The organism is Psychrobacillus sp. NPDC058041 (assembly GCF_042885655.1).
Lineage (GTDB): Bacteria > Bacillota > Bacilli > Bacillales_A > Planococcaceae > Psychrobacillus.
In genome coordinates, this window is the sequence record NZ_JBHVRO010000017.1 from 1 (window position 1) to 48,714 (window position 48,714).

At 35.3% G+C, this 48,714-nt stretch carries 50 protein-coding genes, 16 tRNA genes, 1 rRNA gene and 1 pseudogene; 54 read left to right on the forward strand and 14 right to left on the reverse strand.

Annotated features, from left to right (window positions below; translation table 11 throughout):
• The 21 genes from rrf to ACFVR1_RS18535 form a co-directional block, all read left to right on the forward strand.
• Positions 1–94, forward strand: a 5S ribosomal RNA gene (gene rrf / locus ACFVR1_RS18435); the annotation flags it as partial.
• Between the two features lie 10 nt (positions 95–104).
• Positions 105–179: transfer RNA gene (locus ACFVR1_RS18440), tRNA-Asn, on the forward strand.
• Positions 180–184: 5 nt separating this feature from the next.
• Positions 185–276 (forward strand) — tRNA-Ser (locus ACFVR1_RS18445).
• 28 nt (positions 277–304) lie between these two features.
• Positions 305–379: transfer RNA gene (locus ACFVR1_RS18450), tRNA-Glu, on the forward strand.
• A gap of 42 nt (positions 380–421) precedes the next feature.
• Positions 422–497: transfer RNA gene (locus ACFVR1_RS18455), tRNA-Val, on the forward strand.
• Positions 498–518: 21 nt separating this feature from the next.
• Positions 519–595: transfer RNA gene (locus ACFVR1_RS18460), tRNA-Met, on the forward strand.
• A 3-nt stretch (positions 596–598) separates the two neighbouring features.
• A tRNA-Asp gene (locus ACFVR1_RS18465) sits at positions 599–674 on the forward strand.
• A gap of 132 nt (positions 675–806) precedes the next feature.
• Positions 807–882, forward strand: a tRNA-Phe gene (locus ACFVR1_RS18470).
• Positions 883–889: 7 nt separating this feature from the next.
• Positions 890–965, forward strand: a tRNA-Thr gene (locus ACFVR1_RS18475).
• A gap of 9 nt (positions 966–974) precedes the next feature.
• Positions 975–1,058 (forward strand) — tRNA-Tyr (locus tag ACFVR1_RS18480).
• Positions 1,059–1,068: 10 nt separating this feature from the next.
• Positions 1,069–1,142 (forward strand) — tRNA-Trp (locus ACFVR1_RS18485).
• A gap of 24 nt (positions 1,143–1,166) precedes the next feature.
• Positions 1,167–1,242 (forward strand) — tRNA-His (locus ACFVR1_RS18490).
• 33 nt (positions 1,243–1,275) lie between these two features.
• A tRNA-His gene (locus tag ACFVR1_RS18495) sits at positions 1,276–1,351 on the forward strand.
• A gap of 1 nt (position 1,352) precedes the next feature.
• Positions 1,353–1,424, forward strand: a tRNA-Gln gene (locus tag ACFVR1_RS18500).
• Between the two features lie 7 nt (positions 1,425–1,431).
• Positions 1,432–1,506: transfer RNA gene (locus ACFVR1_RS18505), tRNA-Gly, on the forward strand.
• A 10-nt stretch (positions 1,507–1,516) separates the two neighbouring features.
• Positions 1,517–1,590 (forward strand) — tRNA-Cys (locus tag ACFVR1_RS18510).
• A gap of 31 nt (positions 1,591–1,621) precedes the next feature.
• Positions 1,622–1,703 (forward strand) — tRNA-Leu (locus tag ACFVR1_RS18515).
• 291 nt (positions 1,704–1,994) lie between these two features.
• A complete protein-coding gene (locus ACFVR1_RS18520; RefSeq protein WP_387586124.1) occupies positions 1,995–2,138 on the forward strand; it encodes a hypothetical protein in 144 nt (47 codons plus the stop codon).
• Between the two features lie 385 nt (positions 2,139–2,523).
• Complete coding sequence (gene proS, locus ACFVR1_RS18525) at positions 2,524–3,960, forward strand: proline--tRNA ligase (RefSeq protein WP_387586125.1); 1,437 nt, start codon at positions 2,524–2,526, stop codon at positions 3,958–3,960.
• A gap of 128 nt (positions 3,961–4,088) precedes the next feature.
• Positions 4,089–4,604 carry an RNA polymerase sigma factor gene (locus ACFVR1_RS18530; protein ID WP_387586126.1) on the forward strand — a complete coding sequence of 172 codons (516 nt, stop codon included), beginning with the start codon at positions 4,089–4,091 and terminating at the stop codon, positions 4,602–4,604.
• Positions 4,588–5,463 (forward strand): hypothetical protein, encoded by an 876-nt coding sequence (locus ACFVR1_RS18535; RefSeq protein ID WP_387586127.1) that lies wholly within the window; start codon positions 4,588–4,590, stop codon positions 5,461–5,463. The genes ACFVR1_RS18530 and ACFVR1_RS18535 overlap by 17 nt, the downstream gene beginning before the upstream one ends.
• Positions 5,464–5,514: 51 nt before the next feature.
• Here ACFVR1_RS18535 and ACFVR1_RS18540 read toward each other — a convergent pair whose 3' ends face one another.
• The 3 genes from ACFVR1_RS18540 to ACFVR1_RS18550 all read right to left on the reverse strand — a co-directional run bounded on the left by ACFVR1_RS18540 (position 5,515) and on the right by ACFVR1_RS18550 (position 7,450).
• Positions 5,515–5,913 (reverse strand): hypothetical protein, encoded by a 399-nt coding sequence (locus ACFVR1_RS18540; protein WP_387586129.1) that lies wholly within the window; start codon positions 5,911–5,913, stop codon positions 5,515–5,517.
• A 325-nt stretch (positions 5,914–6,238) separates the two neighbouring features.
• A complete protein-coding gene (locus ACFVR1_RS18545) occupies positions 6,239–6,754 on the reverse strand; it encodes a hypothetical protein (RefSeq protein ID WP_387586207.1) in 516 nt (171 codons plus the stop codon).
• 6 nt (positions 6,755–6,760) lie between these two features.
• A complete protein-coding gene (locus ACFVR1_RS18550) occupies positions 6,761–7,450 on the reverse strand; it encodes a B3/B4 domain-containing protein (protein WP_387586131.1) in 690 nt (229 codons plus the stop codon).
• 56 nt (positions 7,451–7,506) lie between these two features.
• On the opposite strand from ACFVR1_RS18550, the gene queG reads away from it, so the two are divergent.
• From queG to ACFVR1_RS18610, 12 genes and pseudogenes are all read left to right on the forward strand, one after another.
• Positions 7,507–8,646, forward strand: coding sequence for a tRNA epoxyqueuosine(34) reductase QueG (gene queG / locus ACFVR1_RS18555; protein WP_387586133.1), 1,140 nt, complete (start codon positions 7,507–7,509; stop codon positions 8,644–8,646).
• A gap of 12 nt (positions 8,647–8,658) precedes the next feature.
• Complete coding sequence (gene trmL, locus ACFVR1_RS18560) at positions 8,659–9,132, forward strand: tRNA (uridine(34)/cytosine(34)/5-carboxymethylaminomethyluridine(34)-2'-O)-methyltransferase TrmL (protein ID WP_387586134.1); 474 nt, start codon at positions 8,659–8,661, stop codon at positions 9,130–9,132.
• A gap of 297 nt (positions 9,133–9,429) precedes the next feature.
• Positions 9,430–9,612 carry a multidrug ABC transporter ATPase gene (locus tag ACFVR1_RS18565; RefSeq protein ID WP_387586136.1) on the forward strand — a complete coding sequence of 61 codons (183 nt, stop codon included), beginning with the start codon at positions 9,430–9,432 and terminating at the stop codon, positions 9,610–9,612.
• A gap of 40 nt (positions 9,613–9,652) precedes the next feature.
• Entirely contained in the window at positions 9,653–10,489 is an 837-nt protein-coding gene (locus tag ACFVR1_RS18570; RefSeq protein ID WP_387586137.1) for an aldo/keto reductase, read from the forward strand.
• 514 nt (positions 10,490–11,003) lie between these two features.
• Entirely contained in the window at positions 11,004–11,279 is a 276-nt protein-coding gene (locus ACFVR1_RS18575; protein WP_387586139.1) for a hypothetical protein, read from the forward strand.
• Positions 11,280–11,500: 221 nt separating this feature from the next.
• A complete protein-coding gene (locus ACFVR1_RS18580) occupies positions 11,501–11,980 on the forward strand; it encodes an NUDIX hydrolase (protein WP_387586141.1) in 480 nt (159 codons plus the stop codon).
• A gap of 94 nt (positions 11,981–12,074) precedes the next feature.
• Entirely contained in the window at positions 12,075–12,464 is a 390-nt protein-coding gene (locus tag ACFVR1_RS18585) for a hypothetical protein (protein WP_387586142.1), read from the forward strand.
• 273 nt (positions 12,465–12,737) lie between these two features.
• The gene (locus ACFVR1_RS18590; protein ID WP_387586144.1) at positions 12,738–12,971 is read left to right on the forward strand and encodes a hypothetical protein; all 234 of its coding nucleotides are present in this window, start codon (positions 12,738–12,740) and stop codon (positions 12,969–12,971) included.
• Positions 12,972–13,225: 254 nt separating this feature from the next.
• A complete protein-coding gene (locus ACFVR1_RS18595; protein ID WP_387586145.1) occupies positions 13,226–13,681 on the forward strand; it encodes a GNAT family N-acetyltransferase in 456 nt (151 codons plus the stop codon).
• A gap of 83 nt (positions 13,682–13,764) precedes the next feature.
• Positions 13,765–14,118 carry a hypothetical protein gene (locus ACFVR1_RS18600; RefSeq protein WP_387586147.1) on the forward strand — a complete coding sequence of 118 codons (354 nt, stop codon included), beginning with the start codon at positions 13,765–13,767 and terminating at the stop codon, positions 14,116–14,118.
• 1,028 nt (positions 14,119–15,146) lie between these two features.
• A complete protein-coding gene (locus ACFVR1_RS18605; RefSeq protein WP_387586149.1) occupies positions 15,147–15,872 on the forward strand; it encodes an alpha/beta fold hydrolase in 726 nt (241 codons plus the stop codon).
• A 133-nt stretch (positions 15,873–16,005) separates the two neighbouring features.
• Positions 16,006–16,458, forward strand: a pseudogene (locus ACFVR1_RS18610) (NUDIX hydrolase).
• 215 nt (positions 16,459–16,673) lie between these two features.
• Here ACFVR1_RS18610 and ACFVR1_RS18615 read toward each other — a convergent pair.
• The 3 genes from ACFVR1_RS18615 to ACFVR1_RS18625 form a co-directional block, all read right to left on the reverse strand.
• The gene (locus ACFVR1_RS18615; RefSeq protein WP_387586151.1) at positions 16,674–17,522 is read right to left on the reverse strand and encodes an RluA family pseudouridine synthase; all 849 of its coding nucleotides are present in this window, start codon (positions 17,520–17,522) and stop codon (positions 16,674–16,676) included.
• Between the two features lie 296 nt (positions 17,523–17,818).
• Entirely contained in the window at positions 17,819–18,289 is a 471-nt protein-coding gene (locus ACFVR1_RS18620) for a thioredoxin family protein (RefSeq protein ID WP_387586153.1), read from the reverse strand.
• The gene (locus ACFVR1_RS18625) at positions 18,286–18,717 is read right to left on the reverse strand and encodes a disulfide oxidoreductase (protein ID WP_387586155.1); all 432 of its coding nucleotides are present in this window, start codon (positions 18,715–18,717) and stop codon (positions 18,286–18,288) included. Before ACFVR1_RS18625 ends, ACFVR1_RS18620 begins: the two co-directional genes overlap by 4 nt.
• 130 nt (positions 18,718–18,847) lie before the next feature.
• On the opposite strand from ACFVR1_RS18625, the gene ACFVR1_RS18630 reads away from it, so the two are divergent.
• From ACFVR1_RS18630 to ACFVR1_RS18645, 4 genes are all read left to right on the forward strand, one after another.
• The gene (locus ACFVR1_RS18630; protein WP_387586156.1) at positions 18,848–20,389 is read left to right on the forward strand and encodes a GNAT family N-acetyltransferase; all 1,542 of its coding nucleotides are present in this window, start codon (positions 18,848–18,850) and stop codon (positions 20,387–20,389) included.
• A gap of 18 nt (positions 20,390–20,407) precedes the next feature.
• Positions 20,408–22,126 (forward strand): phospho-sugar mutase, encoded by a 1,719-nt coding sequence (locus ACFVR1_RS18635; RefSeq protein ID WP_387586158.1) that lies wholly within the window; start codon positions 20,408–20,410, stop codon positions 22,124–22,126.
• A gap of 484 nt (positions 22,127–22,610) precedes the next feature.
• Complete coding sequence (locus ACFVR1_RS18640) at positions 22,611–23,726, forward strand: GAF domain-containing sensor histidine kinase (RefSeq protein WP_387586160.1); 1,116 nt, start codon at positions 22,611–22,613, stop codon at positions 23,724–23,726.
• A gap of 11 nt (positions 23,727–23,737) precedes the next feature.
• Positions 23,738–24,385 (forward strand): response regulator, encoded by a 648-nt coding sequence (locus ACFVR1_RS18645; RefSeq protein WP_387586162.1) that lies wholly within the window; start codon positions 23,738–23,740, stop codon positions 24,383–24,385.
• Positions 24,386–24,477: 92 nt separating this feature from the next.
• Here the strand turns inward: ACFVR1_RS18645 and ACFVR1_RS18650 are convergent, their stop codons facing one another.
• Complete coding sequence (locus tag ACFVR1_RS18650; RefSeq protein ID WP_387586163.1) at positions 24,478–25,365, reverse strand: cation diffusion facilitator family transporter; 888 nt, start codon at positions 25,363–25,365, stop codon at positions 24,478–24,480.
• A gap of 69 nt (positions 25,366–25,434) precedes the next feature.
• Positions 25,435–26,775 carry a hemolysin family protein gene (locus ACFVR1_RS18655; protein ID WP_387586164.1) on the reverse strand — a complete coding sequence of 447 codons (1,341 nt, stop codon included), beginning with the start codon at positions 26,773–26,775 and terminating at the stop codon, positions 25,435–25,437.
• 259 nt (positions 26,776–27,034) lie between these two features.
• Here ACFVR1_RS18655 and chrA point away from each other — a divergent pair, with 259 nt between their 5' ends.
• From chrA to ACFVR1_RS18685, 6 genes are all read left to right on the forward strand, one after another.
• Positions 27,035–28,168: a chromate efflux transporter gene (gene chrA, locus ACFVR1_RS18660; RefSeq protein WP_387586208.1), complete on the forward strand. Its 1,134-nt coding sequence runs from the start codon at positions 27,035–27,037 to the stop codon at positions 28,166–28,168.
• Positions 28,169–28,639: 471 nt separating this feature from the next.
• Complete coding sequence (locus ACFVR1_RS18665) at positions 28,640–30,382, forward strand: ABC transporter ATP-binding protein (RefSeq protein WP_387586166.1); 1,743 nt, start codon at positions 28,640–28,642, stop codon at positions 30,380–30,382.
• On the forward strand, positions 30,379–32,118 hold the full coding sequence (locus ACFVR1_RS18670) for an ABC transporter ATP-binding protein (protein ID WP_387586168.1): 1,740 nt from the start codon (positions 30,379–30,381) through the stop codon (positions 32,116–32,118). The genes ACFVR1_RS18665 and ACFVR1_RS18670 overlap by 4 nt, the downstream gene beginning before the upstream one ends.
• A gap of 516 nt (positions 32,119–32,634) precedes the next feature.
• Positions 32,635–32,874 carry a helix-turn-helix transcriptional regulator gene (locus ACFVR1_RS18675; RefSeq protein ID WP_387586170.1) on the forward strand — a complete coding sequence of 80 codons (240 nt, stop codon included), beginning with the start codon at positions 32,635–32,637 and terminating at the stop codon, positions 32,872–32,874.
• Positions 32,864–33,214, forward strand: coding sequence for a DUF2178 domain-containing protein (locus ACFVR1_RS18680; protein WP_387586172.1), 351 nt, complete (start codon positions 32,864–32,866; stop codon positions 33,212–33,214). The genes ACFVR1_RS18675 and ACFVR1_RS18680 overlap by 11 nt, the downstream gene beginning before the upstream one ends.
• 753 nt (positions 33,215–33,967) lie before the next feature.
• Positions 33,968–35,218, forward strand: coding sequence for an MFS transporter (locus ACFVR1_RS18685; protein ID WP_387586173.1), 1,251 nt, complete (start codon positions 33,968–33,970; stop codon positions 35,216–35,218).
• 645 nt (positions 35,219–35,863) lie between these two features.
• Here ACFVR1_RS18685 and ACFVR1_RS18690 read toward each other — a convergent pair.
• A complete protein-coding gene (locus ACFVR1_RS18690) occupies positions 35,864–36,067 on the reverse strand; it encodes a YheE family protein (protein ID WP_387586175.1) in 204 nt (67 codons plus the stop codon).
• A 72-nt stretch (positions 36,068–36,139) separates the two neighbouring features.
• Between ACFVR1_RS18690 and ACFVR1_RS18695 the strand changes: the two genes are divergently transcribed.
• From ACFVR1_RS18695 to ACFVR1_RS18710, 4 genes are all read left to right on the forward strand, one after another.
• Positions 36,140–36,529 (forward strand): ferritin-like domain-containing protein, encoded by a 390-nt coding sequence (locus tag ACFVR1_RS18695; RefSeq protein ID WP_387586177.1) that lies wholly within the window; start codon positions 36,140–36,142, stop codon positions 36,527–36,529.
• Positions 36,530–36,595: 66 nt separating this feature from the next.
• Positions 36,596–37,738 carry a DUF445 domain-containing protein gene (locus ACFVR1_RS18700; protein WP_387586178.1) on the forward strand — a complete coding sequence of 381 codons (1,143 nt, stop codon included), beginning with the start codon at positions 36,596–36,598 and terminating at the stop codon, positions 37,736–37,738.
• Between the two features lie 18 nt (positions 37,739–37,756).
• Positions 37,757–38,101 (forward strand): YlbF family regulator, encoded by a 345-nt coding sequence (locus ACFVR1_RS18705; protein WP_387586180.1) that lies wholly within the window; start codon positions 37,757–37,759, stop codon positions 38,099–38,101.
• A 119-nt stretch (positions 38,102–38,220) separates the two neighbouring features.
• The gene (locus tag ACFVR1_RS18710) at positions 38,221–39,000 is read left to right on the forward strand and encodes an enoyl-CoA hydratase (protein WP_387586182.1); all 780 of its coding nucleotides are present in this window, start codon (positions 38,221–38,223) and stop codon (positions 38,998–39,000) included.
• Between the two features lie 149 nt (positions 39,001–39,149).
• On the opposite strand, the gene ACFVR1_RS18715 is transcribed toward ACFVR1_RS18710, so the two are convergent.
• The gene (locus ACFVR1_RS18715) at positions 39,150–39,335 is read right to left on the reverse strand and encodes a YhzD family protein (protein ID WP_387586184.1); all 186 of its coding nucleotides are present in this window, start codon (positions 39,333–39,335) and stop codon (positions 39,150–39,152) included.
• A gap of 139 nt (positions 39,336–39,474) precedes the next feature.
• Here ACFVR1_RS18715 and ACFVR1_RS18720 point away from each other — a divergent pair, with 139 nt between their 5' ends.
• The 6 genes from ACFVR1_RS18720 (at position 39,475) to yhaM (ending at position 45,438) form a co-directional block, all read left to right on the forward strand.
• Complete coding sequence (locus ACFVR1_RS18720) at positions 39,475–39,684, forward strand: helix-turn-helix transcriptional regulator (RefSeq protein ID WP_387586186.1); 210 nt, start codon at positions 39,475–39,477, stop codon at positions 39,682–39,684.
• Positions 39,677–39,988, forward strand: coding sequence for a DUF2178 domain-containing protein (locus tag ACFVR1_RS18725; RefSeq protein WP_387586188.1), 312 nt, complete (start codon positions 39,677–39,679; stop codon positions 39,986–39,988). Before ACFVR1_RS18720 ends, ACFVR1_RS18725 begins: the two co-directional genes overlap by 8 nt.
• A 17-nt stretch (positions 39,989–40,005) precedes the next feature.
• Positions 40,006–40,197 carry a hypothetical protein gene (locus ACFVR1_RS18730; RefSeq protein WP_387586190.1) on the forward strand — a complete coding sequence of 64 codons (192 nt, stop codon included), beginning with the start codon at positions 40,006–40,008 and terminating at the stop codon, positions 40,195–40,197.
• Between the two features lie 386 nt (positions 40,198–40,583).
• Entirely contained in the window at positions 40,584–41,792 is a 1,209-nt protein-coding gene (locus ACFVR1_RS18735) for a metallophosphoesterase family protein (protein WP_387586192.1), read from the forward strand.
• 3 nt (positions 41,793–41,795) lie between these two features.
• Positions 41,796–44,498, forward strand: a complete 2,703-nt coding sequence (locus tag ACFVR1_RS18740; protein WP_387586193.1) for an ATP-binding protein — start codon at positions 41,796–41,798, stop codon at positions 44,496–44,498.
• A 1-nt stretch (position 44,499) separates the two neighbouring features.
• On the forward strand, positions 44,500–45,438 hold the full coding sequence (gene yhaM / locus ACFVR1_RS18745) for a 3'-5' exoribonuclease YhaM (RefSeq protein WP_387586195.1): 939 nt from the start codon (positions 44,500–44,502) through the stop codon (positions 45,436–45,438).
• A gap of 129 nt (positions 45,439–45,567) precedes the next feature.
• Here the strand turns inward: yhaM and ACFVR1_RS18750 are convergent, their stop codons facing one another.
• Positions 45,568–46,479 (reverse strand): peptidylprolyl isomerase, encoded by a 912-nt coding sequence (locus ACFVR1_RS18750; RefSeq protein ID WP_387586197.1) that lies wholly within the window; start codon positions 46,477–46,479, stop codon positions 45,568–45,570.
• A 137-nt stretch (positions 46,480–46,616) separates the two neighbouring features.
• On the opposite strand from ACFVR1_RS18750, the gene ACFVR1_RS18755 reads away from it, so the two are divergent.
• Entirely contained in the window at positions 46,617–46,721 is a 105-nt protein-coding gene (locus tag ACFVR1_RS18755) for a YjcZ family sporulation protein (protein ID WP_387586199.1), read from the forward strand.
• 181 nt (positions 46,722–46,902) lie between these two features.
• Here the strand turns inward: ACFVR1_RS18755 and ACFVR1_RS18760 are convergent, their stop codons facing one another.
• From ACFVR1_RS18760 to ACFVR1_RS18770, 3 genes are all read right to left on the reverse strand, one after another.
• Positions 46,903–47,088: a hypothetical protein gene (locus ACFVR1_RS18760; RefSeq protein WP_387586201.1), complete on the reverse strand. Its 186-nt coding sequence runs from the start codon at positions 47,086–47,088 to the stop codon at positions 46,903–46,905.
• Positions 47,089–47,157: 69 nt separating this feature from the next.
• The gene (locus ACFVR1_RS18765; protein ID WP_387586203.1) at positions 47,158–47,703 is read right to left on the reverse strand and encodes a DUF3267 domain-containing protein; all 546 of its coding nucleotides are present in this window, start codon (positions 47,701–47,703) and stop codon (positions 47,158–47,160) included.
• Between the two features lie 104 nt (positions 47,704–47,807).
• Entirely contained in the window at positions 47,808–48,350 is a 543-nt protein-coding gene (locus ACFVR1_RS18770) for an HTH-type transcriptional regulator Hpr (RefSeq protein WP_387586205.1), read from the reverse strand.
• Positions 48,351–48,714 lie beyond the last annotated feature (364 nt).

Genomic DNA, 48,714 nt, shown 5'->3' on the forward strand with positions numbered 1-48,714 from the left:
TCACACCCGTTCCCATACCGAACACGGAAGTTAAGCTCTTCATCGCCGATGGTAGTTGGGGGTTTCCCCCTGTGAGAGTAGGACGTCGCTAGGCATAATAATATTCCGAAGTAGCTCAGTGGTAGAGCAATCGGCTGTTAACCGATTGGTCGTAGGTTCGAGTCCTACCTTCGGAGCCATTTTTGGAGAGCTGTCCGAGTGGCCGAAGGAGCACGATTGGAAATCGTGTAGGCGGGTAACCCTGTCTCAAGGGTTCAAATCCCTTGCTCTCCGCCAGATATTTACTCTCTTATTACATAATAATGGCCCCTTGGTCAAGCGGTTAAGACACCGCCCTTTCACGGCGGTAACACGGGTTCGAATCCCGTAGGGGTCACCATTAATATTTAAAGTAACATACTTATATATATGAATTTACCCAGGAGGATTAGCTCAGCTGGGAGAGCATCTGCCTTACAAGCAGAGGGTCGGCGGTTCGAGCCCGTCATCCTCCACCATTAATTTCATCATAATATTATCGCGGGGTGGAGCAGCTCGGTAGCTCGTCGGGCTCATAACCCGAAGGTCACAGGTTCAAATCCTGTCCCCGCAACCAAATGGTCCCGTGGTGTAGCGGTTAACATGCCTGCCTGTCACGCAGGAGATCGCCGGTTCGATCCCGGTCGGGACCGCCATTTTTTAGAGATTTGAGATAAGCGAGAAGGTCGAGGAAGCGATTGAGTGAAAGAAGGAGCGTACTAAAGTACGTGACTGATTGAACGAATGAAGCTGACAAAGAGATTCGAAGCTTAGCGCAAATCGAAGTAGGCTCAGTAGCTCAGTCGGTAGAGCAAAGGACTGAAAATCCTTGTGTCGGCGGTTCGATTCCGTCCTGAGCCACCATTTTTAAGCCGGAGTAGCTCAACTGGTAGAGCAACTGACTTGTAATCAGTAGGTTGAGGGTTCAAGTCCTTTCTCCGGCACCACTTTTTAGTGGAGGGGTAGTGAAGTGGCTAAACACGACGGACTGTAAATCCGTTCCTTAGGGTTCGGCGGTTCGAATCCGCCCCCCTCCACCATTTTTATTTTAGGGGCATAGTTTAACGGTAGAATAGAGGTCTCCAAAACCTTTGATGTGGGTTCGATTCCTACTGCCCCTGCCAATTTTACAGTTAACTTGAATAATGGCGGTTGTGGCGAAGTGGTTAACGCATCGGATTGTGATTCCGACATTCGTGGGTTCAATTCCCATCAGTCGCCCCATATTCCTAATTAGTTAGCTTTTTTTTATTTGTGGCGGTCGTGGCGAAGTGGTTAACGCATCGGATTGTGATTCCGACATTCGTGGGTTCAATTCCCATCGGTCGCCCCATTGGGGTATAGCCAAGCGGTAAGGCAACGGATTTTGATTCCGTCATGCCCTGGTTCGAATCCAGGTACCCCAGTTTTTTTGCGGAAGTAGTTCAGTGGTAGAACACCACCTTGCCAAGGTGGGGGTCGCGAGTTCGAACCTCGTCTTCCGCTCCAACTATTAAATGGCGGCATAGCCAAGTGGTAAGGCACAGGTCTGCAACACCTTTATCACCGGTTCAAATCCGGTTGCCGCCTCCAATTTTTAAAATAATAACATGTCTTTTATTTTGCCGGTGTGGCGGAATTGGCAGACGCGCGGGACTCAAAATCCCGTTCTTTCGAGAGTGTCGGTTCGACCCCGACCACCGGTATTCCAAATATGACTTAAAGTCATATACACCAAGACTTCTAACTTCTAGTTAGAGGTCTTTTTTTTATTAGTAGGAAGTTAAAAAGTATAAGATCCGATTTTTAAACAGATGCAAATTAAGTAAGCCGAAGAAGCGTATAGGAAGTTGTTGCTCTTTTACAGATTTCGAATTATTTTGTTTCCCTTTAGTAATGTGGAACTATTGCTAAATATTAAGTTTGGTTAAGAAGAAGTTAGGGTAAATACTAATATAAATGTTAGCTTGGTGAGAGTGAATAGGAGGAAAATAAAGATGAAAAAAAAGTATAACTTCATTATGGATGGAAAAATTATAGATGTATATGCTTCATCTAAAGTAGAAGCATATAAAAAAGCAGCGACTATAAATTATGAAATGAGTAAGGAAGAAAATTCACTCAAAAAGAATTGTGTATAGATACCTTGAGACCTTTGTTAAGGGAAGAATTAGATTTGGTATGGGAAAGTGCTCATATAAAGCAACTACATAAGATTCAGATTGTATTAATTACGTCTATTTGGTATATTATTAGTTATATACAATCTGCGATGTGATCAAGTAAATAAGAATTGTGAGACAGAAAATATAGCAGCTTGCTGAGAGCTATATCACCGCTTCTTATTGAAACCTACCACGGAGATGTTATGCAAACATAACCGGTTCGTTGTCGTTAACCAACGTTTGAGATAGTTCGTTTAAATTGACGAACTAATTAAAGGTGGTACCGTGTCTATCCAGTGTAAAGACGCCCTTTTTATAGGGGAGTTTTTACGCTTTTTTTATTTTAAAGGAGGAAAAGTAGATGTCTACACAACAAAATGATTTTACAAAATGGTATATCGACACAATTCAAAAGGCAGATTTAATGGATTACACACCTGTTCGTGGGTGTATTGCGTTTAAACCAGATGGCTTTGAAATCTGGGAGCACATTCAAGAAGAAATGAACAGACGTTTTAAAGAAACAGGACATCGTAATGCTTATTTCCCAATGCTTATCCCTGAATCTTTTTTCCAAAAAGAAAAAGATCATATTGAAGGATTCGCTCCAGAGCTTCCATGGGTAACAGAAGCAGCTGGTGAAAAATTAGAAGAGCGTTTAGCACTTCGCCCAACTTCTGAAACAATGATTGGTCATTTGTATTCGGATTGGATTAAAAGCTATCGTGATTTACCAGTATTAATTAACCAGTGGGCAAACGTGTTCCGTTGGGAAAAGAAGACGCTTCCTTTCATTCGTACATCTGAATTTTTATGGCAGGAAGGGCATACTGCTCATGTCGATGAAGAGGATGCACGTAAAGAAACGATGCAAATGCTTAACATTTATAAAGAGGTTGTTGAAGAGCTTTTGGCTATTCCAGTATACGATGGTCAAAAAACGCCTTCTGAACGCTTTGCAGGGGCTGTAGATACGTATTCGATTGAAGCAATGATGAAGGATGGAAAAGCAGTTCAAGCTGGAACTTCTCATTACTTGGGAACAAAATTTGCAGAAGCATTTGATATAAAGTATTTAAATAAAGAAAACAAACATGAACACGTGCATACTACATCATGGGGAACTTCTACACGCCTAATCGGTTCTGTTATTATGGTACATGGTGATGAACAAGGTCTTGTTTTACCACCACGTGTTGCACCAACTCAAGTTGTATTAATTCCAGTAGGTCCTTGGAAAAAGAACCCTGCGATTATGGAGAAACTAGATGGGCTATATGCTGATTTAAAAGCAAAAGGCATTCGTGTACGTCTGGATGATTCAGACCAATCTCCAGGTTATAAATTTAACGAGTGGGAGCTAAAAGGCGTTCCTGTTCGCGTTGAATTAGGACCACGTGATTTAGAAAATAACCAAGCACTACTTAAAGCACGTGATGAGGGTGACAAAGTATCCGTAGATATTCCTAATCTAGTGGAACTTATTGAAGAAGAGTTAACGACTATGCAAACGCGTTTACTAGAAAAAGCTCGTGCATTCCGTGATCAAAATTCTCATACAATTGTAGATTCAATAGAGCAACTAAAACAACATCTTACTGACTCCACTGAAAAGGGAGAAATCCCAGGTTGGATTCTTGCAGGATGGTGTGGAGACGATGCTTGTGAAGAACATGTGAAAGATGAGACGAAATTCACAACTCGTAATATTCCATTCAATCCACCAGTTGAAAAGGCTACATGTATTAACTGTGGAAAAGAATCAAAACATACAGTTTGGTTCGGGCGTGCGTATTAATTAAATAATAAGAATCATCGTAAAAAATCAACCATTGCATATTAAATGGTTGATTTTTTATTTATTCAAAAATTCATGTAAGATGAAAGAAATACAATCGTCTAATTAGTAAAGGAAGGGGGGATCCCTTGGAGAGGAATTTGATAGAAGAATGGTTTGATTTATATGAAAGAGATATTACAAGCTTTCTAGTGTACTATACTGGATCAATGGATGTGGAGGATCTAGTACAAGAAACCTTTCTTCGTGCATTGAACAAAATTTCAAGATTTAACGAAAAGGCACATCCGAAAACATGGTTAATATCTATTGCAAGAAATATGGTAATTGATCACTATCGTAGAAACCGTGTCTGGAAGAAATTGAGGCACCTCTTTTTACACGAACAATATTTCTCGTTTGAAATAGATCAGCGTATTCTTCTAAATCAGCAAAATACTTATTTATATAACGCTATTAATAGCCTTCCAGCTAATTATAAAGAAGTAATTATTCTTAGAGGGATTTTGGATATGTCATCCAAGGAAGTAAGTAGCATTTTGAAAAGTAACGAGAACAACATAAATGTACTGTATCACCGTTCGTTAAAAAAATTGAAGATAATGTTGGAGAAGGAGGGGTATGAATATGGAGGATTTAAATAAACTGCAAGAGGAGTTAAAAAAGCTTCCTAAATATTCACTTGAGAATGAACAAAAAGAGAAAGTTTTATATTCATTAAGATCCAATCAAAATTCTCCTAAGAAAACTTTTTTCCTAACCCCGATATTTACTATAGTAGGAATATGTTTAGTCCTATTATTTCTTTTTTTAACGAATGAGTATAATAACAAACTAAGTGCTCAGACGGGTACAGTTTTTCCATTACCAGATAGAGTTCAAGAAGTAGTTGGAGTAAAAGGAAAGATAGGTATTCTTGTTCCTAAGGAACAATTTATTGCTGAAGACAGGAGAAGAGGATCAAAGATAATGCTATATTTTTGGGGAGATCCAAATAATCTCGTTGGAAGGAATTACTTGGTTGAAGCGGTGAATAAAAAAGGGGAAAAAATTGAGCTGTCTCGAGGTATCCTTTCAGCTGGTTTATACAGCGAGGATGCTCATACATTAACGAGCTTTGTCCCATTTCCAAACGAGGGAGAATGGCAGTTATCATTCTTGGTGGAAGATGAATTAGTGGAAGCATTTACTATTAACGTATTGCCGCCATTTCCTAAAACTGAGCATTATACATTATCTGATTCTCCAAAAGAAATACCAGTTGGTGAAGAATATGAATTATATATAGAAAGTACAATTGGCGAGAAGGAGCAAATAGAAGTCCAACTACTTGATGATAAAGGGAATATTAAACAAGAGACTATTTTTCAAGAAGAGGGATTTAATATTGATGCTAGTAACTCCCAGGAAATTTACTTTTATAAAGGTAAAATTACATTGAAAAAGCATGGAACTTGGAAGCTTATTATTGACGGAGAGCAAACAGGTCTATTTAAAAATTAGAATAATAAAACATCCTCGCATACCTAATAATAATAGGCAAGCGAGGATGTTTTAGCTTATAAACTTTTTCTCATGATTAACAACGAAATAAGACACGACTACTATTAGAAGTGCGCTTATTGGAATAACAGTTAAAATTCTTGCTAATATTTCTGAAGTCATTTCAAGTACGGAGAAAATAAGAGTACCGTGGACAAGTACAAAAAGAGTACCAAAGAATAAGCCGCTCATTAAAGTCAGTTTGACACCATTTTCTCCTAGAATTCCTAACACAAATGGGACAGCACATAATATGAAAAGATATAAATAATTTAAATCACCTAACCCATCGACCATTAAATATTCTCCAAATGACAATTTAAAAAGAATAGCTGTTCCATACACAAGTATAAATAAACCAATAATGCTTTTAATTGCTAAGGCTAGTTTCTGAGAAAGCAGTACTCCCATCCTCTCTTTTTATGTATGTAGGTTCGAGAAATAACTAGAAACTGTCGTATTACATATTGTATGTACTAGGAACAATTGTTATTATAAATCCATTTGAGATGCTTAATATTATTGTTTAAATCATAAAAACGCTCCGCCACAAAAGTGGAAAGGAGCGTTTTTTCATAGTAGGAAACCAGAAAGTAAACTAATTAAGTTTCAATAGCAATAGTTAGTCATTAGTCATTGGTCACAAAGTGAAAAGTTAGAGGTCATTGGTTTTTCTAATCATTTTGAAATTGATTTCCTAACTATGCCTTGGCAAGGAGTCTCACCTTACCAAGGATTATGCATACTTTGAATCATCAAAAAGAATCATTACAGAGTAGTTTTTTGCATTGATAATTCCCGATAATTTATTTGCATCTTTTTCGTATTGCAAAGCATTTAATCTATATTCCTCAGGGTTGAATAAGGCAACTTGGACATAGGTAGCACCTTCTCTATATCCATATTGTACTCGTTGTTTCTCAGAAGCACCCAATTGCTTGTATATCCTTGCTTGTGCGCGCATTTGTGTAGCTAGTTCTATTGCTTCTACAATTGTATAATCTTTGTCTTTAAACATTACTGTATTGCTGATATTTGCTTCATAAATGAGTTTATCGAGAGTACGTATATCTTTTCTCGTTCCTGTTATTTCATTGTCCACTACTGATACCGTTCTTGGTCCCACTTCAGGAATAGTATCCTTTTCTATAATTGTGAAAGCTACTCGAATAATTTCTTCTTCTAGTTCTTGAACTCTTTTTAATAATAGACTTTTTAATTTTACAGCTTCTGCTAACGAGATATTTGCCATCACTACTTATATCCTCCATTCTTTATTGTCATCGTTTAAAATAGTAGAGAGCGCATCTCCTCCATGAATTTGGGTAAACATTGCACCCATCGATTCAACTAGTTTGCGACTATCTTCTAAATCGGTAGAAGGTCGAAGAAAAACAATTTGGAAAGCATTTGACGTATCTTCCGTTACAGCAGTTCTTATAGAATCAACAAATGGGCTACCGAATGGACCGACCTTATCTTCTAAAGTGAGTATATGTTGTAATTTATTCTCTCTCCCATTTAATCCTTCATACTTCGTTTCCTCACTGCAAAGTGAAATAGTCACATCTCCTTGAATCTTTTCTAGATCATAAATTCCCATCGGTATTTCATATCGCATCGAAAAGAAATTATTTAGGTCAACAGCGGAATGCATAGGTGTGATATAATTTTGTTTTGCAATTCGTCGATACAATGCTTCAACAGAAGGACGATATCGGTTAGGATCTGCACCTAGTTTTTTCCATAGTACTCGCCATTCTTTAATGCCCTCAAATTCTGTTACAGACTTTTCTTCCAATTCAAAGAAAAGTTGCTCTTGAAATAATTGAAGACGCCCCTTAAGCATTTGAGGCGAAGAGGATACAATAATTTTGGTATAATGAATAATGCCTATTTTAATAGTAGGTTCTATTTGCAATAAAGAATCATCTAATTTTACAATCATAACGACCATCCTAACACATATTTTCTTTAGTTTAGCATAAGAAAGGGAGAACAATTGTGAATATCAACCAATTTCAAGAAAATCTAATTGAATATGCTTCATCCATTGGAATTGATAAAATTGGGTTTACTTCTGCCTCTCCATTTCATGAATTAAAAAATAGATTAATTCGACAGCAGGAACTTGGATTTGCTTCCGGTTTTGAAGAACCAGACATAGAAAAAAGATCGCATCCAGATCTTTTACTTTCTGATGCAGAAAGTATTATTTCAATTGCTATTGCTTATCCGGCAAAGATGAAAGATGCACCTTCTAGTAAGGTAGGTGCGAGACGTGGAATTTTTGCAAGAGCTTCATGGGGATTGGATTATCATACTGTTTTACGTGAAAAACTTGCTCAATTAGAATTATTTATATTAACGCATATACCAGATGCAAGGTTGCGGTCAATGGTAGATACAGGTGAACTATCGGATCGGGCTGTAGCAGAACGTGCAGGAATAGGGTGGAGTGCTAAAAATTGTGCTATCATTACCCCTGAATATGGATCTTATGTATATTTAGGTGAGATGATTACATCAATTCCGTTTGCTCCAAGTGAGCAAATGGAGGATCAGTGCGGGGAATGTACACTTTGCTTAGACATTTGTCCGACAGGGGCATTAATAGAAGGCGGGCAATTGAATGCACAGCGTTGTATTGCTTTTATAACGCAAACGAAAACAATGGTTCCAGATGAGTTTCGTGCGAAGATAGGAAATAGAATTTATGGATGTGATACATGTCAGACCATTTGTCCGAAAAATAAAGGGAAAGCTAATTTACATCAGGAAGCGTTTAAGCCTGACCCAGAGCTTGTAAAGCCATTATTGCTACCATTATTGAGTATGACAAATCGAATGTTTAAAGAAACGTATGGGCATATGTCCGGAGCCTGGAGAGGGAAGAATCCTATTCAACGTAATGCTATTATTGCGCTTGCCCATTTCAAGGAAGTTTCTGCAGTACCAACATTAATCGAGCTAATGGAAAATGATGCTCGTCCGGTTATTCGTGGGACTGCTGCTTGGGCAATTGGAAAGATTAACACTGATGATGGATTAACTGCATTGAAAAGAGCTGAACAAAACGAAAAAGTAGAAGAAGTAATAGAAGAAATACGAAAAGGTATACAGTTTTACATATTAGAGAAATAGGAAGTGGAATAGTTGAGTATTAATATTGTATTATATCAACCAGAAATCCCAGCAAATACTGGGAATATTGCTAGAACATGTGCTGGAACAGGAGCAAAATTACATCTAATTCGACCTCTTGGGTTTTCAACGGATGATAAAATGTTAAAACGTGCAGGACTCGATTATTGGGAGCATGTCGATATTACGTATTATGATGGATTAGATGATTTTTTTGAGGCACATCCGGAAGGTGAATATTATTTAATAACAAAGTTTGGGGCGAAACCACATACAACATATGATTTTAGTAACGTGGAAAAGGATCATTTCTTTATTTTTGGACGTGAAACAAAAGGGTTACCACGCGAGTTTATCGATGCACATCCAGATCGTGCTTTAAGAATTCCAATGAATGATAATATTCGATCATTGAACTTATCAAATACTGCTGCGATACTAATTTACGAAGCTTTACGTCAGCAAGATTATCCTAATTTACATTAAAAAAACGGACAGGTCTATTTAGACTTGTCCGTTCTTAGTATTATTACTTGTCAGAAGCACCTGGTTTGTCTTCGTATCCTGCTTTGAAAATCGCAGCAAGGAACGCTACAATAACTCCAAGAATAAGGATAAGATTCATATTGAGTTCCTCCTCTAATATATTCTGAACTAAGTATACCCTATTTAGTATCAAAAAGAAATATTGCGGGAAAGTGAAATTATGTCCGAAATGTTTCTATTGAAAGTTGCAACCTATGGAATATTCTACTACCATAGTGAAAAGGAGTGATTTTTTAAATGAGCAATTTGAAAAATGGTCCAGAAAACGGTTCGATGGCAACAAATATGGAAGAAGTGAAACTGTTAGGAAAGCAAATGGAGAAGCTGAGAGACGATAATGGTTTGGAACAAGATAATCGAGTATCAGACCCAGCGCAATCAGACGATACTTCTTCCATGAAGCAGAGAAAAAACGACTGATTAATTTCAGTCGTTTTCCTCATAAGAAAGGATGAGTTCAATGAAATTACATAAGGATTCAACAAAACGTTTAGCAAATGGTGTAGAAATGCCACGTATTGGTTTAGGTGTATATAAAATGACAGAGCCAGATATAGCTTTACAAGCAATTTCAGCTGCTTTGGATAATGGTTATCGTCATATAGATACTGCTTCTCTTTATGCAAACGAGCAGCAAGTTGGAGAGGCGGTACGTAATTCGTCCATTCCACGAGAAAGTCTTTTTATTACAACAAAAGTATGGAATAAAGATCAAGGGTATGACCAGACGTTAAGAGCATTTGAAAAGTCATTGGAATTATTAGGACTCGATTACATAGATTTATATTTAACGCATTGGCCAGTGAAAGAGACATTTATTGAAACGTATCGTGCAATTGAACGTTTATATGAAGAGAAGCTAATCCGTGCTACTGGTGTATCTAATCATCATCAACACCATCTTGAAGCAATTGCTGCAAAAGTAAATATTAAACCAATGGTCAATCAAATTGAATGTCATCCTCGTTTAACTCAATTTGACCTAAGAGAATATTGCAATGAACAAGGAATTGCAGTTACTTCATGGTCACCACTTGCAAGAGGTGGGTTACTAAATGAGCCGACATTAAAACGAATTAGCGGAAAATACGGTAAATCGCCAGCACAAACAATCATTCGCTGGCACTTACAACATGATTTAATTGTGATTCCAAAATCAGTGACACCTACTAGAATTGTTGAAAATCTAAATGTATTCGATTTCGAATTATCCTTTGAAGATATGAAAAATATCGATGCACTAAACTTGAATGAACGTACTGGAGCAGATCCAGATAATTTTAGTTTTAATTTTTAAGTTGAAACACTATAGTCTTGTTTTCTCCATAGTGAGAAAGCAAAGCTATAGTGTTTTTTAGATACGAAAGTATATGGATTTTCGTTTCAGGTGGACGCGTTCCGCGGGGTGAGCGATAATCCATCACCTCCGCTACGCGTTCGTTGTGATGGATTATCTGTCTCACAGAGGAACAAAGGCTAAGAGCGCCACATCGTGTGGCAACGCCTTCGTGACCAACTTCCTGTTGGCCTCCTGCTGGAGTCGCCACCTTTCACTACAATCCATTAAGTGAGTAGTACCTAACAAGAAGAGTTAGCTCAGCTATTGCTATGAGGAAGAAATAGTTTAAATAAAAGTAGTGATCATGCCATCCTGTAATCGTTGTTGAATAAGAGATGCTTGTGCTTTTCTTATTATTAAGAAATATTTACCAAATATGAAACTTTTCATCTAATATTAACGTATTATAGTGAACTGTTTGGCTTTTCGAGTTGATTAATTAAAAAATAACAGTTCAGGTGAGGATAAATATATGGGATTATTTTTTGAAAAAGTAACGAGGAAAAAGAGCGCAAAACCAATTATTATTCTAAGAACAATAATGCTTATCGCAATGATTACCTTTTTAATAATGGCAATCATAAATGGTATAGAAATGCTCTTTCTGAAATATGTCTTTGTAATAGCTGGTGTTTTCTCTATTATGGATGGAATCGAAAGTTACTTTCATAAACAAAGTCGAAAGGTTATTCTAACTGAAATGAGTGTAGGACTAGTTTATTTCATCCTTTCAATTTCAATAAAATAGGGGGAAGTCACTTATGGATATGAAAAAGAGATTTAGGATGTTTTGGTGTTTCATGATTAGTTTGGTCTTGTTAGTCGCATGTCAAGAAGGTACTGAGGAACCTGCCATTCAATTTTCAAGCGGTTCTGTACTATTATACATTGAGCAACATCTTCTAATTGCTCCAACTTGCTTGATAGTTATAATCTAAAAAGAAAACTGTGCTCTAGGAGGCAAGCATTATGGGATACATAGAAGATTTAAGGAAAATAGTTGGTCATAGACCTTTAATATTTGTAGGTGCTGTTACTGTTATCATCGATGAAATGGGTAGGTTATTAATGCAACAACGAAAGTTTCCGTATGGTTATTGGGGGATAACTGGAGGATTAATGGAATTAGGAGAATCCACAGAAGATGTTGCAAGAAGGGAAATTTTTGAGGAGACTGGTTTAACTGTTGATAAACTCAATCTAATAAATGTTTATTCAGGACCAGAAAACTATATAATAGCTGAAAATGGGGATGAATTTTACGTTGTTACAGTTGCTTATTATACGGAAGGGTTCAAAGGAGAATTAAACATCGATAAGTCTGAATCTATTAAATTTGAGTTCTTTTATCCAAATGAATTGCCAAAGAATATTGTTAAAAGTCATAAAGTTATTTTAGATGAATTTATTTCTAAACATTATTCGAAAGAAATTCAATTAAAGAGATGAGCTTGTCTACAAAATGTGGAAACATTTTTTACAAAGGGAAGGTTAGTTCAATAGAGATGTTATTTCATAGGGGGGGTTAAATGAAAAAGTAAAATTGTTAGTCTTAACAATTTTACTTTTGACAGCTCGTGTAAATAATGAGGATACGTTAAAGGCAAAAGTATCAGACTTTGAAGGTTCAGGATTTAGGAATAATAAAGGGCAGATTATTGTTTTAGTTGAGGATGGAATAATGGTTAGTGGTACCCTTCGTGTAAATGAAAAGACTAAAAAAAGCAGTATAGATGAAGTTCTTGAAAAAGAGAATGCTGAATCTGACCAAAACTTTAATAAAGTTTATAACAAAGGAAAGATTGAAACAAAGGGTTCAAAATACTATGTGACTCTTGATGATAATATTTCTTTGGAGTTTGAAAAATTAGGAGAACGTATAATCAAAGATTTAAAAGGTGTAGAATATTTCACACAAGAAAATTCTAAATAATAACAATTGTTGATGTTAAATTATTGCTACCTAAAAGCGTATTCGAATTTGAATACGCTTTTACTTATATTATTTGATGTGTTGACTTCGTCATCAACCCATTTTACGTTAAATCAACCTTTTCCTTTTACATAGTCTTTCGAAAAGGAGTAATTTGCATCCTTATAGAATATATGAAAAAAAGAACATTGGGATTTGAAGTGATATTTAAATGTTTTTTCCATGCAAGTATATGAGTATAAACACTATTGTTTATAAAAGGAGATGGAGCTATTGAAGAAGAAATACAATCTACTTTTCATTTTAGGTATTTTCGTTGGTTATCCTATAATGAGTGGAATTCTTATCTGGCTAGGGATACCAACTTTTGACCATTTACTTGAACTGACACTAGGAAAACCGAACACGGTAAATAGATTGATAGCAATTATAGTAACAAGCATACTCATTTATTTAATCTACTTGATACCTTTTAGCATATTTAAACTAAAGAAGAAATCAATTTGAGTAGTTTAATAAGCCTTTTTCAACGAATGGAGCAGCTTGATTAATAATTGTAAGCCATTTCAATTTAACATGTCGCCAATTACTTTTGGTTTTTTATTATTTTTAATGGGCAGTTCTTTTTATTATGATTCTCACATATTACCCGTATTTTTTAAATTAAAGATTCGCTAACACAAACAACTTGTTTTTATAGTTTCTCGGAACAATATTAGAGTCATTATCCAATAATAAAATTTAATGGGGGAATACAACATATGTATCAGTATTTTAATGGGCTTGTTATTAGAGAGGGAACAAAGGGAGTACCCGCTGAATATGTTGAAGATCTGTTTAAGGATGCTGGTTGGGTTAGAAATATACCTGATTGGCAGAAAGAAAAGTTTACCCTTATTTTTGAAAATTCAACTTGGGCTTTTACTGTTTGGGATAAGGAAAATATGATTGGTATGGTTAGAGTAATTTCGGACCAAATAATGGCCGCTAACATAATGGATTTAGCAGTACTATCGCCATATCGTGGTAAGGGGATTGGTCAAAAGCTCGTTGAGTTATGTGTTCAAAAACTTCCGCATGGTGATTGGTTTGCTCATACCTCATCAAATAATTTTAGCTTTTATGAGAGATGCGGATTCGAAGTAAAGGATTTATCCACTAATGGAACCTGTGCATATTATGGATATATACAAGCTAGGAAAGATGGGCACAGATAAAAGGAGAATTTAATTATCGGGTTTTTAGTAGATATGTCATGAGCGTATTTATGTAGTCCATTAAAAGTGGAGAGGAATTGAATATGAAATTAAAAATTTTATATTTAACAATATCGCTGTTGTCATTATTGCTGGTTGTTGGTTGTTCGAATGATAACATATCAGGTGATACCTTGGATAATGAAAATTATGAAAGCGTTAGAGAAGTTGTATGGGATTTTATAGTAGAACAAGGTTGGAGTCATAATTACTCTAAAGAAAATTGGAGAAATGCAACAGTAAAGAAAACAATTGCTGATGATAGATATAAAACTTTAGATGCAACTTATAATGGAAAAGAGATATTAATTGTTGGTTTAGAAGATGCAGTAGCTTCACCATCAATATTTGTTGATCCTAAAAACAATAAAGTAATTGGCTATATGCCAGGTGAATAAATTCATAGCTAACTTTACTTATTCAACTAATGGAAGTTAGTGCAATAAATAAGTTTTAGCTAGTGAGTTTTGTGGTACGAATAGGAAAATAATAATTCAAGTTGAGAACTAAAACGAAACCAACACACAGCCGAACAACCTATCCCACAAAAAAAGACCCCTAATAAGCGGGATTAGGGGGAAATAAGATGTGCGTTTTAAAAAGAAAGAAATCTATAACATATGTTTCAGTTCTTAAATCCACCAAGAAATCGGGCAGATATGAAAAAGTTTAACAATTTTTCTTTTTGCATTTCCTATTATCGGTGTATATTGCGATAAAGGTACCAGACAAAACAGTCATCCATAAAATGAGATCCATTTTTATCACCTCCAATCGTTAGTTTAATTAGTATACGTCCGATAATGATAAAGGATTAATTAAAGATACAGTATGACCAAACTGGGACTTAAATAAACATAAAAAGGACCTTCAGAATGAAGGTCCTTAGAACAACTAAAGGCTCGGACAATAGGAGGTTAGATGTATGATGCCTCACAGTTGTTATAAACATTATATTCATTGCTTGTAAAGATATAAGGGCTGAAACCTAATAAGTAAGTCTTATATTCAATATATTTAACTTAATACATTGGAGGTAATGGAGTTCCCTGCGGCCTCCACCAAGATTCAACAATCTCCCAAGAATCCGTATAGCCGTAACCTTTCCCCGTTAAATATCAATATGGTTTGGGATATAAAGAAACGCTTGATGTAGATGAAGTATTAATGCCTGTTAAATTCGAGTCAAAAGTGAATGATAATTTGCTTTTGAAACAAGATTATAATTTAGTAGCGAGATTTTCCAATGTAATTGAAATATATAAAGGGCGTTCTCCCGGTCTTGCCATTTTCCCAAGGGCGAGTAAATTAGACTAAGAAATAATAATAGTCTTCAACTAATAGTGGCTTCAGAAGAAGAACAGTGATCTTTGTAGACGGATCTTTTATTTCTAATGAATAACAAAAAAGAGAGGAATGGATTAAAATGGCGAAAGAGATGTTTGTTCAACTTAGTGATTTTCAACTGTTTGCTAAATTGACTGGGGAGAATAAAGGAAAACCAACTGTGGTTATGGATGCTGGATATGGGGATTCTTCTAAGGCATGGGATTCAATTATCTCTGATATATCAATGCTAACAGAAGTATTGATTTATGATAGAGCTGGACTAGGAAAGAGCGAAAAGAGTTCTAAATCTAGAACAAGCAGTGAGATGGTTAAAGAATTGAACGAACTTCTTTATAGAGCAAAGATAAAACATCCATACATATTAGTAGGTCATTCTTTTGGTGGAGTAAACGCACGGTTATATGCTACTGAATATCCTAATGAGGTTAGTGGTTTAATCTTAGTTGACTCTACTCCGGAAGATTATAGAGAAAAATTTTTGCCAACGATGTCAAAAGAGTTTCGAGAAGCATATAACAAACAATTTGTTTACGAAGGTAATTACGAAGAATTTATGGGAAGTTTAAAACAGGTAAAAGAATCTAGAAGGAAATTAAATGTACCTTTAATTGTCCTTTCAGCAGGCAAAAAAGCTCATTATTCCGAAGAATCTCAGAAATTATGGAATGAAATGCAAAAAGAGATTCTTGAAATATCTTCAAACAGCGAATTCATAGTTGCTGAGAACAGTGCTCATTATATACAAAATGATGAACCAGAGGTGGTAATTGATGCAATAAAGCGAATGATTGAGAAATTCTAAGTTTTATTATTATCTTGTTTCTTATTCATGCAGCAGGTTAGTTAAAGAAGAATAGAATAGTAATTTTAAATAAAGAATTTAGTTCAAAATTAGTTGAAGTATAATGAATTAATTTATTTGTGGAGATGATTTAGTGTTTAAATATAATGTATGTTTTTTGAAAAGTAATGACCGAATCTTAATGCTGAATCGTGAAAAGCCACCGATTATGGGTGTGTGGAACGGGGTTGGCGGTAAATATGAAGCAGGAGAAACAGCTGATGAGGGTGCAATACGTGAAGTATTTGAGGAAACAGGTATCAAAGTAAACGAATATTACTCAAAAGGTCTAATTACATGGAATAAAAGTGATGGGGAAAAAGATGGGATATATGTGTACTTATTCGAAGTAGATGCGACATTAGGAAATGAACCCATACAAAAAACAAGAGAAGGGATTCTTGATTGGAAACAAATAGATTGGATAATGAACCCGAATAACTTAGGGATTGCTGAAATGGTATTTTAGTACTTACCTGTCCTTTTAGAAAAAGAGAATGATTATTTATTTGAGTACAAAGACGGTATAGTAAAGCTTATAGTGTAAGAAGTATCTTATTTAATAAGACCCACTAAAAATAATCAAACTTTTTTATAAAATAATAAATCACAGCTAAAGAATTTATATAATCAATTTTATTTTCAAAATGTATTCATAAATTTTAAAAAAAGCACTGCAATTCGCAGTGCTAATAAGGGGTATACATACTATTTTATTTTTGTGATAAGAGCCGTCCATTAAATGGCAACCAATACTTTTCCTTACCTTTTATCCTCCACAACGATCATTTCTCCCGTAATCGGATGTACAAATTGCACTTTGAATGCGTGAAGTTCGTATGTTTTGGTTGGTGACTTTTTCGCTCCGTATAAGTCGTCTCCTACAATTGGGTGACCTAGATGGGCAAAGTGCACGCGAATTTGATGGGTGCGTCCTGTTTCAAGGATAGCATGTACTTTTGTAAAATTAGGATTTCTGCCGACAACTTCATAATGGGTAATAGCAAGCTGACCTGAAGGAGACACTCTTTTTCTAGTTGCATGATGTCGATCCACACCAATGGCAGCTCGAATTGTCCCATGATTGTTTTTTACTTGGCCTTCGACAATCGCTTCATATGTTCGGATGATCTCTTTATTTTCCAACATTCGATCAAGCAATCCCTTGACGATTGGATTTTTTGCAACAACGATTAGTCCCTTCGTGCCTTCATCAATTCGATGTACATGCTCTCCATAAGCTTGTCCCTTACTAGACAAGTATTGATGAACAGTATTCATGAATGTGTGGTTTTGACCTGCTTCATTTGGATGTGTTGCAACACCACGAGGTTTCGATGCGATTAGTAAATACTCATCTTCATAAGCTACATAAAGAGGTATTTGATCGGAAGAAAGATAATTCGAAACATCTCCTTCCCATGTAAAAACAAGTATATCCCCTTTTTGAAGCGGTGCTTTCCATTGTAATAGTTCCCCATTTACATTACTAACTGCTTTTTGCATTCGTAAATCATGGATTAGTTTTTTACCAAGCTTCCATTTTTGTTGGAAAATTATATCAATTGTAAGTCCATCCTCTTGTACTTCATAACGAAATGTATGTATCATTCTTTTCTCTCCCATTAAAAAAGGCCATGTAATAGTGAGCACTGAAAAACTTTTTATAGTAGCTATTCGCTGAAAATTTACTTCATATAAAAGGATTTAGCGCGACGGTATGAGACTCCTGCGGGATAAGCGAGACAGACGAGACCCCGCACGAAGCGTAAGCGTAGGAGGAGGCTCGTCGCTCGCCCCGCGGAAACCGAATGCCAGAGTGCTAATTCCGGGGAGTAGCTATTTATTAGTAAATTTATTAGAATTACACTTTTTCAGGGCTATACACTTTGACACGACCATTTTGATTATTTTAACACCACTTGATCAAAAAAAGCTTGAATTGTTTCATCAGATTGAGAACCAAACATTCTAGATACTTCTTTTCCGTCTTTAAAATAAACAAGTGTAGGTGTAGCCTCTATTGAATAATCATCCCAGCCTTGTTCATATTCAAGTATATTATATTTTACAATTTCAACCCCATTTTTCTTTGCAAGGGGAACTAATCTAGGAGTCATTTCTTGACAGTGAATGCATTCTGGACTAAAAAAGTAAACAGTAACCGGTTCACCAGTAGCAATCTTTTCTTTTAGTTTATCTGGCATGATGATGTTTTGATAGTTTGGATCTTTTAGTAAATCAATAGTAGATTGTTTTAAATTAGTTTTATCGTAAGGGTTGTCCGCTAATTTTGTTTTGTTTGATTGGTTCGTTAAAATAATAATTAGAGCAAAAACAACAACGATGATTCCACCAAATATAGCTAATTTTTTCATACTCCTTTTTCCTCCTTTAGGCTTCGTAAAACTAATACACTACTAATAATGATTAAAATAAATGCTATTAGTGCTAAAAATGGAATCGTAATAAATCCAAAATAATTAATATAATCACTAGTACAAGGTACTCTACCACAAGCAGGTGCGGAATCTTGCATAAAACTTATTTTTTGAATGCTATAGTGATACGCGGAGATACAACCACCGATTATGGAGAAAGTGAGCGTAGTAACTGCAACTTTAGCATTTTTTTGCGCATATGCTATTACTAATATGATGACAAGAGGATACATAAGTATGCGCTGATACCAACATAATTCACATGGCTCGTACTGCCTGATTTCCGAAAAATATAAGGAACCGAGTGTTGCAGTAAAAGCTACTGTCCACATAAATAACAATAAATTTTCAATTTTTTTTGTCATAGAATGCTCCTTTAAAATACTTTGAACTCAAATCAAAGTATACGGCTTCTTTAAAAGTATGTAAAATATTTTATCTGTATAGGAAAGAGGGATATAATAGAGGATACTACCTAGAAGAGGAGCGATTAGAATGTCTGAAGAATTTGATCTATCTCAATTTGAAAAAAGTATGGTTATAAGACAAACGTCTTTTTCAGATATAGATTCTATTTTAGAAATCCAACGCCTTTGTTTCCCTGGAATGGATCCGTGGCAAGTAGCTCATTTACGCAGTCACTTAACTATTTTTCCAGAAGGCCAATTAGTTGCAGAACTAGATGGCAAAGTAATTGGATCTTGTTCGAGTTTAATTATTAACTTTGATGAGTATGATGATCGCCATTCTTGGTCAGATGTGACGGATGCAGGTTATATTACGAACCATAATCCTGAAGGATATAATTTATATGGTATTGAAGTAATGGTACATCCGAATTATCGAAGAATGAAGGTAGGGCAACGTCTATATGAAGGAAGAAAAGATATTGCCAGACAGTTCAATTTAAAATCCATTATAATTGGCGGGCGTATCCCGAACTATCATAAACATGCTGAAGAAATGTCACCGAGAGAGTATGTGACAGCTGTATCACGTCATAAATTATATGATCCGGTACTCACGTTTCAGTTAATGAACGGATTTACGTTAATGCGTATTAATCCAAACTATTTACCTGACGATAAAGCATCCGCTAAATACGCTACTTTAATGGAATGGAATAACGTAGATTATATCCCACTTTCCAAGCGTCATTTTAAGACGAGTTATCCTGTTCGAATTTGTGCAGTACAATATATGATGCGTAAAATTAATTCGTTTGAAGAATTTGCAAACCAATGCGAGTATTTTGTAGATGTCGCTTCTGACGCACAATCCGATTTCGTTGTGTTTCCAGAAATTTTTACAACTCAATTAATGTCTTTCTTAGATGAGCCTTCACCAAGTCAGGCTGTTCGTAAATTAACGGAATACACCCCGCAATATATGGAGTTATTTTCCGATTTAGCTGTGCGTTACAATATTAATATTATTGCTGGCTCCCACTTTGTAGAAGAAGAAAATGAAGAAATCTATAATATTGCGTATTTATTCCACCGTGATGGTTCTATAGACAAGCAGTATAAAGTCCACATTACACCGAATGAACGTAAATGGTGGGGCATTAGTGCTGGGGATTCCGTACAAGTATTTGATACGGATTGTGGTAAAATTGCCATTCAAATTTGTTATGATATTGAATTTCCAGAGCTTGCACGAATTGCGACAGATATGGGTGCGAATATTATTTTCACCCCGTTTTGTACGGAGGATCGTCAAGGATACTTACGTGTTCGTTATTGTGCCCAAGCCAAAGCAGTTGAAAATCAAATTTATACGGTCATCTCTGGTACAGTAGGCAACTTACCGCAAACCGAAAATATGGATATTCAATATGCACAGTCTGCTATTTTTGCACCTTCTGATTTTGAATTTGCAAGGGATGGAATTGTAGGAGAAACAGAACCAAATTTAGAAATGGTTTTAATAGGTGATGTTGATTTAGAAATTTTAAGACGACAACGTCAAGATGGAACAGTTAAGCATTTAAAGGATCGTCGTCATGACGTGTACGGTATTGATTACAAAAAGTAAGGAATGAGGTTTCACAAAATGTCATATAAACAGTTATTCGAACAATGGAATAGCTTTTCTGAATTAGAGCCTATTTGGAAAGAGGATCTTGGATTATTAGCAAAAGATGAGAAACGCCTGGAGGATGCATTTTACCGTGATTTAGAGTTTGGAACTGGCGGAATGCGAGGGGAAATTGGAGCTGGAACGAATCGTATGAATACATATACGATTCGTAAAGCTACCTCTGGATTAGCTGGATATATAAAAGCAGCAGGAGCGAATGCTATGAGTCGTGGTGTAGTCATTGCTTATGATAGTCGTAGATTTTCTCCCGAGTTTGCACGTGAAGCAGCAAATACATTAGCTTCTAATGGCATTAAAGCTTATTTATATAGCGAGCCTAGAACAACCCCACAGTTGTCTTACTCGGTTCGCAAGCTACATGCATTCATGGGAATTGTTATTACGGCAAGTCATAATCCTCCTGAATACAATGGATATAAAGTATACGGAGAAGATGGTGCCCAGTTAAATTTGAGCGATGCAGATGAGGTGATTTATTATGTCAATAAAGCTGGAGATGCCCTTCAAATAAAACTAAATGCTATCGACGAAAGACTTATTATATCTTTAGATGAAGAAATAGATAAAGCTTATATGAATGAATTGAAAACAGTGCAAGAAAATCCGGCCCTTGCTGCTGCTACTGAATTAAAAGTAGTATTTACCCCACTTCACGGGGCATCCGGTCACAGTGTGAGCCAAGTATTAAGTGAGTGCGGCTATCAACATATCTATTATGTAGAAGAACAAATGGAGCCGAATGGTGAATTCCCTACAGTGGATTCTCCAAATCCTGAAGAACATAGCGCGTTTGAATATGCCATTCAATATGGTGAAAAATACGATACCGACATTTTAGTTGCTGCAGATCCAGATGGAGACCGTGTAGGACTAGCAGTGAAAACAGAAGAAGGATTTAAGCTTTTAACTGGCAATCAAACAGGTGCTATTTTAATCGAATATTTATTAACACAAAGAAAAGAAAAAGGCGAAATGCCAGCTAATGGCCGTGTTTTTAAAACGATTGTGACATCTGATTTAGGAAGAGTTATTGCAGAGTATCATGGTGCAAGCACGGAAGATGTATTGACCGGTTTTAAATTTATTGGTGAAAAAATTAAGCAGTATGAAGAAACAAAAGAATATGAGTTTCTATTTGGTTACGAAGAAAGTTATGGCTATTTAGTAAAAAGCTTTGCTAGGGATAAAGATGCAATACAAAGTGTACTTGCGATAGTTGAAGCTGCTGCTTACTATAAATTGCAAGATTTGACTCTAGTTGATGTTTTACATGCCCTATACGAAAGACATGGCTATTATTTAGAAGGACTAGTATCTGTCACGAAAAAAGGTGTAAGTGGATCAAATGCTATTAAAAGCTTACTAGAACAAATTCGTTTGAATCAGATATCTGAAATTGCGGGAGTAACTGTACAATCACAAGAGGATTATTTAACTTCTCTGCGAACGTTTACAGATGGTCGAGAAGCGGAGCAGCTTTTTTTACCAAATTCGAATGTGATCAAATACTTCCTAGCCGATGGTTCATGGGTATGTGTAAGACCAAGCGGAACGGAACCGAAGATTAAATATTATTTTGGTGTGACTAGCGAGTCCGAGACGGAAAGCATTGAAAAACTAGAAGTATTGAAAGAGGCATTTACTGCTGAAATGAATCGATATTTGAGTTAATTGCATAAATAGCATTTAATTATTAAGACACGAACAAATGTTATTTTGATTGGAGTGAAAGGCGGCGACTCCAGACGGGGGCCAACAGGATGTTGGTCACGAAGGCGTTGCCACACGATGTGACGCTCTTAGCCTTTGTTCCTCGGAGAAAGATGAGACATCGCAAACGACGCGAATGCGGCGGTGAGGGCTCATCGATCCCCCCGCGGAAAGCGTCCGCCGATAGCGGAAATCTTGCTGATTTATTAAGAGCATATTATACATGTTTTTACATTTCACTTTAATATTGTTCGTGTTTTATGCTTTAACTTTGAGTTATGAAATTGATACATTTAAAAAAAGAAATGATGAAATCCGGGAAAGAGGTATAGTTACTCTCCCGGATTTTTTTCAGCCAAAAGTATGATGCCTAGTTTTTACAGTCATGTAACAATAGATGTTAAGATGAAATACATGGGAACCATTTAAATGGAGGAATTTTTACATGCAATCGAACGAACTCTCTAACATAGAGTTATTGAAGGAAATTGCAGAGTTTCTAAATGAAGAAACAGATATGGAACAAATGCTGCAAGGGGCACTTCAAAAGTTATTAGAAGGAACTGTTTTTGAGACAGGATGGATTTTCTTTATCGATAAAAAAGGAAAGCAACAGCTTATTTCACATGAAAACTTGCCAGATGCACTTAAGCAAAATGATTGCAGGCATTTGCAAAAAGGTGGATGTTGGTGTGTTTCTAGATTTCAAAATGGAGATTTAAAAAAGGCATCTAATATCATTGAGTGTAAACGAATTGTTAATGCACAAAAGAAGAAAAACGAAGCTACGGATGGAATCACGCATCATGCAACAGTTCCTCTACAATCTGGGCATGAGAGTTTTGGTCTTTTGAATGTTGCCACGCCAAATACGATTCGATTTTCAGAAGGTGAACTTGCATTACTCGAGTCCGTTGCATTTCAAATTGGATCTGCTATTAAGCGAATATACTTGACGAAACAAGAGCAACAAGTTGCGCTAGCGCAGGAAAGAAATCGCTTAGCACGTGACTTGCATGACTCCGTCAATCAATTATTATTTTCGGTCACTTTAACTGCTCGTGGAGGAGTTGAAATGACGGAGCAGCAAGAAATTAAGGACACATTTAAAGAAATACAATATTTAACACAAGATGCATTAACTGAAATGCGCGCCCTTATTTGGCAGCTGCGTCCGAAAGGATTAGAAACAGGAATAATTGAAGGCATTAAAGGTTACGGTGATATATTAGGATTAACACTTAATGTCATTGTGAAAGGTGTCATTAATTTACCTGCAAGCATTGAAGAAACGTTATTTCGTATTGCACAAGAAGCATTAAACAATATACGAAAGCACTCGGGTGTATTAAAGGCAGAGCTTTATTTAACGGTTACCCCTACAGATGTATTGTTAGTGATAAAAGATGAAGGTTGTGGATTTCATATGAATGAATCAAAGAGATTGCCTTCTATTGGTTTACAAAGCATGCGGGACCGAGCGAATTCAGTTGGAGGATGGGTTGATTGGGTAACGGAATGGAATAAAGGAACGGAAATTTTAGTACGGTTACCTTATTAGGAGGGATTTACATGATTCGAGTATTAATTGCAGACGATCATCATGTAGTAAGAAGAGGTTTAATGTTCTTTTTAAAGACCCAAAAAGATATGGACATTATCGGGGAAGCGAAGAATGGAAGAGAAGCAGTAGAAATGACAGAGACCCTAATGCCAGATGTAATATTAATGGACCTTGTTATGCCAGAAATGGATGGTATCCAAGCAACGAAGCGTATAAAAGCAAAATATCCAGAAATTCAAATATTAATGCTTACAAGCTTTTCTGATCGGGATCACGTCATACCTGCCTTGAAAGCTGGAGCAGCTGGTTATCAATTAAAAGACATTGAACCAGATGATTTGGCAGAAGCTATCCGTAAATTAATGAGAGGGGAAAATACATTACATCCTGATGCTACAACACAGCTGCAAAAGGAATATGAACCAGTCGTATTATTGCCGCATGAAGAATATTCCTTAACACCAAGAGAACAAGATGTATTGTCAGAACTCACAAAAGGAAAAAGTAATCGTGAAATAGCATCCTCTTTGTTCGTAACAGAAAAAACAGTGAAAACACATATATCGAATATATTTGCTAAGCTTCAAGTACAAGATCGAACCCAAGCTGCCCTATATGCGGTAAAACATGGGTTAACAGAACCAAGCGGGCAATAAAAAACACGGTGAGCCGCAGTCATGATGCGGTGCACTGTGTTTTTTGTTATGAGAAATTGGAATCGATCAATCGATCAATCATCGAAAATAACTTACTCCATCACGATTTTTTCCTTAAAGTGAGGCTCGATATGCACTTGAACAACAGAAAAAGGTTTGACTTTCATAATATTTCGCTCAATTTCTTCGGTTATTCGGTGACTTTCAATGACGTTTAGATTAGGGTCTACTGTAACAGTTAAATCAATAAGCATTAAATTTCCATGCATTCTTCCTTTAAAATCCTTTAAAGTTTCCACTCCATGTATAAGCTTTACAACGGACGACAGAGACTTTACTTCTTCCACATTAAATCCATCTGATAATGTATATGCTGCTTCATGAAAAATGTTATAAGCTGTCACCATAATAATAATTCCTACTATAAAAGCAGTTATACCATCTAATATTGGGAATCCTAACATAGACCCTACGATACCAATAGTTGCACCTATACTTACAAGTGCATCTGAAAGATTGTCGTATGCGGCCGCTTTTAAGGCAGAACTATTAATACGAGTACTTAATCTTAAATTGTATTTATAAACAACATACATAACTAGGGAGCTTATAAAACCAACTATCGCAGTCAAGGTAGAAGGAACTTCTTGCACTGGATTTGCTAGATGTTGCACGGCTTGAATAATTACTTGGATACCAATCGCTGCCATAATAAATGCAGCAATTAAAGAAGCGATGGTTTCTGCTCGTAAATGACCATATTGATGCTGGGCATCAGGTGGTTTTTGTGAAATTTTTAGTCCTATTAATATTGCAAGAGAGGAAATAATATCAGTAAAATTATTTAACCCATCTGCTTTTAAAGCTTCAGAGGAACCAAGAAAACCTACAATAAGTTTAAATGCACTTAACAAGAAGTAAATACAAATACTAACCCAAGCACCTTTTTCCCCTTCACGTAAATTTGTATAAAGTTCCATAGTGTTTCCTCCTCGCAACATATTTAGGCATATGAAAACGACTCCCAGTATGGGAGTCGCTATCTATTATTATTCATTTAATGAATCTTCATCCAAATTTTCATCGGAAGGAGCAATTTTTATGATTTCAAGGTATTGAATATGATGTCCGTCAATATCTTTAATCATAAATTCAAAGCCTTGTTCGATTATTTTCTCACCTTTTACGGCATCAAAGCTTTTAGTCATAAACCAACCGCCAATTGTATCAATGTCCTCTTCGTCAATGTTAATACTTAGAAGGTTATTCACATTTTCAATCAACATTTTTGCATCTACAATATAATGGTTTTCTCCGACTTTTTGAACTTCTGGAAGTTCGTCTGTATCAAATTCGTCTCGAATATCGCCGACAATTTCTTCGATAATATCTTCTATGGTAACAAGTCCAGAAGTACCACCATATTCGTCCATTAAAATAGCCATATGAATTCTCTCTCGTTGAATCTTAAGTAGTAAATCAGCGATAGGCATCGTTTCAATTACGCGAATAATCGGTTGCATATAATCACTCACTGGAGTTGTGGCATTCTCAGGATTTTTTATATAAGCAGTTAATAAGTTTTTCATATTGACAAGCCCAATAATGTGATCTTTATCGCCATCTGTTACTGGGTATCGTGTATATTGTTCCACACCAATTAGTTCAAATACCTCATTTAATGTAAAATCTTTATCAATTGAAATAATTTCAGTTCTAGGAACCATTATTTCTTTTGCTATTCGATCGTCGAATTCAAAAATTTTATTAACATATTTGTATTCGGCTTGATTAATTTCTCCACCTTTAAAACTTTCGGAAAGAATCATACGAAGTTCTTCTTCGGAATGGGCTACTTCTGATTCTGATACCGTTTTTAAACCAAATAAACGAACAGCTAGGAAACGTGCAGAGCCATTCATACCTCTAATAACTGGATACATTACATGATCGAAAATAATTAAAGGTTTAGCAACAGCTAGTGTTATTTCCTCCGCTTTTTGAATAGCAAATGTTTTTGGAGTTAATTCTCCAACTACTACATGTATAAAGGTTACGAGTGAAAATGCAATGATAAATGAAAGTACTGAGGTAATACTCTCTGGAAGAACAAAAAATTCAAAAACTGGATGTAGTAATGCTTCTATGGTCGGTTCACCAAGCCACCCTAATCCTAAAGCAGTAATTGTGATGCCGAGCTGACAAGCGGATAAATATTCATCCAGATTGGAAACAAGTTTTTTTGCATTTAACGCATTCTTATTCCCTTCAGCAATAAGCTGATCAATTCTAGTCGTTCTTACTTTAACAATTGCAAATTCACTTGCAACGAAAAATGCAGTGAATGCGATTAAGACAGCAAATGCTGTCAATCGTATGGCTATGTCCAAATAATTACTTTGTTCCTAACCCAAATGGGGGGTAGAACAAAGTGTACACCTCCTGTTTTCTAAAAAATAGTTTATAGTTTTAATAATAAAATAATGCAAAGTAAAATACAAATCTTTCTACTTACAATGGATATTTTTACATTACAACTCTTTCTACAGTGAAATTTACAAAAACTTAAAACGAAGTTTACTAGTTTTGTATGATAATAATAGAGATTGGATGGTGGAAAAATAATTGGAAAACAAATATGTTGAAATAATGAAAGCTGCAGTAAAACTTGGTCTAACATCATTTGGAGGTCCCACTGCTCATATTGGCTATTTCCGAGAAGAATATGTGAAAAAACGAAAATGGTTAGATGATAAATTATACGCTGACATCGTTGCTTTATGTCAATTTTTACCCGGTCCTGCATCCTCTCAAGTAGGAATTTCGATTGGTATATTAAGAGGTGGATTATTAGGGGGGATTATTTCATGGCTAGGATTTACGATACCATCTGTCATAATTCTTATGTTATTTGCGATGTTTATAAGTTCTACTGGTTCATTTGATAGTGGGTGGATTCAAGGACTGAAAATTGTCGCAGTCGCGGTTGTTGCACATGCATTAATAGGAATGCAAAAGTCTCTTGCGCCAGATCGTATGAGAATTTCCATAGCTATTGTTTGTGCCATATGCAACTTACTCATTCCTACTGTAGTAGGACAAATTGGAATTATTATTGCTGCAGGACTGTTTGGCTATTTTCATTATAAAAAAGAAACTGTAGAACCTACTCCTAAAATGCCACTAACGTTTGGTAAAAAAACTGGAATTATTAGTTGGATAATATTTTTTACCTTACTTATTCTATTACCAGTTTTTAAGCCTTTTTTTAAATCGGATTACTATTCCATGTTTGATATTTATTATCGTGTAGGTTCTATTGTATTTGGTGGAGGTCATGTAGTTTTACCAATTCTTCAGCGGGAAGTGAATGTTTCATCGGATGTGTTTCTTGCTGGATACGGAGTAACTCAAGCTGTTCCTGGACCACTCTTCACGATTGCAGGTTTTTTAGGACAAGTTACTGAAGGTACTATTGGTGTTTTCATTGCAGTTATAGCTATATTTTTACCTTCTTTTTTGTTAGTAATTGGTACACTACCTTTTTGGTCATATATTCGCTCGAAAAGAGGAATTCAAGCAGCATTAAAAGGTGTTAATGCTTCAGTGGTAGGAATATTACTTGCTGCATTATATGATCCAGTTTTCACAAGTGCCGTGAAAACTCCTGCAGACTTTGTCATTGTACTAATAACATTTACACTACTTATCGTGTATAAATGGGCACCTTTTAAAATAGTATTAATAAGTGCACTACTTGGAGCGGTGCTGCATATCATATAACTTACTTTAAGTTAATCCCGGAGAAATTTTTTCTGGGTAGCTGAACGAAGGAAGGAAATAAGCCATAACGAATTTGAAATTATTCCTTTTTTCAAAAAGTATTGACAATGGAAATTTCCATGTGCTAATGTTAAGGGACACTAAATAAAAAAGAAATGGAGGTATGAAAAAATGATTCGTTTAAAAGATATAGCAAACAATTTAATAATTTCTTCATACCTACCATTTGACGTAAAATGATTGTTGAATAGACATTTATAGAAATGATTTTGTCTATTTTAAAGCACATTACCGTAATATGGGTAATGTGCTTTTTTGCGTTCATTCGCTTCCAAAATTTGGTGTTAATATTAGGTGAAGGAGTGTTGAATATGAGTATTCAACGAACAAGACAAATTTTATTAAAGGAATCTTTAGAAGGTGGATAGCGAAGTCACACTTAGAGAGAAAAAAGAAATGAGGGGTTAGAGCATGTTTTCTGTTTTATTTAAATTGAAATGGTTTTTTAAAGATCATTGGAAGCGATATACTGTCGCTGTAAGTTTACTGATTGTAGCAAGTGCATTTGAAGTGTTGCCACCATGGATAGTCGGTGGAGCAATTGACACAATCACGATGGGAAAAATGACAAGTGATTCATTAATACAATATGTATTGCTGTTTGTAGGAATTATTATTGTCGGATATGGATTGAATTTTGTATGGCAATATCAATTATTTGGTGGCTCAATTACGATTGAACGTATTTTACGTTCAAAGTTAAATCGAAAATTTTTGAACATGACTCCAACTTTTTATGAAAAAAATCGTACGGGAGATTTAATGGCTCGTGCAACAAACGATTTAAATGCGGTTGCAACAACAGCTGGCTTTGGAATTATGACATTAATTGATTCAACCATGTATATGGCTGCACTTATTCTTGCCATGGGTTTCATTATTTCATGGAAGTTAACTATTTTCGCAATCTTACCAATCCCAATACTAGCATTTATTATGCAATATTTAGGTAAAATCATTCACGAAAAATATATGGTTTCGCAAGATGCATTTGGTGATTTGAATGACCGAGTATTAGAATCGATTGCTGGTGTTCGAGTTATTCGTGCTTACGTGCAAGAACGAGCAGATGAAAAGAAATTTGCTGATATGAGTGAAGAAGTGTATCAAAAAAATATGGTTGTGGAACGAATTGATGCCCTATTTGGTCCAATTACAAAAGTAGGGACTGGTATCAGTTATGTAGTAGCACTAGGATATGGTGCTTATCTCGTATCTAGAGGCGAAATGACCGTAGGGAATTTAATCACTTTTAATGTTTACTTAGGTATGGCTATTTGGCCAATGTTTGCTATTGGGGAATTAATCAACGTTATGCAACGTGGAAATGCATCGCTAGATCGTGTGCAAGAAACGCTGGATTATGAGGCAGACGTAAAAGATCCTGTTAGTCCTGTTCACTTAGCTGATGTTACATCAATCGGATTTGAAGAGGTCGGATTCCAATATCCATTATCACAAGTAAAAAATCTTCAAAATCTCCAAGTGAACCTTCAAAAAGGTCAAACTCTTGGAATTGTTGGGAAAACTGGTGCAGGAAAAACAACCTTTATGAAGCAATTATTAAAGGAATATCCTATTGGGGCTGGTCAACTAACAATTGGAGATATCGCAATATCGGATCAAACAAAAGATCAAGTTTTAGAATGGATTGGATACGTTCCACAAGATCATGTTTTATTCTCAAGAACTATCCGCCAGAATATTCTTTTTGGTAAAGAGGATGCTACGGAAGAGGATCTAGAAGAAGCTATTCGACTAGCTCATTTCCAAAAAGACTTGATGAACTTACCGATGGGGTTAGAAACATTAGTAGGAGAAAAAGGTGTCTCTTTATCTGGTGGTCAAAAACAACGTGTTTCAATTGCTCGGGCGCTTATTAAAAACCCAGAAATTTTACTTTTAGATGATTCGCTTTCTGCAGTAGATGCAAAAACGGAAGCGAAGATTATTGAAAATATACAAAATGAACGTAGTGGTAAGACAACAATTATTACGACGCATCGATTGTCTGGAATTCAACATGCTGACCATATTATTGTTTTAGATGAGGGACTAATTGTGGAAGAAGGTACCCATGAAGAACTTCTTTGTCAAAATGGTTGGTATAAAGAGCAATACGATCGTCAACAGCTTGAGGGGGTGTCGTCATGAGTACAGGAAAACGACTCTACCATTATGCGTTATTTTATAAAAAACCAATTATCATTGGTTTAATCTTTTTAACAATTGCAGTGTTTGCAGATTTAACTGGGCCTTTCATTGCAAAGAGAATTATCGACGAGCATATTACAGATGGATCTATTGATCTACAGCCAATATTAATACTATTAGGTGTGTTCTTTAGTTTAACTATTGTAACTGCAGTTTTTAGATATTTTATGTTTATAAATCTACAAGTCGGAGCAAATCGAGTTGTACAAAAGCTACGAAATGATGTATTTCAACATATACAAACGTTGCCAATACAGTATTTTGATAACTTACCTGCTGGTAAAGTAGTAGCTCGTGTAACAAATGATACAGAAGCAATTCGTAATTTATATGTGCAAGTATTATCACAGTTTGCGACTAGTATTATTTCTATTACAGGTGTTTATGTGGCACTTTTCATATTAAATGTGAAAATGGCTGCAATGGCACTATTTGTTGTTCCAATCGTATATGTTTGGATGATTGGATATCGAAAATATGCTTCAAAATATAATCATGTTGTTCGAACAAAAATTGCTGATTTAAATGCGATGTTGAATGAATCGATTCAAGGGATGTCTATTATTCAAGCGTTTAAACGAGAAAAGCAAATGGAACGTGAGTTTGAAGAAATGAATGAAGAGCATTACCGCTATCAGAAAAAATTACTTACACTTGATTCGGCTACTGCTTTTAACTTAGTTAGTGTACTTCGCTCAATCATGTTTATTATGTTTATCTGGTATTTCGGAAGCAAATCAATGGAACCGAATGCAATTGTTTCAGCTGGTATGCTTTACGCATTCGTAGATTATACGACTAGATTGTTCAATCCGATTACAGGTATTGTTAATCAGTTCTCCCAACTGGAGAGATCACTGGTTGCAGGGAATCGTGTTTTCACATTACTGGATGAACCTGGGGAAACAGTGAGAGATCAACGAATGGACCGTTACGAAGGAAATGTAGAGTTTCAAAATGTTTCTTTTGCTTACAAGGAAAAAGAATATGTTTTGAAAAATTTAAACTTTGTAGCAAACAAAGGAGAAACTGTGGCACTTGTTGGGCATACAGGTTCGGGTAAAAGTTCGATTATGAACCTATTGTTCCGTTTCTATGACCCATCAAAAGGAAAGATTCTAATTGATGGCATCGATATTACGACACTGCCAAGACAAACAATTCGAGATCATATGGGAATTGTTTTACAAGATCCGTATTTATTCTCCGGTACAATTGAATCTAACGTAAGCTTAAACGATCCACGTATTTCCCGTGAGAAAGTAGAAGCTGCTTTGGAGGCAGTTGGTGGAGAACGTGTGTTGAAAAATCTTGAAAAAGGATTGGATGAACCAGTTATTGAAAAGGGTAGCACATTATCCTCTGGTCAAAGACAATTAGTTTCATTTGCAAGAGCACTTGCATTCGATCCGGCCATTCTTATTTTAGATGAAGCTACATCTAATATCGATACGGAAACGGAAGAAATAATTCAGCATGCAATGGATGTATTGAAAAAAGGAAGAACTACATTTATCATTGCACATCGACTTTCTACTATTAAAAATGCAGATCGTATTTTAGTATTAGATCGTGGAGAGATCGTTGAGAGTGGCACTCATGACGAGTTGTTACAGCTACAAGGACGCTATGAACAAATGTATAAATTACAAGCAGGAGTACCTCAAAACGTGTAATACGTTTAGGGGTATTCCCTTTTTTATGTAGGAATAGGTGGATTTCCGTTTCAGGTGCACGCGTTCCGCGGGGGCGCAGCTTACGCGTTCGTTGTGATGTTTCATCTGGTCTCATAGAGGAACAAAGGCTAAGAGCGCTACATCGTGTGGCAACGCCTTCGTGACCAACATCCTGTTGGCCTCCCGCTGGAGTCGCCACCCTTCACTCCAATCGATTAAGTAAGTAGTACATAGCAAGAAGAGTCATATAGACTTCGAATATTATCACCGGATTGCACCACTCAAACCATTTTTTGCACCACTGATATCATAAAATGTGCCACCAAAAACCATAAATTCCACCAGATCGATATGTGAACCTGACGGAATCATGAATTTCGTCAGGTTCTTTCTGCATGCTGGCTATTGTTAAATCAAAGTAATCTAAAAATAAATAAAGACATTTAATTATTTTGTATAAGTTTACTTTACTTTTATAAAAAATGAGTTTATAATTTGATTCAAGAGGTGATAGTCATGAAGAAAGATTTTGGTGATTCGATATCAAATAAGGTTTATGAATATCGTGTACTTGCCAGAATGTCTCAGCAAGAATTAGCAGAGAAAGTCGGGGTTTCCAAACAAACCATCTTTGTAATGGAAAAGGGAAATTATGTTCCGACTCTGCTGTTAGCTTTTCGAATTGCCGAATTTTTTAATATTGATGTAAACGATATTTTTACTTATGAGAAAGGAAATGATCAAAATGAAAATTAAGTCTATTTCAGATATCCCTAACGCAATTTTTAACCCTTTAAAGTCCTGGGCTGAACAATCTACAGGAAATTGGAATATTCTCGTTGGGGTTGGTTTTTTACTGTTCATGGGTAGTGCGATTTTTGCTTATGTATTTTATAAGAAGATTGGGCAAGACGACGAACGGACAAATAAAATCTTTTTGAAAAGCAGTTACTTTATGCTGTGGGCAATTATTCTATGTGACATAATTTTTCCTAAAGACTATATGTGGAACATTTTTTTCTTGTTCAAATATGCGCTAGCAATTTTAGCTGGTGGAATTTACATGGCTATCCAATATAAAAAGGATTTGTCGTAAGTAAAGGTCGAGGAGCGAGGATCAGCCATGGATGAAGGATTAGACAATGCTGATAAATATTAACTAAACGCTATGGAAATTGGTATTTACGATCGAGTATTATTCTAAAAGATGGCCCGATAGCCGGTGAACAGCACTTTATCAAAAATGAGCAACGAACTCTCACTTTAGTCTTTGATAATTCGGTTGATTTAGACACATTCGCTATGAAGCAACACTTCGGGAGAATAATCCACTCCGGTGACAAAGATATTCAGATTGGAAAACGCAAGTATCAGACTGCATGATTATAATCAACCGCTAAAGCTAGAATTTGATGATTTACCATTTTAAGAAGCCACCAATCACCGTGTTTGAATGATGATTGGTGGCTTTTTTATATGTGGTGTTGCAACTTATGATGTTCAGTGGTGCATTTCACGATATAAGTAGCGAAGTCGCGGACGAAATTGTATCTTCGTCCGCTTTTAAAAGAATAGGAAAGCATCTTATCTCTCATTATCCAAACCAAAAGCAATTTGCGGACAAACACCCACCACAAGATTACCGAAAAAGTCTCGTGAAGTGACGCTGTCACTTCACGAGCCAAATTACTACGATAATAGTGTAGCGGAGGTTTAGTCCAAAGCACTCTAGAAATAGAGAAGATAAGATGTACTTAAAAGACTTTCTCTTTTCTAAATTTTCTTGAGTTTTTCTGACGGGCATCGTATATTTAGAGAGTCGAAATAAAAGGAATGGAAGAGGAACCATATGATGCAGTGGCTACAAAACTGGAAAGCAAATATTACTTCATTTAATAAAAACATCCGCTTATTTATGCTCGCAAATGTTCTCATTCAAATTGGAATGGGCGTTTTTTCAGTTATGTATAATTTGTATATTAAAGAACTTGGATTTCCAGAAACGGTAAGTGGAAGCGTAATCTCTATGACGTCACTTGCTACTGCTATAATTTTAATACCTGCCGGGTTTTTAAGTGATCGATTTGGTCGGAAAGGTATGATTATTCTTGGAACGATTGTGACGGCCTTAACATTATTTTATCGAAGTGTAGAAGTAGGAGAAAACGCACTTATATATGCTGCTTTTTTTACAGGTCTTTTTATGGCACTGGTTCAAGTATCTGGTGTCCCATTTCTTGCTGAAAACTCGAACGCTAGTGAACGTATGCACTTGTTTAGTATTCATTTTTCTTTGATGACGATTGCAAGTGTCGTAGGGAGTTTAGGAGGAGGAGTGATTGCCGATGCCTTACATTTCTACGCAGATATGCCTGTACAAGAATCGATTAAGTGGGTTTTGATCTTTGGGGCTTTTATTTTCACTTTAGGTTTATTCCCTTTATTTCAATTAAAGCCCACAGTGAAAGTAGAGGAAATTACATCAGCTATAATAGGGAAAGAATTGCCAAGCAATTTCAAACGTAATATTACGGTTATTGTACTCTTTGGATTTGCTAATTTGCTTATTGGTACTGGTTCAGGTTTAGTCATACCTTATTTAAATTTATACTTTTCGAATCGGTTTGATGCTTCTAACTCTTACGTTGGTTTAATTTTATCTTTGGGATCTGGAATGACAGCAGTTGCAATGCTTATGGGGCCAGCACTCGTAAAAAAGGTTGGTCAAGTTCGCGCACTTGTTATTTTTCAACTTCTTTCGATTCCATTTTTATTTCTAACCGGTTATACCACTTCCCTCATTGTAGCTTCTATAGGATTTTTACTACGACAAGCATTAATGAATGCTGGGAACCCGATTCAAAGTGCCATTGCAATGGATCTAGTTCATGATAAGTATAAAGGACTTGCAAACTCGGTAAACCAAATGGTATTCAATTTAGGATGGGCTACAATGGGACCAGTATCGACAGGACTTGTGATGGCTTACGGATTTTATTGGGGATATGCGTATACGTTTACAATAACGGGGATTTTATATATTATTGCGTCCACTTATTTTTATATTTTATTTGGAAGGAAAAAGATAGGGACTGTATGAAGAAAGGGCAGGGTTTTTACCTTGAGCTCAGACTGTAGACTAACTCGAAAAAAATTGAGTTTGTCTACAGTCTTTTTCCTTTTATATAGAAAGTAAGAAAAATCGAGTTCGGAAAAAACATTCCTTCGAAGGGGCTAGCATCTATTTCATATGTTATGAAGAAGCTTGATAAATAAATATTTAATAGAACCCAATTCATATGAGAATTGGGGCTTTTTTGAAAGGTAATATATATGAAATTGATATACTAGTAATGGGGCTTGATCTTATTTGTTTTTACTTTTTCGGGAAATAGTATACAAGAATCAGTGGTAGATGATTAGAATTTGTGGAAACCGAAAAAATAGATAGCATCCATTGATAAAAAAGCGCTTAGCGGACGAAATTGTATCTTCGTCCGCTTTTAAAAGAATAGGCAAGGATTTATTCTCTCATTATCCAAATCAAATACATTATGTCTTTACATATTTCAAGAAGGCGACGGACAAACATCCGCTACAAGATTACCAAAAAAGTGGCTTAAGAAATGACACAGTCACTTCTCAAGCCACAAAAATTCCCCTGGTAATAGTGTATCCAATGTTCGTCCAAAGCACTCTGGAAATAGTAAAGACAAAATGCGCTTAATAGAAGCTTGCGTTTTTCTTAGTCATATACATGAAATAGCATCAATTCATGAATCATTTTTTTTACTGTTTCATCATCAGCAGGTGCTTCTCCAATCCACTTTATCGTGCCATCCGCTTCATATTCACCTGTATATCTAGTTTGTTTATAGAAGAATGAAAAGGACCAACCAGGTAATTGCTTATTTTCAAATAGAGGTTTAAAGCTAAAATGTTGTAACAAAATAATCAACCTTTCATGTGTCATAATTTGCTCGCATACATTAGTAGAAATGACTAGTGAAGGAGCATCCAATTGTTTGTTGAGAAGTTAGAAAAAGCGATTCAAAATGAATATGCTGATTATCATTACTACAAAGATATGTATAATTTAACGGACGATCCATACTGGCAAGGATTTATAGAGCATGTATATGAGGACGAGAAAAGCCATTATGAAATGTTTCAACAACTCTATTATATGCTGACCGGGACATTTGTTCAAAACTTTCAAAAGCGTACTCCTTGCCTAGACTTGAAAATTTGTGCCAAAGAGGCTGTTAGAGATGAATTGGAAGCAGCAGAATTGTACAAAGAAATGTTGCTTTTAATACCAGTTCAACAAGCATATGCACCACTATTTGTCGCAATGCATGATGAAACAGAGCATGCCATCCGATTTTCTATGATGTTTAATGCGTTATAAAATATTTTAGTGTTTGTCCTTCCTCTGCTATAATAAGTGTGAAGCTAGAGGAAAAAGGTGAAATAGATGGGGTTATTATGGACAATTGTGTTTATGGCAGTAGTCGGTGCAGCTATTGGTGCAGTTACCAATCATTTAGCAATACAAATGCTTTTTAGACCACATGAAGCAAAATATATTGGATCTTGGAGAATTCCGTTCACACCCGGGTTAATTCCCAAAAGGCGTGATGAACTTGCCAAACAATTAGGAAACACAGTGATAAATCACTTATTAACTCCTGACATATTTAAAAGAAAATATTTTAATGAAGAAATGCAAGATAAAGCGACAAAATTAATCGTTCGTCAATTAAACGAAAAAGTTCTACTTTCTGATAAAACAATTGAAGACTGGCTGAAGCTTGGTGGAATTGAAAACGTATCAACAATTGCAAATAAAAAAATCAGCGAGCAAGTGGACATTCAGTTCGAGCAGTTAAAAAGCCGTTTTGAACATGAAACAATTCGTCAACTAGCTCCGTTAGATTGGCAACAAAAAGCAGAAAGCAAAGTTGGAGAAATAGTCACCTATATTCTTGGAAAAGGGGAAGACTTTTTTCTGTCCGAAGAAGGAAAAATGACGATAAAAAATTTAATTGATGATTTTCTTTCTACTAAAGGAACGCTGGGTAGTATGATTCAAATGTTCGTTGGGGAATCCTCCTCTCTTGCTGGAAAAGTACAGCCGGAAATTATAAAATTTTTAAAAGCACCAGGGACTAAAGGTATGTTAGAAAATATAGTCCGAAATGAATGGGAAAAGCTAAAAGATAGACAGATTGTGGAAATTATGGACGGGTTTGATTTTGAACCAGTGATTACAAATGTGAAGGCATATTTGACAAAACAATTAGCAGTTGAAGAACGATTAAGTCATAGTTTAGTTCACTATTTTCCAGAAGTAACAGATTGGACGCAAACAATACTTGTACCAAAACTAACTTCATTAGCATTTTTAGAAGCGGAAGCAAAGCTAGAAGAAGTATTGCATAAAATGAAATTAGAAGATATGGTAAAAGAACAAGTCGATTCTTTTCCAGTTGCACGTTTAGAAGAGATTGTACTTGGTATTTCGAAACGAGAATTTAAAATGATAACTGTTTTAGGTGGAGTTCTCGGAGGTCTCATAGGGATTATCCAAGGATTAATCGTCTTTATTACAGGCTAAAAAAAGGAGCTAATTATAATGATCAATATTTATGATGATATTAATAAGTTAGAAGCAACACTACGTCAAACGAATGAATTTTCTCAAGTAAAGGCAGCTGTTGAATCTGTAAAGGCTGATGAAGAGGCATTAGCATTATTCCAAAGCTTCCGTAAAATTCAATTATCCCTTCAAGAAAAGCAGATGAAGGGCGAGGAAATTTCCGGTGAAGAAATAGAATATGCACAAAAAACTGCTCAGCTAGCTCAAGCAAACGAGAAAATTTTCCACATGCTTCAAGCCGAAATGGCATTAAGTCAAATAATTGAAGAAGTAAATCGTGTGTTAATCAAACCCGTGCAAGACTTATATGAAGGCATTTAAATAATGAAGTATCTCCCACATATGATTGTGGGGGATTTTTTTGTATTTAGCAGGAAAATTGTAAAAGTTGACGAATACATAAAGAATGAACATTCATTCACTTGGAAAGGAGAATAGATATGTATAAATCATTATTGTTAGAAAAAGAAGGTCGTATGACAACTTTAACTCTAAATCGTCCAGAGGCAATGAATTCGATGAACGAAGTGATGATGAAAGAACTTGCGGATTGTTTGGAATCTATTAAAAATGATACTTCCGTTCAGGTTCTATTAATAAAAGGAGAAGGAAGAGCATTCTCTGCAGGTGGAGATATTAAAGCAATGTTAGATTCCGAGAATCCATTCAATATGAATGAAGTCATGGTAGAACTTGCTCGAATTGCAAAGACATTGTATACCCTTCCACAAATTACGATCGCTTTTGTTCACGGAGCAGCGGCAGGTCTTGGACTTAGTATTGTACTTGGATGCGATGTAATTGTTGCAGAAGAAAGTAGCAAACTAGCAATGAACTTTATTGGCATCGGACTTATTCCTGATGGAGGAGGTCATTTCTTCTTGAAGGAAAGAATAGGGATATCAAAAGCAAAACAGTTAATATGGGAAGGGGAAATATTTAAAGGATTAGAAGCAAAAGAAATAGGGTTAGTAGATATAATCGCAACGGATGGTTTAGGTTGGTCTACCGCGTTGTCTTATGCACAAAGACTATTTGAATCACCTATTTCTGCAATGATTGCTTCAAAAGAGATTCTGCATGCAAATCAAGTAAAAGAACTGGAATTGATATTAGAAAAAGAAGCAGTTAAACAAACAGCAATGCGTAATACAATAGATCATATAGAAGGAATAAATGCCTTTGTTGAAAAACGTAAACCTGAGTTTAGAGGAGAGTAAAAAAATTGGGGAGATCAATGCTTTTTGATCTCTTTTTTTATTGTTGATTGGGATAGATCAGAGATTATGATTATTCCAACTAAAATCATTCCCAAGAAAAACATCTTAAAAAAGGACTAAAACCAATTCAATTTTAGTCCTTTTACTGTTCAAACGTGAAATAAAACTAGCTTTCCTGCACTATTTACTAAGCGATGCGTTGTTTCAAGCAGACCTTTTTCTTCGATAGCTGCTTCGCCTTTTTTCTTTGCCTCGTCGTCATTTTCAAATGACCAAGTCTCTTCCACAATAAGCTTTCCGGTTGGTTCAAATGCAGTAAATTTATATGTTTTCAAGAAATAACACCCCTTTATTATTCTTATCTATATTATACATAAAATAAGCCAAAAGAAAATGTAACTTAAGCTTGATGTATTAGCTTTTTGTAAAGTACACTTTACGTAAAGTGTACTTTACAAAAAGGAATGATAAGGGATGAAAAACTTTGTTCGTGAGAAGAGAATAGATTTAGGAATGACCCAAGACGAACTATCAGAGAAGCTTGATGTATCTAGACAAACAATTATTTCATTGGAAAAAGGAAAATATAACCCATCGATCACTTTGGCTTTTAAACTTTCAAGACTGTTCCAATGTTCGATAGAAGAATTATTTATATTTGAGGAGGATAAAAAGGATGCATGAAGAATTTGATTTGTTTTCATTTTTAATTGATTTGCCTCTTGCTATTATTATCATGATTATCGTCTTCACGATAAATCGAAGAATTGGTAAGAAAAAACGTTGGTTTGATGAGCGTTATACTAAGATAAATGAAAAAGCACGATCTATTTCTTGGATTTCTACTACATTTGCTATTCTAATCGCGTGGATGATTATCATTGCAATGGAAGGACCTGGACTTTCATTTTTTATTTTGATGGGGATTTGGCTTGTTCATATGATTTCTTACACAATAGGGGCAATTATTGCTAATCAAGAAAACTAAGTTAGGGGTTATATATTGTGAAAAATAATACAAAATGGGCATTGATAGCTTCCATAAGTACGCTAACTGTAATTCCCTTAATATTTTTCATTATTTCATTGCTTACAGGTCAATGGAAATATCTAATATTTAGTTTACCTCCTTCATTCACCGCAGGATCTACGGGGTTATTTTTGGTTAGGCAAATAAAAAAAGAAAAAGAGTACTAAAATGATTTGCTGAAAGTTAGCAAAAAGTAATGGTATTATAGCGACGTTTTAATCAAAAATTATATATAACTGAGTTAATTTCATAAATAGCATTTAATTATTAAAACATGAACAATACTAAATTTATTGATTGGAGCGACAGGCGGCGACTCCAGCGGGATGAGTGAGACAGATGAGCCATTACAAACGACGCGAATCCGGCGGTGATGGCTCATCGCTCACCCCGCGGAAAGCGTCCGCCTATAGCGAAAACCATGCTGATTTATGAAGAGAATATAATGGCGCTTGCGGTTTTCTTAAAAAGATTGTGCACATTCATTTGTCTACAGTCTTTTCTTTATGATAAAATAAGAACAAATATTCGTTTTTTGTTAGGGGTGTATTGAATGACAGGGATTCGTTTTCTTCATGTTGCAGATTTGCATTTGGATAGTCCATTTAAAGGGATTTCCGCTATTCCACAAAATAGTTGGAGAGATATACGTGAAAGTACATTCCAAGCTTTTACAAATGTAATACACTATGCGCTTGATAGTAAACCTGATTTCATCTTGATTGTTGGTGATATTTATGATGGAGAGAATAGGAGCTTGCGCGCCCAGCATTTATTTCAAAAAGGGATGGAAGCGTTACAAACAGAGGGAATTCCTGTTTTTATATGTTACGGAAACCATGACCACTTAAGTGGAAATTGGGTGAGATTTCAGCTTCCTGAAAATGTACAGGTTTTTGGTGAGGACGTGGAAACGAAGACTCTAGAAGTGAACGGGAAAAAAGTACATATAACTGGATTCAGTTATAAAGAAAGACATATTCGTGAAGCAAAGCATGTTTATTATCCAGTGGCAGATGAACAAGATTTTCATGTTGGCATGTTACATGGTAGTGTCGAAGGAAATAACGAACATGATGTTTATGCACCTTTTCGTAAAAATGATCTGTTATCGAAACAATATGATTATTGGGCACTAGGGCATATTCATAAACGTCAAATGCTACACGATGATCCTCCCATTGTTTACTCCGGAAATACACAGAGTAGACATAGAAAGGAAAAGGGGATGAAAGGATTTTACGAAGTATCCTTAACAAAAGGACAAGCAAATCTTCAGTTTATACCTTCTTCTGCTTTTATTTACGATGAAATGGAAATTTCCTGCGATGAAATAATCCATGCAAATGAATTAATTGCTCGAATAGAGGAAGCCCTGATAACGTACAGCGAATCTTATGGAAATGCAATAATAGAACTGACGCTCACGAATATAGGAAAAGATACGGAAGAACTATTGCAATCGTCGACAATGGAAGAGTGGCTCTCGATTATTCAAGAGAGTATCCGTATAGAAAATCATTTTATCATCGTACAAAAGCTAAAATTTGAATTGCCACAAGAAGCATTAAATGAAGCAACAATGATTGTACAAATGATACAAGAGTGGAATACATCAGATTGGAAGCATGCATTAAAGGAGCTATATCAACATCCAAAAGGAAGTAGATACCTAGATCCAATCGAAAAAGAATTCACAGAAGAAACGTTAATAGAAGTGGAACAGTTACTGACCAAAGTTGTTGCAAAAAGGAGAGAATAAAAGATGAGAATAGAAAAACTCCATATATACGGCTTTGGGAAACATGAAAACGTCCAAATAGATTTAGCATTAGGAATGAACGTCTTTTATGGTGAAAATGAAGCAGGTAAATCTACTATTCAGCAATTTATTTTGCATATCCTTTTTGGTTTTCCACAAAAAAATGCACAATTATTAAGATATGAGCCTAAAAGTGGTGCTTCGTATGGTGGAAGAATCCAACTAATAGATAAGCAATTCGGACGAGTTGTAATTGAGCGTGTGAAAGGTAAAGCGAGTGGCGATGTGGCTTTATATTTTGAAGATGGAACACGTGGAGGGGAAAGAGAGTTAGAAAGTTTATTACATTCCTATAAACGTACAGATTTCGAAGCTATTTTTTCTTTTTCATTGCTTCAACTGCAAGGATTTGAAAAAATGACAGAGGAAGAACTTACTCGTACTTTGCTGTCTTCTGGAACAACAGGCATGGATACTTTATCCAATGTCGAAGCCCAATTTGTAAAAGAAATGGGAGAGCTTTTTAAACCTAGTGGGAAAAAACCAATCATTAATCAAAAAATAGAGGAAATTAAAGCATTAGAAGATGAATGGAAGTCGCATTTAGAGGAAGTGAACAAATATGAAACTTCTACTAAAAGAATTAAAGAAATCGATTTACTCTTGGATAAATCGAACAAGCAAGAAAATCTTATCACTGCGAAATTGCAGAGATTTATGCAGTGGAAGCAATTAAAACCAATCAAAGAAAAGCAAATAGAAATAAGGACAGCTTTAGAGAGAGTTCAACATCAAACCTTTCCAACAGATGGAATTCGTCGATTTGAAAGTATAAAAGATAAAGAAATGAATGTAAAAATTTCGACAGAACAATTGAGTGAAAATCTAAAAAAATTGACGAATAGTAGTTCGGTAATGTCATTGGATCAATTAGATTCTATACAAACCTTCTTAACATACGAAACAGAATGGCATCAATTGAAAGCAAATAGAGTACAATTAGAAGAAGAACATACGAAAACATTGCAAAACCAAATGCAACAATTAGCACTCATTGGAATTGACTGGGAAAAGAATCTAAATGATATTGTTAGCGCTGATATATCCCTTCACCAAGAAGAAAAGCTAGTGTCGCTATTAAAAAAGCGGGAACAGTTAGAAAGTGAATTACAACAAGAAAAACGATTATTTCAAATGAAATCAGAAGATCTTCGCTTGCACTCGGCGCGTTTGAAAGAATTGAAACATACTAAATCTTCTTCAACGGAGAAAAATATTCTTAATTTCAACAACTTTATTTTTAGTGGAATCATTTTTCTTTTAGGCCTTATCCTAAGTTTTCTGCAATCTAATTGGCTAATCGGGCTAACTTTCCTAATAGTAAGTGTTATTGTCTTCATCGGTTTTCAAAGACTGTCACAACAGCCTAGTGATACAATAACATACGAAAATTTATTGAAAAAAGAAGAGCAAACCTTACTAACCCAAATTAGTCAGTTGGAGAATACAATTCAGGAGTTAGAAAAGGAAAATCAAGAAATTGAACAAGAAATGCAATCATTTTTAAAAAGGTATCATTTAAATAATCAGGTTTCACCAAATTTATTGAAAGAGTTATTTAATCGACTACGTATTATTCAAGAGCAACAAATACAATTAGATCAAATGGAAAAAAAATTATATGGTGTAAGAAATAGAATGCAAGAACTTTTTCTGCAGGCAAAGAATATTGTCAATATTTCTTTGATCGAGGATATGCTTTTCCACCAACTTAGAGATTACTATTTAAGTGAAAAGAAAAAGTTGGATGAAAATGAGTCAATGCTCAATAAAATAAGACAAATTACATTAAAACAAGAAGAGAATAATTCTTTGCTTCATGCATATGCCCAAAATATTCAAGAACTTTTCCAAGAAGCGAAAATAGAAACAGAACAGGATTTTTACACTGCGTATAATCTTTTCGAACAAAAACTTTCTTTAGAAAATGAATACAAGCAGATGCAAATTCAACTTGGAGATAATGGGGTAGTTTTAGAAGAGTTTAACGCAACATTTGAAAGTGAGAGTAAAAAACAGTTAGACGAGCTTAAAAATATTCGCAATGAATTAGTGGAAGAAAAAGCATCTTTACAATACAAAACAAATAAACTATTAGTAGAAGATCACCAAAGTGAGATTCTACAAAAGAAGGAGCAGAAAAAAGCGGAACTTCAAGAATACGTAAAAAGATGGGCTGCCTATAAATCAGTCGTAGAAGCTATAAAACAAATGATGGTGCAATTAAAAGAAGAGCGCCTTCCGGAAGTCCTTGAAAAAGCACAAGATTATTTTAAGTTGCTGACGGGGGGGGCATATGAACGACTAGTATTAACGCCAGATGGAAGCTTTGAAGCAATAAAAGCTAACGGACAGCGTTTTATGATTATGGAGCTCAGTCAAGCTACAAAAGAGCAAGCATATATCTCTCTTCGTATTGCACTTGCACAATCATTAAAAAATACAGCTCCTTTTCCAATAATTATGGATGATCCATTTGTACATTTCGATCGTTTCCGTTTACAACAAGTGGTACAATTAATGCAGGAGCTACAAAAAGAACAACAACTACTGTATTTTTCATGTCATGACAATATGCAATATGTATGGAAAGAAGCGCATGTTGTACAAGTAGCGACATATAAGCCGGAAGTGGAGGAGATGTGAAATGAAAGGCATTACACAACTGCGAGTAGGGGATCCAGTAGATCAATTCTTACTAATTAAACAATCAACAAAGGGTATTACTACGGTTGGGAAACCGTTTATGTCTCTTGTATTACAAGATAAAAGCGGCGATATTGAAGCAAAATTGTGGGATACAAATGATGAACATGAAAAATTATTTGCCGCAAGTCAAATCGTTCGGGTTGGTGGAGAAATTCAAGATTATCGTGGGAAGTTTCAGCTTCGAGTGAAAAGTATTCGACCAGCCAAGTCGGATGAATCGATATCCATTAATGATCTTGTTCCTTCTGCTGAGAAGTCGAAAGAAGAATTGATGGAAGAGCTAATGCAATTTTTCTTTGAAATGAAAAATCCGTTAATACAACGGATTACCCGTCACTTATTGAAAAAACACCAAACGGCATTTATGACTTTTCCGGCTGCAACAAAAAATCATCATGATTATGCATCAGGACTAATCGACCATGTTGTTTCTATGTTGAAGCTTGGAAAGGCGTTATGTGATCTTTATCCAACGCTCAATAAAGACCTATTATTTGCCGGAATTATATTGCATGATATAGGAAAGGTACTAGAACTTTCTGGACCTGTAGCTACAACGTATACAATTGAAGGTAACTTACTTGGTCATATTACGATAATGGTAAATGAAATTTCAAAGGCAGCGGATGAACTTCAAATTGAAGGAGAAGAGGTTATGCTTCTTCAACATATGGTGCTTAGTCATCATGGAAAAGAAGAGTGGGGTAGTCCAAAACGTCCGATGGTTAGAGAAGCAGAAATCTTGCATTATATTGATAATATCGATGCTAAAATGAACATGCTGAATCGTGCATTAGATAAGACGAATCCTGGTGAGTTTTCAGAGCGTTTATTCCCGCTAGAAAACCGTTCTTTCTACAAACCAACATTTGAATAACAAAAGAAAAAAGCGTAAAGGTGTATGCCCTTTACGCTTTTTTCTATTTAGAATACAATAGTTCAACAAGTAAGTGTTACCATATTAAGAATACGACGTCACAACTTGCCATATGTGCTTTTGTAAAGCTTATTTTGAACTTTCAGTAGTACCAGCGTCCGCTTCTTTTGGTGTATCTGCTGATTTTAAAATGCTGTCAAGAGCAGTTTTTAAGTCTGCATCTTTAATCTTGATATCAGCATCTTTCATCAATTTGGCAACTTTAGGTAATAGAGTTGTTTTATCAGCTTTTTCAAGTTTTAATTGTTTCTCAAGTTCAGGTTTTTTTTCTTCAAATGATTCTTTAATCGTACGTTTATCTGTTACTTCAATAATGTGATATCCAAAATCTGTTTTTACTGGATCACTAATCACATTTTTCTCTAATTTAAATGCTACATCTTCGAAAGCTGGAACCATTTGGCCTTTACCAAACCAACCTAATTCTCCACCAGTCGTTTGAGCTGCTTCTTCCGTAGAATATTTTTTTGCAACTTCAGCAAAGTCTTTACCTGACTCAAGTTCAGCTTTTACTTTTTTAGCAGTTGCTTCATCCTTTACTAAAACGTGACGAGCATTTATTTCATTTTTAATATTATCGTATGCAGTTTTAACTTCCTCTTCTGATACTTTAATATCTTCAGTTAAAGCTTTCTCTTGCAATAAGTTAAGTTTTAAATATTTTTTATAAGAATCTTCTGTATAGCCTTGTTGTGCAAGCATTGCTTCGAAGTTATCGCCTAATTTTTCTTTATCGGCCTTGAATTCAGCGTCTACCTCTTCTTTTGTTACTTTATACTTTGAGTCAAGTACTTTTTCGACCATTAGAAGTTGAAATGCTTGATCACCAATAGATGATTTCATTTCTTGATACAAGTCATTTTGAGTAATATCTCCTACTTTTGATGTAGCAATTACTTCACTGCTAGTTGCCGAATTACTACATGCTCCTAAGGCAAGAACAGATGCTGCAAGTGTGAATGTTAATACTGTTTTTTTCATGAAATTCTCTCCTAACTTCTTCGTGCTGCAGTAGTTACTATAACATAAACGAAATAAAAATAAAAATGGTTCCCTTTCATTTGCCTACCGTGTATTTAAAATATCGCATAGGATACATTGAAAAGGAGGTGTTTTAAATGGGTGGTGCATATGGCGGCGGTTATGGTAGTGGTTCAGGTTTTGCATTGATCGTTGTTCTATTTATTTTATTAATCATTGTAGGGGCAGCGTTTATCTACTAATGAAAGGATGAACTAAGATCGTACACTCGATCTTGGTTCTTCTTTTCATCATCTTGTATATAAAAAGAAATGACCCATCATTCTATAAATGAATTGGGTCAATTTTTTTCTCATATACAAATAAAAAACTTAACCATTTCTACATTGTAAATGACCAGACTAGATAGCCTGCCGCTTTTTCTTAAACTGTATAAACTAATTCCACGTAAAAACTAACTAGAAGTATCGTAATTAATATGTTAATTGTACGAAAAATCTTTGGATGTTTTTCTTCTGGAATTTCTTTTGACACTACTAATGCATAGGTCATTCGATTAATTTGTAGCAAATAAAATGCTGAGAATAGAATTAACGTAAATATAATCATATCTAGACTCCCTTCATATACTAGTAAGCATATCAAAGAAGGAACATAGTTTACAAGTAGTATATATTGTTAAGGATGAGTTGGTGCGATTAATATTTCATAACCGGCATCGGTTTCTTCAATAAGCGCTTGTTTTGGTGATTTACTTAAATTTTTTACATAAATTAAATCTATTAAACAAATTCCGCAATGATAAGCTAACAAGATTGTAAAGTAATGAGCAAATATAGGCACTAATATAGCAGCTGTAATGAGCGCTATATTAATAAAGATAAATGGAGCTAATAACGAAAAAATAAATCTATTTTTATTAATTGGTTCAAAAACACGTAATGAAACGGTAGGTAAAATGCCATATTTTTTCTCAATAATTAATCTTACTTTATCTCGATTACGAAAAAGTGGAATAAAGTGCAGTAATTTATGAAGTGGATAAATACATAAAAATGATAAAATAAATACCCAAAAATAATCGTCAGATTTAGTTGTATCATTAATAATTCCTAATAGAACATATACGAATGAAAAAACGATAATTACAAGAAGTGAAGACAAAAGAAATAATCTGTCCAAACCATATTGTTTTTTCACATTAATTGTTTTCCAGCAGTGCAAGTGTAAGCATCTCCTATACGTTGTTGGATATCTATCAGATACAATACGATGTTTACCAACAAAAAGCAATACATAAAATATTAAAATTTATATAGCGCTTTCATTTATTGCGATTCCTCGATTTTTGTAAAAGAATCATCTATATTTTTAATGGACCGTTCAAATATTTCCATAAAGTCATCTCCATAAATATTTCGTATAACAGCCATCACATCTAAAAATTCTGGAAATTTCCCGTACAGCTCTTTCATAGGAACAGAACCATCAATTACAGAATGAGGGGTGTCGTGATAATTTTCATACATTTCTTCTAACAGCGTTTTGCCTTGAGATGTAACATTTACGTATGTGTTACGCTTATCATTATCTCTCTTAGAAAAAGAAAGAAAACCACGTTCCTCTAGTTTTTTTGAAAAGTTAAATGCAGTAGAAACATGCATAACTCCAAACTTTGCTATTTCAGAAATAGTTGCACCATCTAAATGATAAGAAATCCATAAAATATGATGTTCATTAATATTCAAGTCATAAGGTTTTATCCATACTTGCCAATCCTTTTCTACTGCTTTCCAAAGTGCTTTGGATAGTTGCGCAATCCGCTGACTATAGAGCATGGCTTCTTTCATTGTATAAAGTTGTTCAGGCACTTTTTTCCCTTCCTTCTGTCATGTTTTCTTTCGAATATTATAGCAAGAAAGCAAGTAAGTTGAAATACATAAAAAATGTTATTATTTTGAAAATAAAAAAAGTAGGTATGCATTTAGTCGAAATTGGCCAAGTGCAAGATAAGAAAGTATATGGATTATCGTCCTGCAAAACCAGTGTTCATATTACTTTAAAGAACTAGATAATACCACGGATTTCCGTTTCAGGTGGACGCGTTCCGCGGGGTGAGCGATGAGCCATCACCGCCGCTACGCGTTCGTTGTGATGGCTCATCTGTCTCACAGAGGAACAAAGGCTAAGAGCGCCACATCGTGTGGCAACGCCTTCGTGACCAACATCCTGTTG

What these genes read in the sequence shown, in the direction of transcription:
- ACFVR1_RS18520 (WP_387586124.1), top strand. Translation starts at nt 1,995, where the DNA reads ATGAAAAAAAAGTATAACTTCATTATGGATGGAAAAATTATAGATGTA.
- proS (WP_387586125.1), top strand. Translation starts at nt 2,524, where the DNA reads ATGTCTACACAACAAAATGATTTTACAAAATGGTATATCGACACAATT.
- ACFVR1_RS18535 (WP_387586127.1), top strand. Translation starts at nt 4,588, where the DNA reads ATGGAGGATTTAAATAAACTGCAAGAGGAGTTAAAAAAGCTTCCTAAA.
- ACFVR1_RS18540 (WP_387586129.1), bottom strand. Translation starts at nt 5,913, where the DNA reads ATGGGAGTACTGCTTTCTCAGAAACTAGCCTTAGCAATTAAAAGCATT.
- ACFVR1_RS18545 (WP_387586207.1), bottom strand. Translation starts at nt 6,754, where the DNA reads ATGGCAAATATCTCGTTAGCAGAAGCTGTAAAATTAAAAAGTCTATTA.
- ACFVR1_RS18550 (WP_387586131.1), bottom strand. Translation starts at nt 7,450, where the DNA reads ATGATTGTAAAATTAGATGATTCTTTATTGCAAATAGAACCTACTATT.
- ACFVR1_RS18565 (WP_387586136.1), top strand. Translation starts at nt 9,430, where the DNA reads ATGAGCAATTTGAAAAATGGTCCAGAAAACGGTTCGATGGCAACAAAT.
- ACFVR1_RS18570 (WP_387586137.1), top strand. Translation starts at nt 9,653, where the DNA reads ATGAAATTACATAAGGATTCAACAAAACGTTTAGCAAATGGTGTAGAA.
- ACFVR1_RS18575 (WP_387586139.1), top strand. Translation starts at nt 11,004, where the DNA reads ATGGGATTATTTTTTGAAAAAGTAACGAGGAAAAAGAGCGCAAAACCA.
- ACFVR1_RS18580 (WP_387586141.1), top strand. Translation starts at nt 11,501, where the DNA reads ATGGGATACATAGAAGATTTAAGGAAAATAGTTGGTCATAGACCTTTA.
- ACFVR1_RS18595 (WP_387586145.1), top strand. Translation starts at nt 13,226, where the DNA reads ATGTATCAGTATTTTAATGGGCTTGTTATTAGAGAGGGAACAAAGGGA.
- ACFVR1_RS18600 (WP_387586147.1), top strand. Translation starts at nt 13,765, where the DNA reads ATGAAATTAAAAATTTTATATTTAACAATATCGCTGTTGTCATTATTG.
- ACFVR1_RS18605 (WP_387586149.1), top strand. Translation starts at nt 15,147, where the DNA reads ATGGCGAAAGAGATGTTTGTTCAACTTAGTGATTTTCAACTGTTTGCT.
- ACFVR1_RS18615 (WP_387586151.1), bottom strand. Translation starts at nt 17,522, where the DNA reads ATGATACATACATTTCGTTATGAAGTACAAGAGGATGGACTTACAATT.
- ACFVR1_RS18620 (WP_387586153.1), bottom strand. Translation starts at nt 18,289, where the DNA reads ATGAAAAAATTAGCTATATTTGGTGGAATCATCGTTGTTGTTTTTGCT.
- ACFVR1_RS18625 (WP_387586155.1), bottom strand. Translation starts at nt 18,717, where the DNA reads ATGACAAAAAAAATTGAAAATTTATTGTTATTTATGTGGACAGTAGCT.
- ACFVR1_RS18630 (WP_387586156.1), top strand. Translation starts at nt 18,848, where the DNA reads ATGTCTGAAGAATTTGATCTATCTCAATTTGAAAAAAGTATGGTTATA.
- ACFVR1_RS18635 (WP_387586158.1), top strand. Translation starts at nt 20,408, where the DNA reads ATGTCATATAAACAGTTATTCGAACAATGGAATAGCTTTTCTGAATTA.
- ACFVR1_RS18640 (WP_387586160.1), top strand. Translation starts at nt 22,611, where the DNA reads ATGCAATCGAACGAACTCTCTAACATAGAGTTATTGAAGGAAATTGCA.
- ACFVR1_RS18645 (WP_387586162.1), top strand. Translation starts at nt 23,738, where the DNA reads ATGATTCGAGTATTAATTGCAGACGATCATCATGTAGTAAGAAGAGGT.
- ACFVR1_RS18650 (WP_387586163.1), bottom strand. Translation starts at nt 25,365, where the DNA reads ATGGAACTTTATACAAATTTACGTGAAGGGGAAAAAGGTGCTTGGGTT.
- chrA (WP_387586208.1), top strand. Translation starts at nt 27,035, where the DNA reads ATGAAAGCTGCAGTAAAACTTGGTCTAACATCATTTGGAGGTCCCACT.
- ACFVR1_RS18665 (WP_387586166.1), top strand. Translation starts at nt 28,640, where the DNA reads ATGTTTTCTGTTTTATTTAAATTGAAATGGTTTTTTAAAGATCATTGG.
- ACFVR1_RS18670 (WP_387586168.1), top strand. Translation starts at nt 30,379, where the DNA reads ATGAGTACAGGAAAACGACTCTACCATTATGCGTTATTTTATAAAAAA.
- ACFVR1_RS18675 (WP_387586170.1), top strand. Translation starts at nt 32,635, where the DNA reads ATGAAGAAAGATTTTGGTGATTCGATATCAAATAAGGTTTATGAATAT.
- ACFVR1_RS18680 (WP_387586172.1), top strand. Translation starts at nt 32,864, where the DNA reads ATGAAAATTAAGTCTATTTCAGATATCCCTAACGCAATTTTTAACCCT.
- ACFVR1_RS18685 (WP_387586173.1), top strand. Translation starts at nt 33,968, where the DNA reads ATGATGCAGTGGCTACAAAACTGGAAAGCAAATATTACTTCATTTAAT.
- ACFVR1_RS18700 (WP_387586178.1), top strand. Translation starts at nt 36,596, where the DNA reads ATGGGGTTATTATGGACAATTGTGTTTATGGCAGTAGTCGGTGCAGCT.
- ACFVR1_RS18705 (WP_387586180.1), top strand. Translation starts at nt 37,757, where the DNA reads ATGATCAATATTTATGATGATATTAATAAGTTAGAAGCAACACTACGT.
- ACFVR1_RS18710 (WP_387586182.1), top strand. Translation starts at nt 38,221, where the DNA reads ATGTATAAATCATTATTGTTAGAAAAAGAAGGTCGTATGACAACTTTA.
- ACFVR1_RS18720 (WP_387586186.1), top strand. Translation starts at nt 39,475, where the DNA reads ATGAAAAACTTTGTTCGTGAGAAGAGAATAGATTTAGGAATGACCCAA.
- ACFVR1_RS18725 (WP_387586188.1), top strand. Translation starts at nt 39,677, where the DNA reads ATGCATGAAGAATTTGATTTGTTTTCATTTTTAATTGATTTGCCTCTT.
- ACFVR1_RS18735 (WP_387586192.1), top strand. Translation starts at nt 40,584, where the DNA reads ATGACAGGGATTCGTTTTCTTCATGTTGCAGATTTGCATTTGGATAGT.
- ACFVR1_RS18740 (WP_387586193.1), top strand. Translation starts at nt 41,796, where the DNA reads ATGAGAATAGAAAAACTCCATATATACGGCTTTGGGAAACATGAAAAC.
- yhaM (WP_387586195.1), top strand. Translation starts at nt 44,500, where the DNA reads ATGAAAGGCATTACACAACTGCGAGTAGGGGATCCAGTAGATCAATTC.
- ACFVR1_RS18750 (WP_387586197.1), bottom strand. Translation starts at nt 46,479, where the DNA reads ATGAAAAAAACAGTATTAACATTCACACTTGCAGCATCTGTTCTTGCC.
- ACFVR1_RS18755 (WP_387586199.1), top strand. Translation starts at nt 46,617, where the DNA reads ATGGGTGGTGCATATGGCGGCGGTTATGGTAGTGGTTCAGGTTTTGCA.
- ACFVR1_RS18760 (WP_387586201.1), bottom strand. Translation starts at nt 47,088, where the DNA reads ATGATTATATTTACGTTAATTCTATTCTCAGCATTTTATTTGCTACAA.